Genomic DNA, 55,029 nt, shown 5'->3' on the forward strand with positions numbered 1-55,029 from the left:
CCACGTCCACAAAGTCCCTAGACTCCGAGTCCAAAAAGTAGCTGGACTCCCAGTCCAAAAACCTCATGGACATAACAATTCCGGACTAGCGGAAGACTAGGAGAGCTACGAACCCCGGTCCCACGCGTCGTTGCTGCGGCGCGTGCGGTCGGGGCTTTGTGCATGGCTATGATCGAACACTAAGACCACAGCCACGCCCGGTGAAAGGAGACCCCGCGATGACCACGGAGCGTGAGAAGGCGAAGCAACGCAAGCGCCAGGAGCTGCTCGCGGCGGCCTCTGAAATCATGGCGGACGTCGGCTTTGCGCGCACCCGCCTCAGTGACGTGGGCGCAGCCGTGGGAATTTCGGGGCCTGGGCTCTATCGCTACTTTGACAGCAAGGAGACTCTGCTTTCGGAGGTCCTCGTCGATATCTCCACGCGCCTGCTCGACGGCGCGTTGGCTATCCTTGCCGAGCACCGCACGGGGGAGGACGCGGCGCTCGATGATCCGAGCGCGGTGCTCCACGACCTCATCGATTTCCACGTGGAGATCTGTATGACGGAGCCCGACCGCGTACGCGTGCAAGAGCGCGAGCGGTGGAACATCGTGGCCGTCGACTCGGCGAAGATTCGTTCGCTGCAGCGCAGCTACATGAACGTGTGGACCGATGTCCTTGTCCAGGTGCGTCCGGACTTGGAGCGTTCGACCGCGCGTATGCGTGTGCAGCTTACGGCGGGACTCATCGCATCGTCCCGCTACGTCAACCACTGGGCCGTGCCCGACGTGCTGCGTGCCCAACTGCACCAGATGGCCGTCGCTGCCATCTTGGTCTAACCGAGGGGACGCGTGCCGGCCGCGACGCAGCCAGCAGGGGGCGAGGGGAGCGCGCGATACACCCCCGCGCAGGGGTGTAAATCTATGCCACGGATTTCTTAACTTTTGTAAATTTTCACACAAGCGCGCTGGTGAGTGACGCTGGGGGGATTGTATGCCCACAGTGGCAAGTGACGCATTGTACATTCTGGAAGAAAAGCGTTGAGGGTCACACGCAGGCGGGGTACTCTCTGGTTCTAGTTAATCGAAATTAACTGAACTTCAACAAATCCACTCATCGAGACTTCTAGGGAGCTCATTCATGACTGCACCTACCGCCCCCGCAGCGTCGCCAGCGGCCACGAACCGCGAACGGCATGAGACCCTCGGCGCGGATTTGCGCGAGTTGCTCGCCACCACGGCGCGCGGGGGATCGGACAAAGCCCGCGAGCGTCACCTCTCGCGCGGCAAACTGTTGCCTCGTGACCGCATTAACCAGCTGCTCGACCCGGGCAGCCCGTTTCTGGAGGTGGCCCCGCTCGCCGCGCACGCCATGTATGGCGGCAAGGTGCCTGCCGCAGGCGTTATCGCCGGCATTGGGCTCGTGGAGGGGCGGCGCTGCATGGTGGTCGCGAACGACTCGACGGTCTCCGGCAAGGTCCTTAAGGTGCAGCTGCGCGAGATGGCGCCCAAGGTCCTGGGCTGGGTGTAAGCCATGACCGCGCCGAACCCCATGCCCGCAGGCTGGTCCTGCGCAGACATGGCGGCGCAGGCCGCGGAGCGACCCCCTGCCCTCGTGCAGGAGCATCTTGATGCCGCCGGTTCCCCCCATGTTGGGCGCTGGCTCAGCGTTGCCTCCGCCCGAAACGTGCCTCATCACTCGTTTCGCGCGCTTTGAGTCCGCTGGCGAATTTCTCATCCTGCGCGCCCTCGCGCCAGGCATCACGCTCATGGATATCCAGCGCACGACGCCGGTGGACTATATCGTCGACCTCGACACCATTACGGCCCTGCGCCGCACATAGCCCTTCGATTCATTCCTTCCGAGGTGAAACCATGACAACTTCCGCACCCGATTACTTCTTTGAGCGCACTGGCCCTGCGACTTTCGCGCCCACCATCCATGGTGAGGGCGCCTGGTCCAACGAGGATTACCACTTCGCTTGCCTGGCTGGGCTTATCACGCACGTCATTGAGCAGCACCGCCTGGAACACGACGGCGGTAAGCTCGACCTTTCGCGTATCTCCTTCGATATCCTGGGCCGCCTGCCTTTCAAGGAAGCGACCATTGAGGTCGCCATCAAACGCCCTGGCCGCACCATCGAACTCGTCGAGGCCATCTGCTCTATCGGTGAGCGTCCCGTCATTATCGCGCGTGCCTGGTATCTCATCCCGACCGATACCGCAGACGTCTCCGGCGTCGAGTTCGAACCGCTGCCAGCGCCCGCATCCTGCCCGCCGCGTGACATGACGTCGGTGTGGAACGGCGGGCTTATCGCCCAAATCGAGGCCCGCCAGCCGCGCGCCTACCGCCCCGGGCACGCCGCAGCCTGGATTACCTCACCTAACCACCTTGTCAAGGACGAAGAGCCCATCGCGATCGCCGAGTTCGTCTCCCGTATCGACGTCGCCAACGGCATTGCCGTGCGCGAAGACCCCACGCGCTTCGCTTTCCCCAACGTTGACCTCACCGTGCACTTCTTCCGTCAGCCGGTGGGCGAGTGGACCGGACTCGACACCCGCGTGAGCTGGGGACCCCACGGCCTGGGACTTACCTCGTCGACGCTCCATGACGTCGAAGGCCCCGTTGGCCGCGCCGAGCAGTCACTCACCCTCCGCGCCATGTAACCCACGCCTCCTGCGCCCTGGCTGTTCAGCAGCCGGGGCGCTTTCGTGTGTCCACGTAAAAATCCCTACAGCACATATAGTCCCGCTTTTAATCGCCCGCACGGCCCTTATATGTCCTGAATGTAGATTTACTCTTCCGGCCGAGTTGGCCGTGCGCGACGCCTTCGGAAAAGAAGAACGTGGCCTGAACGCAAAATTCCCGCCACCGCGAGTGCGGTAGCGGGGAAGGGGCCGAGAAATCCTAGCGGTTCGTGACCGCGCCAAACCCTCTGGCGATAGGAGCGACGAAGATGGCGCGGGCGAAGTACCAGCCAGCCGCCGTGACGAGCATGGCAATGACGAAGAGGATAAAGCCCAACCAGTTGTGCGCCCAGACCTCCGGGTCCACGTCGCCGCGTGCGGCGAACATGTTGTTGAGGTTGCGGAGCAGACCCGTCGCGACAACGAGGAAGACGTGGATACACAAAAACACGATGAAGTAGATCATCGTGGGGAAGTGGATCTTGCGAGCCAGTGGCGCCGGGTAGATCTTGTTGAGCGTCGTATTTTTCGCGGGCCACATGCCGGACATGCGCACGCCAGAGATGATGGCTAGCGGTGCTGCGACGAAGACCGTAAGGAAGTACGCAATCTGCTGGAGCGCGTTGTAGTGCACCCAACCGTTTTCCGTGGGCCAGTCGAGGCTCAAGTACTGCAGACCAGACGACAAGGCGTTGGGGAAGACCTCCCAGCTCGTGGGCACGATCTTCATCCACTGGCCGGTGGTGAACAACAGGATGAAGAAGATGAGGCCGTTGATGACCCACAGCAGATCCAGCGCTTGATGCAGCCACAGCGTCAGACTGATCTTGCGCTTGGGGTTCCACTTCGGGCTCCAGTAGGCGGCGGGGCGACGCTCAGTGCGCACCGCCCATCCCGTACGCACGATCAGCGCCATGAGGAAGACGTTGAAGAAGTGCGACCACGTGAGCCACACCGGCGTGCCGATAGGCGCCGAGTCTGGCGTGGGCGCATGTCCCGGGTACTTCGCGAGGAACTCCTCGCCGCCCGCGCTGCCCAAGTAGGCACGCGATGCCCACACGAGGACCACCGCGACGGCGGCGAGCGCCACGACGGCGCCGATCCATTGGCCCACGCTGAGCGGACCATACCTCTTCGGTTCCTTCTTCGCCGGGGCAGAAGGCGTGGACGGCGCCTTCTTCGGCGTCGCGCTCGGCTTCGTGGCTGCGGGTGTCGTCGCAGCGACGCCCGCACCACCGGTGGCTGCTATCGGAGCCGCAGGTGCAGTCGGAGCGATTGGAGCCGCAGGTGCGGAGGGCGCAGTCGGCGCTCCAGGCGCAGCTGGTGCCACCGGAGCGGCGGACGCGGCCGGAACATCAGCAGCAGGTGCCGCAGGTGCACCAGGTGCTGCGGGCACTGCAGGTGCAGCCGGCGCGGCCGGTGCGCTTGGTGCAGCAGGAACTCCAGCTGCCAAAGCTGCGGGAGCAGCAGGTACGCCAGGCGCGGCTGGCGCAGTGGGGGCTGCAGGTGCCGCAGGGGCGCTCGCTGCAGGGGCAGCGGGTGCAGCCGGAGCCGCCGGAACGTTCGAAGCAGCTGGTGCTGCGGGAACTCCAGGTGCCGCGTGAGTCGCAGATGCGGATGGCGCAGCAGGGGCCGCAGGGGCAGACGATGCTGCGGGAGCGGCGGGCGCAGCAGGCACGGATGGAGCGGCTGCCGCTGCAGGTGCGCTGGGGGCGCTCGGCACCGAAGGGGCTGCAGACGCGGCCGGAACAGCAGGCGCGGCCGGAGCTGCGGGAGTGCCGGAAGCAACAGGTGCTGCTGGCACAGCGGGAGTTGCCGGTGCGACGGGTGCGGCAGGAGCTGTGGGCGAAGAAGGTGCGGCTGCTTCGGAGAGAGCGGAAGGCGCAGGCGGGGTGGGAGTTTCGGCGGAGGGCGCTGCGGGGGCAGAAGCGGCAGGCGGCCAAGAATCGCCATTGGGTGTGCGCGGCAAACCGCGGCGCAAATTATCGGAACTCATAGGCGGATCCTAACCCCCGTGTCCTTTGAGGGCGGTAATTAGTTGCGGAACAACGTCAAAGACGTCGCCCACAATACCGAGATCGGCGATATCGAAGACGGGGCATCAGGGTCTTTGTTCACAGCGATGATGTGCTAGGAGGTCTGCATGCCGGCGAGGTGTTGGACCGTGCCTGAAATACCGAGCGCGATATAGAGGTCGGGGGTCACGGTCACGCCGGTCTGTCCGACCTAGGCGGTGTGGCCTAGGTAGCATGCGTCGACGGCGGCGCGGGAGGCGCCGACGAGGCCGGGGCGGTCCGTCGATTCGGGACCCGTCTCGCGCGGGGTGATTGACAGGCGTGCGGCTGCGCCGGGGATATCGAGCACGGTGAGGACGGCGATGCGCAGTCCGCCGGTAGAAGCTGGTGGGGTCATGGACGGCTCCGTTCGTGGCTCGAGATTTCAGTTAATCATTAGTAACTGAAGTTAGACGAAACCTGTGACCTGTGCAACGAAAACGTGAAACGCGCTCGCACCGTGGAGGTGGGAGCGCGCGGAGAGTGGCTTGAATCTACTTCGTAGCCTGCTTTTTTGTGGCCTTCTTGGTCGGCTTCTTCGCCGTGGCCGTGGCGATGGAGTCGTTGCGGTTCTTGAGCAACTCGAGGGTGGCCTCGTAACGGTCTTCGGGTGGAGTGGCGCCGAGGGCGGCCAGGGCGGCATCGGCAAGCATGACCGCGGTGTCCGGGATGGACTGGGCTGGCTCGTAGGGCGGCGTGCCGTTGTTGGGGCGCATCTCGATGACAGAAAGCGCGATGTGGAAGGGCAGCTCGATGCGCGGGTCATCCTCGCCGACGATGGCGCGGGCGTGGCTACGGAAGTAGTTCTGCAGCGCGGTGCGGGCCTCGTGGTACTCGGAGAACTCCTCCGAGTTGGCGACCGGCAGCTGGTACAGGCGGCCGACGTTCCAACCGCTGGTGAGCAGCAGGCGGGACTCGGCGGCGACAAGTGCCCAGAGGATGAGCTCCGGATCGGCATCCGAGTGGTCGAGCTCCTCGGCCAGACCGAGGGAGGGCTCGATGGTGGAATTCAAGAGCGTGAGGAAGATTTCCGTCTTGGACGGGAAGTGGTAGTACAGCGAGGCCTGGCGAATGCCCACGGCTTCCGCGATCTGGTGCGTAGACGTCGTGGCGAAGCCCTGCGTGGTGAAGAGCTCAGCGGATGCGTCGAGGATCTCCTCGCGCGCCGTGCTGCCGCGGCGCCGAGGGCTATTTTTACGCGGCCTACCTACAGCACCTGCCATGGTGGGACGCCTCCTTCCAGAAAACCGTTACTCTTAACACGACTACACTACCCGATAAACAAATAGAATTTAATTCTGGCTTGCCTGCAAGCCGTCAAATACGGCGGCGACCATGCGGCAGGCCGCGCCGTAGGCCGTGCGGTCAAGCGGTGGGAGATCGCCCAATCGCAGCGGGTGGCCGTCCACGTGGTCGCGCCAGTTGCGCAGCTCGAGCGCAAGCCCGGTTTCCCAGGCCTGTGTGAGCGCATCGCGCTGGCTGGAGGTGAGAAGCTCACGCTCGTGGCCGATGGCGATGCGGTCTGGAGTGGGACGTGGCGCGGGGGCCGCCCAGCGCGCGATGGCGGCGATGGGGGAGAGGAGGTGTGCACGCACGTCGACGAGGACATCGCGATCCGGCAGGCCATCTACGACGCGCAGCGGCTGTGGACGTTGCGCGAGCGCCTCCTCGAGCAGCTGCTCTTCGCCGCCGGTGCCCACGGGCAGGCCGGCATCGACACGATTGGCGGCGCTGTCCTTGCCCGTCGTGGCCTTGAGTCCGACGGATGCAAAGAGCTCTTCGAGGTCTGAGTCTTCACCGAGCCAGTAGATGGTGGTCGTGGGGACGGCGTCGCCCGTGGCCGCCGCTCCGGTGAGCCGGACGGGGGAGTCCAGACCTGGGGAACGGAGGACATCGGCAAGCACGCGCGAGAACCACGCGGCGAGTGCCACCTCATCCTCGCGGTGGTCGACGGCATTGCGCACAAGGTCCTGTGCCTCCGCGAGAATACCGCGGGCGGCCGCCGGGGACTCGCAACGGGCGGCGAGTTCGCCCAAGTCCACGAGGGAAGGGTGCAATGCCATGTGTCAACGCTCCTTGATTCACTAGGCTCAGGGGAATCTGTGCTAGCAAGAAATAGTAGCACCCCGCAATGCATGCATTGCGGGGCAGAAGGAGAGGTGGAAAAGCACGACATCCCGCCGCCCACGAGGTGGGAAGCGGGATGGGTACAAACGCTGTTGAAACCCTGCTACTGATTTAGCGGGTGGTGAACGGCAGGAGAGCCATTTCGCGAGCGTTCTTCACAGCGGTAGCGACCTGGCGCTGCTGCTGCGGGGTCAGACCCGTGACGCGACGGGAACGGATCTTGTGACGATCCGAGATGAACAGACGCAGGGTCTTGGTGTCCTTGTAGTCCACCTTCTCGATACCCTCTGCCTTGAGCGGGTTCTTCTTCGGGCGACGGGACTGTTCCATGCGGAACTTCTTGGAGTTATTACGCTTCATAGCCATTGGTCGTTTCTCCCTTTACCAGCTGGACTTACGAACGCCCGGCAGCTCACCACGGTGAGCCATGCCGCGCATACGGACACGGGACAGACCGAACTTGCGGAGGTAGCCGCGCGGACGACCATCGGCCGAGTCGCGGTTACGCACGCGAGACGGGGAAGCGTCGCGCGGCTGACGGTTGAGCTCGAACTGTGCGTCCAAGCGGTCCTCGTCAGAGGTGTTCGGGTTCTTGATGATGGCCTTGAGCTCAGCGCGACGCTCCGCGTAGCGGGCGACGATTTCCTTGCGCTGCTCGTTCTTGGCGATCTTAGACTTCTTAGCCATAGATTAACGCTCCTCGCGGAATTCGACGTGCTTGCGGGCGATCGGGTCGTACTTCTTCATGGAGATACGATCCGGGTTGTTGCGCTTGTTCTTACGGGTCACGTAGGTGTAACCGGTGCCCGCAGTGGACTTCAGCTTGATGATCGGGCGAATGTCATTACGTGCCATCGGTTAGATCTTCTCCCCACGGGCGCGGATCTTCGCAACGACGGACTCGATGCCGTCGCGGTCAATGATCTTCATGCCCTTAGTAGAAACGGTCAGGGTGATGGTGCGGCCCTCGGAGGGCAGGTAGTAGCGACGACGCTGCACATTGGGGTTCCAACGGCGCGACGTGCGGCGGTGCGAGTGCGAGACCTGCTTGCCGAATTCCGGCTTGCGGCCCGTTACCTGGCAAATAGCCGACATGGGTCTTCTTTCTCCTAGCCGCCCACATCATGGCTTTGTTTGTCCGGCATGTATCTGCGTGAGGGGCAGCGCGGCTTAAAGTGAGGTAAGCGGCGGAACATGCTGGCCAAAACGCCAGTAGACGGGGCGTTATACGTACATTGTGACAACAGCAAGGGGAAAGTCTACCGTTCGAGACGTCAATTACCTAATCGCGCCGTAGTGCAGCGTGTGCGGAGGCGATTTCTTTTAAGGTCGTGTGACCTGTATGATTGTTCAAGTTGTCGACGCGCGGGTGCTTGACTCCTCTTTACTTAAAGGGGTACCACACCACGTGTTCGATATCTTTAGTACACGACATACATCCCAACTCGGGCACGATCCTTGGATGCGCGTGCTGCCGGCTGGCTCCAGTGGGGCTACGCGGCGAAGCCTCGCAAGGAACCGACCCGTAGTTCAACCCTGAGGGAAGATATATATGAAGAAGGATATCCACCCGGATTACCACCCGGTGGTCTTCCAGGACGCTGGCACTGGTCACAAGTTCCTGACCAAGTCCACTGCCTCCTCCGACCGCACCGTCGAGTGGGAAGATGGCAACGAGTACCCGCTCATCGTCGTTGACGTGACGAGCGAGTCCCACCCGTTCTGGACCGGTGCACAGCGCGTCATGGACACCGCTGGCCGCGTCGAGAAGTTCAACCAGCGCTTCGGTGGCATGGCCCGCCGTAAGAAGAAGTCTGCGAAGTAAGGAGGATAGTAGAAAATGGCAACTCCTAAGTTCAAGATGTCCCGCGCGAACACGCGCGCTCGCCGCTCCCAGTGGAAGGCTGACAACGTCGCCCTTCAGGAAGTGAAGATTGACGGCCAGACCGTGCGCATCCCGCGCCGTCTGGTGAAGGCCGCGAAGCTCGGCCTCATCGACGTCGAGCAGTTCTAGTTTTGCGGGGCTATGTGCCCTGTGAAGAAACTAGTTGACGCCTCACCTTTTGGGGGTGGGGCGTTTCTGTATTTTCGGTCGAACCTTGCGCCTTAATGGTCGTATCTCTAAGGTTGTGTGTGGTCAGATGAACTTTATAGGACGTCATCGCCGTACCACGCCGATCGCTATCCTTAATAAAGGCTTTGGACTTCGAAAACCCAGTGTAGATAAGGAATAATGGCGCCTATGAAAATTTTGGTCGTCGATGATGAACAGGCAGTGCGTGAATCGCTGCGCCGCTCATTGAGCTTCAACGGATATGAAGTCCTCCTCGCGTCCGATGGCGCCGAGGCGATTACGATCGTCCATGACGAGAACCCAGACATCATCGTTCTTGATGTCAACATGCCGAACATGGATGGTCTTGAAGTCTGCCGCACGCTGCGTAGCGAAGGCTGGGGTCGTCCGATTCTCATGCTCACTGCGCGTGACGGTGTCTCTGATCGTGTCGCTGGTCTCGACGCTGGCGCGGATGATTACCTGCCCAAGCCTTTCGCTCTCGAGGAGCTCTTGGCTCGCGTGCGTTCCCTCGTCCGGCGTGCCGCGGCCGATGCGAACGCGAGCTCCCGCCCGGCCGCGAGTCCCAAGCTGGCATTCGAGGACCTCAAGCTCGACGCGGACACGCGCGAGGTCTCGCGCGGCGACCGCGCCATTTCGCTTACTCGCACGGAATTCTCCTTGCTGAAGCTGCTTATGGAGAACCCGCGCAAGGTGCTCTCCCGCAACACCATTCTCGAAGAGGTGTGGGGCTACGACTTCCCAACCTCTGGCAACGCACTCGAGGTCTACATCGGCTACCTGCGTAAGAAGACCGAGGCGGGTAACGAGCCGCGTCTCATCCACACCGTGCGCGGCGTGGGCTACGTGCTGAGGGAGACGACTCCGTGATTTTGAGGAAGCCCGCGCCCGACGCTGTGGCTTCCGCTGAATCTGGATTTGATCCGCGTACCGAGCCCTGGGGCGAGGCGAGCGGATGGGAGCAGCGGGCGCCACTGAAGTGGCGCCTGTCACTTGTGACGGGCGTGGTCGTCGCCATCGTCGTGACCATCACGACCTTGGCGACGTACGCGGCCGTGTCTGCAATGCTCACCGCGGCCGTGGATCGCGCGCTTGAGCGTGACGCGACCTTGCTCCTCGAGACCACTATGGAGGTGGAATCGAACGAGCAGATTACCCGAGTCATCGACATCTACAAGGCCTATCATCCGGAGACCCGCGTGGCGATTTCACCGGCCAACTGGGCTTTCGTGTACGGCGACTCGATACCCGTGGGCGGTGAATTCAGCTTTTCGGGCGCTGGGTCTTCCACGTCGGTGCGCACCGTGGGCGGTGAGCGCGTCGTGGCCACACGGCACGACAATGGCTCGCTCGTTGTCGTGGCCCGTGATTTGACGGAAAGCAACGCGCTTATCACGACGCTGGGAACGGTCCTCGTTGTCATTACGGCATTGGGTATCCTTGCCGCCATCCTTGCTGGCATGTGGGTCTCGAAGTCCGGTCTGCGCCCGATTACGCGCCTGCAGAAGGCCGCTGACTACGTGACGCAGACGGGCGACCTTCGCCCCATCCTCGTGGTGGGGAGCGATGAGATGGCGCAGCTGACCATCTCCTTCAACGAGATGCTCGTGGCGCTGCAGGAGTCCCGCAAGCGCCAATCCCAGTTCGTGGCCGACGCCGGGCATGAGCTCAAGACGCCCCTGACGTCGATGCGTACCAATATCGAGCTACTCATGATGCTCAACCGCCCGGGCACGACGGCCACTATCTCCGACCAAGACCGCAAGGACTTGGAAGACGACGTGTTGGCGCAGATGACGGAGCTGTCCGCGCTCATCGGCGATCTCGTCGACTTGGCGCGCGAGGACGCAGCCGAGAAACAAGCCGAGACCGTAGAGCTCCACGAGGTGCTGGCAACCTCCCTCGAGCGCGCACGCCGCCGCCGTCCGGACGTGGACTTTAAAATCCGCATCGAGCCGTGGATCATGGAGGGCGACCAGTTCGCCTTGGGCCGCGCGACGCTCAACCTCATGGACAATGCCGCCAAGTGGTCGCCTCCGCAAGGCACCGTGCGCGTGTCCATGCGCCAAATCAGCGACTACGAAATGCGCCTGCGCGTCGACGACTCGGGCCCCGGCATTCCCCTCGAGGACCGCGAGAAGGTCTTCGAGCGTTTCTATCGTTCCGCCGAGGCACGGTCTATGCCGGGCTCCGGTCTGGGCCTGGCCATCGTGAAGCAGGTTATTGAGCGCCACGAGGGCACGATTACTGTGCGCGAGTCTGCAGATGGCGGCACGCGCATGGAGGTGATCTTCCCAGGCCACCCAGGTGATGGCGAGGTCTACGAGGACGCCGGCGTCGACGCGGGAGAGGCCGCCAGCGAGCGCAAGGAAGAATTTGCCAAGCGGTGGTTTAACCAGCGCTAATCCCACGGCGCGTGGGCGGCCACAAGGCGCACAGCCTATTGCCAGTATTTCTAAGCGGACTCGCAGATTAGTTGCAGAGTTGGCTCAGCCATTCGTTGCACAATAAGTCCCATGACTTTCTGGAACAAGAACCAGAGCGAGCCGCAGGACGGCCACTCGGCGGATAATAGCGATATCACGAACTCTCACGCAGCAGAGGGCACAGAGCGCGTAATGGATAAGGCGCCCTATGGCTCTGAGGCTCATTATGGTTCTACGGAAACCCCGGCGGGGGACGCCGCAGGTTCCCGTGGTGAGCGCTTCGACGATACCCGCGAGATAGCAGCACAGGGCCAGCCGGGTCCCACGTATTCGCAGGGTTGGAACCAGCCGCGCACGGAGGACGCGCAGGCAGCTCAGACGGCGCAATCGACGCGTCGCCTGCAGCCCTACGCCGCGTGGTCGGGGCAGGGGACGGGCGCGGGGTACGGTGCCGCCCCCACGGCCGTGGACCCGCGTGCTGAGAAGCCGAAGAAGTCGGTGAGTCTGCCCGCCGCCTTGGCGCTCATGTTGGCCGGTTCGGTGGCCGTAGGCTCGATTACCGGTGTTGTCGTCTCGAAGAATAACGATGACTCCGGCACCGCCACCGTCAACGAGGTACTCAATCAGCCGGTGTCGAATACCGAGCCCTCGGGCGATAGCACGAACTCTGACTCCGGCATCGAGGACGTTGCGTCCAAGGTGCTGCCGTCCGTCGTCGCGATTCAGGTCATGACGCGCAGCGCTGTCGCGTCGGGCTCCGGCTCCATTATTTCGCCTGACGGCTACGTGCTCACCAACCATCACGTCATCGCGGACGCGCGCCAGGGTGAGCTCGCGGTCACCCTGAACGACGGCTCCAAGCACACCGCGCAGGTGATTGCTTCGGACGCCAACACGGACGTGGGGATTATCAAGATCGACGACGTGCAGGATCTGCCGTACCTTGAGTTCGGTGACTCCTCCTCGCTCAAGGTCGGACAGCAGGTCGTCGCCGTGGGCTCCCCGCTGGGGCTTAACGCGACGGTGACCTCGGGTATCGTCTCCGCGCTCAACCGCCCGGTGCGTGCCTCCCAAGAAGGCGGCCAGTCCTCGCTCATCGACGCCATTCAAACGGACGCGGCGGTCAACCCCGGCAACTCCGGCGGCCCGCTCGTGGACATGAACGGCAAGCTCGTGGGCATGAACTCCATGATCGCGTCGCTGTCGTCCGGCTCCTCCTCGTCTGAGGCGGGGTCCATCGGCCTTGGCTTTGCCATCCCGTCCCTCTTTGCGAAGCGCATGGCGGACCAGCTCATCAACAAGGGCGAGGTCACCCACCCCATGCTCGGCGTGCAGGTTGCCGCGCAGCAGCTTGTCGATGGCGCCTATGTCGCCGGCGTCGAGCCGAACAGCCCGGCGGACAAGGCGGGGCTCAAGCAAGGCGACGTCATCACCCGCGTCAACGACCGTCTCATCGATTCTGCTGACTCGCTTATCGCCGCGACCCGTTCCCAGGAATTCGGCGCCACCGTTACCCTCGAGGTCACCTCTGAGGGGGAGGATTCTCCGCGCCAGGTAGAGGTAACCCTCACGAGCGAGTAAATTAAGGAACACCGTACATCCCCTAAGAAGAGGAGGGCGCATGACGTCTCCCGTAGACACCCCGCACGCTGGCGATCCACTGGCCGACTTGGATCTGGACGCCCAGTCCTCGCAGGCGCTCATGGACATCGCCGAGCCGGATGATGACTTCCTCATCGCCACGGAGCGTGAATCCCGCGCTCAGGCCCCGCGCCGCGCGCTCGCCGTCCTCATCACGGACCACCCGGATGAGACGACAGATGAGACAGCCCGTCTTGTCACCGAGCTGCTCGTCGAGGCCGAGTTCCAGGTCGATGGGTGCCTCGTGGTGAAGTCGAAGAAGTCCAAGATCCGCCAGGCCATCGAGACCGCCGTCGTGGGTGGCGTCGATCTCGTGGTGACCGTCGGCGGCACAGGCGTGGGCCCGCGCGATAAGACGCCGGAGGCTACCCGCGACGTGCTCGACCAGATGGTTCCGGGCATCGCCCAGGCCCTGCGCGCCTCGGGCCAGGCCTGCGGCGCCGTCGACGCGTGCGTGTCCCGCGGCATCGCCGGTGTGTCCGGCTCCACCGTCGTGGTGAACTTGGCTTCCTCGCGTGCGGCTCTGCGCGATGGCATGGCCACCCTGCCGGCGCTCGTCCACCACCTCGTGGACCAGCTCCAGCGCTACAGCGTCTAGGAGGCAGCTATGGCTCAGCCCCGCAAGCGCCGGCGCGCGACACGGCTTTCCGATGCCCCCAACTACGACCGCACCGCCGACCGCCCACCGTTCCAGTCGGCCTTTGGCCCCGACGGCGAGCGCGTCGTGCCTGTCGACGACGAAGCCGCCGCGGCAGGGGAGGAACCCACCGGCGAGGAGTTCTACCGCGCGCAACAGCCGCCGCACTACGGCGCCTAAACCCCTTCCCGAATCCTGTGCACCGGATCATCCGCTCTGAGACCTTCGTTCCGACGACGGCACTGTCCCGAAAGCAATAATCCCAGGTCGCGAAGAATTTCTCTCACGAAGGAGAAGACCGCGACCAGGGCACATAGCTTTCGGGACAGTGCTTTTGTGTGTCGCGCATAGAAAAGACCCGGGTGCTCTTCGTAGTAGAAGAGCACTCGGGCGTGGTGTGGCTGCGCGAGTGCGCGGCTACTTATGCCTGGTGACGGCCACCGTCGATATCGGTCTCGCGGTTGTTGGTGGCCTTCTCGTCGTACATGACGGCGCCAGCCTTGTTAGCCTCGAGCAGGTCGCGGATCTCGGCGAGGAGCTCCTCGGTGGTCGGAGCCGGTTCCTCTGGGTCGATGCCTCTGCGACGCTGAGTGGCCTCGTTGAACTTGTTCATCGGCATGATGATGATGAAGTACACAACGGCGGCGACAATAAGGAAGTTCAGCGCAGCGGTGATGATGGCGCCGAGGTCGACGAGGGTAGCCTCGTTGCCCTCGCGGAGGTGGTAGGCGAAGCCATCAACGTTGGCACCGCCGAAAAGGGCGATGATCGGGTTGATGAGGTGATCGGACACGGCGGTGACAATGGCCGTGAATGCAGAACCGATAATGACGGCGGTAGACAGTTCGATGACGTTGCCGCGGAGGATGAAGTCCTTAAAACCCTTGAGCATGGGGGTTCCTTTCCATAAAAATATCCGGAACCGTCTCAACTAGTGGAAATGATTACCGGAGCATAGTTTTCTTAACTTGGTAGAAGTGTAGGTTAAGCACGGCAGCAATGCTATTTATCCTCCCTGTATGTCACCTGTGCACCGCCGTTCCCGACGTGATTTTCTGCAAAAATTTTTCAGGATTTGAGATCATCCCGTTGCGCGGGGCCCGGTGATGACGACTGTAAGGGGGCCGCTGAGGCTCGCCGCGGCGACTCGGTCAGCCTCCGCGGCGGGCAGCGCCACGAGAATCGTTCCGGGGCGCGCCTGCCCCTTGCCACCCTCGGGCAGCGCCGTCGCCACGACCCTGCCACCTGCAGCGACGAGCGTCGCTGCGCTCGTCTCTGGAGTCGCATTAGTCACAGGAATTTCGCCGTCCGGACCAGCACCGGCGACCCCAGCACTGGGTGGCGCGGCGGCCGCCGTCACGATGCTTACGGTGTCGCCGTGGTGGAGCAACGCTGCGATGTCGGGCTCGGCCAGTTTGAGAGGCACCATGTGCAATCCTGGGGCCGAAAAGCTTTGTGTGGTGTCACTCACGCCCAGCAATCGGGCGGGCGTGAGGACCTCACCAACGCTGCCCGCGGCGACGAGCACGGAGCCCGCCGGCGTGTCCTCCGGCCCCAGTGCTGCGGCGGGAATCACTTCCTTGGGCACGCGGCGCAGTTCGACGTCGCCGTCGCCTACCACCGAGCCCGCCGGGACGTTGCGGGCAAAAACGTAGACCTGCGGGTGCTCGCGCACACCGGCGGCTGCGCTGAGCCCCGCCGCGAGCACGAGCGCCCCCGCGAGCCCGCGGCGCAGGATGAGCGTGCGCCCGCGCCCCGGCGTGGACAACTGCTGGCGCGCATGCGCGAGTCGAATGGAAAGCTTCATGCCCCATTAGACTGCGCGCGCCGCCCAAAGGTTCCCGCCGCGGCGGAAGAGTTCTAGGAAAGCGGCAGCGCGCGTACGCCCGACTGCGTAAGTACCGCGTTCATCACGGCATCGTGCGGGTCGGCGGGGACGTCCTCGCGTACCTCGCCGTCGAAGACGAGGACGAGGGTGTCCGTGTCCACGCCCGCGAGCGCGCGGTCGTAGTAGCCCGCGCCCTTGCCCATGCGCACCCCGGCGGGGGAGACCGCGAGTGCCGGCACGAAGATAAGGTCCAACTCGGCCAGCAGGCTCGAATCGCGGCGCGGGCCCGTGGGCTCGCCAATCCCCAGCGCGCCCGGGGCGAGCGACTCGGCGCCTTCGTAGCGCGCCCAGAGGAGCTGGCCGTCGTCGCCGGAGATGGGCAGCCATACCTCGGCCGCGCTGACGTAGAGAGACTCGGCAAACGCCGCGCCACCAGGTTCTGAGCTCAGCGGAGCGTAGGCCGCGACGCGCAGGTCCGCCGCGCGACGTGCTGCCTCGGCGGCGATGGCGTCATTCGCCGCGGTAAATGAGGGGGTAGCGGCGAACGCGCGGCGTGCTGCGGTGAGCTCGGTGCGCAGGCGCTTCTTCGACTCATATTTTGCGTCAATCACACCGTAAAACAGTAGTCGGTTCACAAGATAAAAGGGTGTACCAGGTAGGCTGGCCGTTATGGCTACTACATGTGACGAGGCTCCGCTGGGTGTGAAAACGGTCGTCGTCCCTGCCGCTGGCATGGGCACCCGCTTCCTTCCCGCTACCAAAACGGTGCCCAAAGAACTTCTCCCCGTGGTCGATACCCCGGGTATCGAACTCATCGCAGAGGAGGCCGCGTCTTTGGGCGCAGCCCGCTTGGCGATCATCACCGCTCCCAATAAGCAGGAGGTCATGCGTCACTTCGATGAGTTCCCTGAACTCGTCGAGACGCTGCAGTCCCGCGGTAAGGATGAGCAGGCCGCTAAGGTCGAGCGCGCCGCGGAGATCATCAAGCCGGTCTCCATCCCGCAGGATAAGCCGTTGGGCTTGGGCCACGCTGTGGGCCTGGCCGAGTCCGTTCTCGACGACGACGAGGATTGCTTCGCCGTCATGCTCCCTGATGACATCGTCATGCCGGCGACGGTGCTCGAGGACATGGCGCGCGTGCGCCGCGAGCTGGGCGGTTCCGTGCTGTGCGCCGTCGAGGTCTCGCCCGAAGAGACGTTCAACTACGGCGTCTTCGACGTCGAGGACACGGATAACGACAACGTGAAGAAGGTCGTGGGCATGGTGGAAAAGCCAGAGCCCAAGGATGCCCCGTCCAACCTCGTGGCCACCGGCCGCTACCTGCTTGACCGTAAGATCTTTGATGCCCTGCGCAAGATCACCCCGGGCAAGGGCGGCGAGCTGCAGCTTACCGACGCTATCGAACTGCTCATTGAAGCCGGCGAGCCCGTCCACGTGGTCATCCACCACGGCACGCGCCACGATCTCGGTAACCCGGGCGGCTACATCCCGGCATGTGTCGATTTTGGTCTGCGTTCGGACAAATATGGCCCGGCGCTGTATAAATCACTCAAGGCTATCTTGGCTTCTTATGAAGCCGAGCATGCTGCTGAGTAACACCCTTTGATAGGAGATGGATCATCCATGCGTTCAGTTGAGGAACAGCTAGAGCTCATCACACAGGTGGCGGTTACCCCGGAACCCGTGCGTATCGCGATTGCGAATGCTTTAGGCCTCATGAGTGCAGAGGAGGTCCAAGCCAATGAGCCGTTGCCGGGCTTCCCGCAGGCGGCCATCGACGGGTACGCGGTGCGCGCCGTCGACATCGGCGGCGAAAAGGGCCTGGCCGCACGCCGTCCTGCTCCCGTGGCAGAGGCTGAGGGGGAGGAGGGCGCGGCGGCGCAGGAGGCGGCATCGGCAAGCTCGGTGGAGCGCTCCCTGCCTGTCGTGGGCGAGGTCCCCGCGGGCTCGCGCCAGCCGTTGCGCCTCCAGCCGAAGCAGGCCGTGCGCGTCTATACCGGCGCGCCGTTGCCCACGCTTGCCGATGCCGTCCTTCCGCTGGAATGGACCGACCGCGGGCGCAAGCGCGTCACAGCGTTGCGTCCCGTGCGCTCCGGCGACTTCGTGCGCGGCGTGGGCGACGATATTCAGCCCGGCGATGTCGCGGTGAGCTCCGGCACGGTGCTCACTCCGGCGCACATCGGGCTGCTCGCGGCCGTGGGCCGCAGTAAGGTGCTCGTCTACCCGCGCCCGCGCGTGACGATCATTTCTTATGGCAAGGAACTCGTCGATATCGACAAAGAGACCGGCTTGGGCCAGGTCTACGACGTCAATTCCTATGCGCTCGCGGCGGCGGCGAAGGAGGCCGGCGCGGATGTGCACCGCGTGGGCCTCGTGGAGGGCGAGCCGCGCCGTATTCGCGAAACCATTGAGACGCACGTTGCGCGTTCGGAAATCGTGGTCATCTCCGGCGCCGTGGGCGGCGCCGGCGCCGACGAAATTCGTAAGGTCCTTGACCAGCTCGGCGATATTGATACGACGCGCGTGGCCATGCATCCGGGCTCGGTCCAGGGCTTTGGCGTGCTGGGCGAGTCCCGTGTGCCGACGTTCCTCGTGCCGTCCAATACGGTCTCCGCGCTCGTCATCTTTGAGGTCTTCGTGCGCCCGCTCATTCGCTTGAGCCTGGGCAAGCGCATCGGTGCGCGCCGCGTCGTGCGTGCGCGCGCGCTCAACCACATCGAGTCGCGTCCCGGCCGCCGCGGCTACATCCGTGCGCGGCTCATGCGCGACGCCCAGACAGCAGACTACCTCGTGGAAGGCCTGGGAGGTGCTGCGGGCGCTCCCGCGCACCTGCTCGCGGGCCTGTCCCAAGCCAACGCGATCATCCGCGTGCCAGAAGACGCCACGGATATTCGCCCGGGCGATGTGGTCGACGTCCTGTTCATTACGCAGCGCAACTAGATGTGGAATTTCTTTGGCCGTCGCTTCGATACACCGGCGACTGGCCCCACAGATTCGTACCACCCCGGCTGGCCGGAGGCGACGCCTGCCGTGCGCATTCCCGGCGGCGAGCTCGTGCAGCTGCGCCCCGTGCTCAGCCGCGATGGCGAGGACTGGCGCCAGATGCGTGTGCTCGACGAGGGCTATCTGCGCCCCGTCGAACCCACCGCGCCAGCAGGCTGGGAGGCCGCGCACACGCGCGCGGCGTGGCACAATCACCTGTCCTTCCTGCGGTCCTCGGCCCGGGAGGGAAGCATCGTCCCGCTTGCTATCACCGTGGGGGGCGACTTTGCAGGCCAGGTGACACTGGGCAATATCCAACACGGCGCCATCCGCGAATGCTGGATTGGCTACTGGGTCTTCTCCGCGTTCCAGGGTGCCGGCGTGGCCACGGCCGCGTGCGCTCTAGGGGTCGACCATGCCTTTGATCGGGTGGGCCTCCACCGCGTCACGGCGACGTATATGCCGGGCAACCCCGCCTCGGGCGCGGTGCTTCACCACTGCGGCTTCCGCGACGAGGGCTACCTGCGCCGCAACCTCCACATCGACGGCGAGTGGCGCGACCATCACCTCGTGGCCATCAACATCGATGACTACGACTCGACGGCCGCGGCACGGCTGCGTGCGGCGGGCCGGATCCTCTAGTGCGCCACGGGTGACCGCGGCGCGACAGGGCGCGACGCGGGGACACCCGATCGGCACACGAGTCACAAGCTTCACGACCTCGGCGTGTCGGCGCTGCGCTCCCCGCATAAGCGTGTATGTAGCACTAAACTTTTCGCCAACTGTCCGTCTAGGGAAGGTGCTCCATGTCCACCGGTGCCATCATCGTCCTCATCATCGTGGTGTGGCTATTTCTGCTTGCGCCGTGGCTGCTGCGCTCGCAGCGTCCCGTCAAGCACACCGGCGAGGCCTTTGACGACACGCGCGTGCTCTTCAACGGCGACTCCGGCGAGGTCCTCGGCTCGCGCCGCCCGCGCCTGAGCCCCCGCGACGTCCACGTCTCCGCTGATGAGCTCGATGCGGTCAACGAGTACGCGGATGACGCCGTCGCACACGACGACGCACCCGTTGACTTCAGCGAAGGCAACCCGGACGAGGCACGCTCCCATGATGACGCGCACGCCAGCGAAGACGGCTCCCGCATGACCATCAAGCGCGCGGCCGCCACTGCGAAGGCCGCTGCGGGTGCTCGGTTCCGTCGCGGCACCGAGCGTGACGCTGACGTCGCTTCCGACGACGCCGAAGATGATGCGCTCGTCGACGAGCCGGTCTTTGAAGAGTCCATGGCCGACGCGAAGAACGCGCCCGAGCTCGACGTCGTCGCCGACGAGGTCGAGGTCTTCACGGCCCCGGCACCCGAGGCCGCTGAGGACGCCTACGCCTACGACGACTCCTATACCTCGCCGGTGGACCTGCTGTACCCGGGCGCCGTTGATCCCGCGCCCGCCGTTGAAGCCGAGGTTGAGTCTGAGGCAGAGCCTGTCGAGGGTGACAGCGCCGACGCAGGCGCAGAAGGTGCCGAGGAAGCCCAGGCTGACACCGACTCTGAGACCGCAGATACCACGGCGGAGACCGATGGCGAAGTGCGCGAGGAGTCGGACACTGACCTGTCGAGCGATGAGCTCGAGTTCGCGCAGCGTCGCCTGGGCCGCGGCGGCTGGGATCCGGTCGCGGATTCTGCGGCGCGTGTGACGCGCTATCAGCGCCGCCAGCGCGTGCTGGTGCTGTTTGCGGTGCTCGACGTCGCCGCGGTGGCGCTTGGCATCGTGGTCGGCGGCTGGACCTGGTGGATCGCCGCCATCCTGGGCATCGCGACCGTCGCGTACCTCGTGGCACTGCGCAACCAGACACGCGCGGAGACCGAGCTGCGCCGCCGCCGCGTCAAGGCCCTACGTCGCGCGCGCTTGGGCGTGCGCACGGCTCAGGACGAGGAGCTCGCCATCCCGCGTAAGCTGCGTCGCCCGGGCGCGGTGGTCCTCGAGGCCGATGACGAGAGCCCCGACTTCGACTTCCTGCCGGTCTACGATCTGCGTGGACCCGGTGACGATGACTTGGGCGGCGCCCACGTGGTCAACCGCCGCGAGCTGCGCGACGAGCTCTCCGCACGCCGCGCCGGTTAACCCGTTCCTTGCAAGAATCCCCTCTGCGAACGCTTCGCAGAGGGGATTTTTGCAAGGAACGGGTAGCCCGCCAGAGACTAGAACTCCGGCACGTTCCAGAGTCCGGAGGTGCCGCGGCGGTGTGAGCCGAGCAGGTGCGTGTCGACCATGCCCACGGCCTCCATAAGCGCGAAGCACGTCGTGGGCCCGACGAAGGTGAAGCCGGCCTTCTTCAGTGCGCGAGCCATGGCGCGTGATTCGGTGGACGTGGACGGTACCTCATCCGCGGTGCGGGGAGCGGGAGTCTCGTCTGGGCGGAAGGACCACAGGAGGTCCGGGAGCCCGCCTTCTTCGCGCAGCGCAACGGTGGCACGGGCGTTGGTGATCGCGGCCTCGATCTTGCGGCGGTTGCGGATGATGGCGGCATTATTCATGAGACGCTCGACGTCGTTCTCGTCGAAGGCGGCGACGGCGTCGGGGACGAAGTCCGCAAAAGCTTCGCGGAAGGCGGGACGCTTGTGGAGGACCGTGGCCCACGACAGCCCGGACTGGAAGCCCTCGAGGACGAGCCGTTCGAAGAGTCCGCGCTCGTCGTAGACGGGCATACCCCATTCCGTGTCGTAGTACTCCATGAGGACAGGATCCGTCGCGGCCCAGACGGGGCGGGCCAGGCCGTCGGTGCCCACGATGAGCGAGACCGGCGGCTCCGAGGCTGCGGTGGGGTAGTCGGACTCAGGGGCATCGGGGAACGGGGCGGCGGGACAATCGGGCACGGGGTGGAGGTGCGGACGGCGAGCGTCGGCGTCGGCGTCGAAGGCTGTGTCGTCAGCGGGGTCGTAAGCGGGGTCGAAGTCGGGGTGGTCGTTGTTGTGAGTCATGTAATCGTTCATGTTCCTATTGGACTGCGTGTGACGCCACAAGGTTCCCTGAGCGGTGTCGGGTCAGCGCGCGGCGTGGGCGGACTCGTGTTCGAGGAGCCAGCGCTTGGCAGCGTCGCCCCCGAGGTAGCGGCCGAGTTGGCCGTCGGAGCGCACCACACGATGGCAGGGCACGACGATGGGGTACGGGTTGGTGCGGCAGGCCGTGCCGGCGGCACGGGAGGCGCGGGCGTTGCCGGCGGCATCGGCAAGCTGGGCGTAGGTGCGGCGCTCGCCATAGGGGATAGCGGAAAGGTGCGCCTGGCAGTTGGCGTGGAAGCCCGCGCGAGCGGGCGCGAGCGGTAAATCGAAGTCCTGGCGGGTGCCTGCGAAGTATTCCTCGAGCTGACGGACGGCCTCCTCAAGCAGCGGCGTGCGGCAGCCCATGGCGCCTTCCGGCAGATAATCGTCGAAGCGGATATGGAGCAGGTGCTCCTCGTTCGCGATGAGCGTGAGCGGGCCAATCGGGGTGTCGAGTTGCATCCAGAACATCTGCGTCATGGGCACTCCTTTCGCGGCGGGGGTTACAGGTAGTCTAATCACCATGGATAAACCCGCCGTACGTGATGCCACACTCCTTGTCTTTCGTGCCCTACTGGGCATCATCTTTGTCGCGCACGGTGTGGACAAGATGTTCTTTACCGGCATGGACGCAACGGCCGCGCACTTTGGACAGTGGGGGATTATTCAGCCCACCCTGTCGGCGTGGCTCACGGCGATTATCGAGATGGTGTGTGGCGCGCTGCTCGTGGTCGGGCTGCTCACCACGGCTGCGGCGGGGGTGCTTGCTATCGTCATGGCGCTTGCGGGCTACTTCGTGCATCTGAGCCAGGGGCTCTTTGCCACAGACGGTGGCTTTGAGTACCCACTGGTGTTGGTAGGGTCATTGCTGATGATTGTCGTCTTTGGCGCGGGCCGCGCCAGCCTGGATGGAGTGTTGAGCCGTGTTGAAGCATGAGGACGTGCAGGCGGCGATCTCCGCGCGCCTGGACGGCGAGGCCTACGCGCTGGAGGATGACGTCATTGACGCCCACCTCGCGGGCTGCCCCGAGTGCGCCGCCTACGCGGAGAAGGTCTCGACGCTCGCAGGATTCTTAGGCGAGTCGGTGTCGGACGGCATGTCGCCGCCGCAGGATCTTTCGGAGGTTATCCTCGCTGGCGTGGAACCGGAGTGGCGTGCCGTCTCCGCCGCGCGGCAGACGGGCCTGGCAGTAGGCCGCGTGCTCATGGCGCTCATGGGCGTCATCTTCGTCGCGTGGGCCATCGCCGTGGTGGGAAGCTCCTCCGGCGTGGCGCAATGGACGGATGGCAGCACGCTCGATCCAGGAGCCGACCCGGATAAGGCGCGCCTGCTCATCGAGGCCGCCGCCCTGCGCTTTGGCCTGGGCATGGGCTTATTCTACTGCGTGTGGCGCCCCGCGTCCGCGCCGGGCGTGCTGCCCATCATAGGCACGATGTTCATGTTCCTGCTCGGTTTTGTGGTGCGCGACGTGGCGCTGGGCACACTGGATTCCAGCCAGGTCTACGCGCTGCTCTCACTGGCCGGGGCGATTGCCGCGTTGGTGACCACGTGGCTGGCTGACCGCGGCTATATGCTGCGTGCGCTATGGAAGCAGGCGGCGGCAGAGCCGGCGTAAAACGACTGTGGCCCGCGTTTTTCCGGATGGTGGGCGCGGGCCGTAGTCGTTGAGGGCTTACTGCCAGCTGGGCAGCCACATGATCGAATTGTAATACCAGTTCGGGATAGCGAAGCCATAGAGCAGGGGGCTGAAGACGGCGAAGAAAGCGACCACGGCGCACAGGTAGATGAGGACGCCCGCGGTGCCCCAGCGCAGCGTGCCGCCGCCAAGAGCGCGGAAGAAGCCGTTCTTCACGGGTTTGCCGGTGCCGGCTATCTGGCCCAGCGTGAGCGCCAGGAGGACGATGACGAAGGGGATAAACGTCGCGGCGTAGAAGAAGTACATCTGGCGGTCGAAGGCGGCGAGCCACGGCAGGAAGGCCGCGGCGAAGCCGACGAGCGGCAGCAGGAAGCGGCGGTCGCGGCGGATCACGAGTGACCACAGGCCCCAGAGCAGGACGGGGATGGTGAGCCACCAGATAATCGGCGTGCCGAAGAGGAAGAGCATCTGCTTGCAGTCTTGGCCGCCCAGGCACGTGGTATCCGTATTGGAGTAGTAGAGGATGGGGCGTGCAGCAACGAGCCATGCCCACGGCTTGGAATCCCACGGGTGGGAGTGGCCGGAGGACGAGGTCAGCGAGGCGTGGAACTCGAGGACGGACTGGTGGTAGTAGAACCATCCGGCGACGGGCTCTGGGAAATGTTGGAGGAAGGAGTCATCCGGGATGGTGCCGTCCACCTTGGCGTGGCGGTAGACGGAGGTCTCCGAGGCGAACCACGAGCGCCAGGACCACACGTAGACGAGCACCGGCACGAGCACGAGGGAGGCGAGCGCCGCGGGAGTATCACGCAGGAGCGTGCCCACCACGTAGCGGCGTACGCCGTAGCGGCGGCGCAGCGCGAGGTCCGTAAACACGCTGAGCAGGCCGAAGAACATGATGAAGTAGAGGCCAGACCACTTTACGGACAGGGCCAGGCCGAGCGCGACGCCCGCGGCAAAGCGCCACCAACGGAAACCAAAGCGCGGGCCGAAGTCCGAGTCGCCCATGCCGCCGGTGGCCCAGGCGGTGTGGAGGCGCACGCGCATCTGTTCGTGGTCGCGCGCGAGTAAGTAGGCGGCGAGGACGACGAAGAAGACCTGGAAAATATCGAGCATGCCGAACTTCGCGGTGACGAGCAGGACGCCGTCAAAAACCGCGATGAGACCTGCGAAGGTCGCGACCTTCCACGAACCGGAGAGCTCACGGGCCAGCTGCATGGTCAGTAGCACGACGCCCACGCCGAAGAGCGCTGCCATGAGTCGCCAGCCCAGCGGCGTGTAGCCAAAGACCATCTCTGCGAGCGCCGTGATCTGCTTGGCCAGCGGCGGGTGGACCACCAAGCCGTAGGCCGGGTTCGACTCGATACCGCCGATGAACAGGTTGTCCCAGCTGCGCACCATGTCATAGGCCTGCGGGACGTAGTGCTTCTCGTCAAAGACCGGGGTGCCGCCGGAGACCGGCGCGGTGAGCCCTGCGAAACGGGTGACGAGCGCCAGGAACGCCACGATGAGCGTCGAGTACGTGTCCGCCCGCGTCCACGGATAACGCCGGGGCGCAGGGATATCGCGCACTGCATGCGCGCCGTAGAGACGCGGGCGGCGGGTGCGCGAGGAAGACTTCGAAAGGGCAGCGGTACTCACAGTCCTAAGAGTCTAGGGGACACACGCCTAAGGCGGGGCTATAGGCTGGGGAGATATGAGCGCGAATTTCACTTTCCCGAACCTTGAACCGCTGCCCCGCGGGGTTGTCCTTGCCGCCACTCCGTTGGGCAATATCGGGGACGCGTCCGCGCGGCTTATGCAGGCGCTTGCCCAGGCAGACGTCATCGCGGCGGAGGACACGCGCCGCACGCGCAATCTCGCCGCGGCGCTCGGCGTGGAGATTACCGGCCAGGTCGTCTCCAACTTCGACCACAACGAGGCCGAGCGTGCCGCGGAGCTTATCGATGCCGCCCGCCGCGGCACCGTCCTCGTCGTCACGGACGCCGGTATGCCGCTCGTCTCCGATCCCGGCCATTCCATCGTCGCCGCTGCAGCGGAGGCCGGCGTTCCGGTGACCTGCCTGCCTGGCCCCTCAGCCGCGCCTACGGCCCTCGCCCTGTCCGGTCTCGGCGTCGGGCATTTCATTTTCGACGCCTTTGCCCCGCGCAAGCAGGGCGCGCGCCGGGCCTGGCTCGAGTCCCTGCGCACGGAGCCGCGCGCCGTCGTCTTCTTCGAGTCCCCGCACCGCCTCGCCGACACGCTTGCCGATGCCGCCTTCATCCTCGGACCCGAGCGTCGCGCCGCCGTGTGTCGCGAGCTCACCAAGACATACGAGGAGGTCAAGCGCGGCACGCTGGGCGAGCTCGCCGCGTGGGCCGTCGACCATGCGCGCGGCGAAATTACTGTCGTGCTCGATGGGGGAGGGCCCGAAGAGGTGAGCCTGGACGACCTCGTCGCACGCGTTACCGAGCTCGTCGCCGACGGGGTGCGCGCCAAGGACGCGTGCAAGCAGGCCGCGGCGGGCACCGCGGTGAGCAACCGCGAGCTCTATGATGCCTACCTCGCCAGCCGCGAAGGCTAGGCCCGCGGCGGCCACGAGCCACCTCGCGCGCGACACGATAGAAGCGAAATCCATAATCTAGCTCACAGTTTTATAGATTGTTGCCCAATCGTTATAGATATTTTTCGCCCTCTTCTATAAGTGCAGGTTGCGCCGAGAACTCCGCCTTAAATTCATGGTACAAACCCCTGTAATTTTCCTGGGAAATGCGATTATCGCAGGTCATGGCTGTGGTTTTTATTTGAAGTGTGTGTGAATTTGGCACACCCTGGTTCCTATGACTAATCGAGAGAACGAAATGAACCAGGGGGCTAGTTCCGCCGCATCTCGCGCGTCTGATGCGACGGGCGCTAGCGCGGCTGACACGCCGAACGATGCAATCTACCAAGGTCCTCTCGCAGCGGAAGACGCGCAAACGCTGCGCGAGGAGTCCCAGGCCTACGAAACGGTCGACGACAAGCTGGAGGCGCAGTCGGCGACGAGCCAGCTGCAGAATATGCTCGTCGAGTCTGACTTTGACCCGAATCAGGTGCCAGAGCAGCCCCGCGAGCTTGCCTCGGAGGCGAAGAATACGCCCATCGATTGGGGCATCGTCGGCATTGCGGGCGTGCTCGTCGCTGCCGTGGTGCTCTGGGGTCTGCTCGCCCCGGACAGCTTTGGCAATTTCGCGTCGAATGGCCTCAACTTCGTCGTGGGCGACTTCGGCTGGGCCTTCGTCCTCTTTGGCACCGTGTTTGTCATCTTCGTCGTCTGCATCGCATTTTCGAAGTTTGGCTCCATTAAACTCGGCGCGATCGACGAAGAGCCAGAATTCTCCACGCCCTCGTGGATTGCCATGATGTTCGCCGCCGGTATGGGCATTGGTCTGATGTTCTACGGCGCGTCCGAGCCGCTCAATTACTACAAGAACGGCGTGCCCGGCCATAACCCGAGCGAGGTTGGCTCGTCCATGGCGCACGCGCTGTTCCACTGGACCCTGCACCCGTGGGCCGTCTATGCCATCGTCGGTCTCGCCGTCGCCTACTCGACCTTCCGCATGGGTCGCAAGCAGCTCATCAGTCAGGCCTTCGTGCCGCTCATCGGCCAGAAGAGGGCCGACGGCTGGCTCGGTCGCGTCATCGATATCCTGTCCATCTTCGCGACGGTCTTCGGTACCGCCGCCTCGCTGGGTCTCGGCGCCATCCAGATTCGTGCCGGCCTGCAGGCCTCTGGCCTCATTGATAACCCGACGAACTCCGTCGTCATCGGCATCGTCCTCGTCCTCACCCTCGCCTTCCTGCTCTCGGCTATGTCCGGCGTGGGCAAGGGCATCCAGTACGTCTCCAACGCCAATATGGCACTCGCCGCGCTGCTCGCCATCTTCGTGTTCATCCTGGGCCCGACGGTGTCCATCCTCAACCTCATCCCGGGCTCCGTGGGCAACTACCTCCAGTATTTCACCGAGATGATCGGCCGCACCGCCGAGTCCAATAACGGCGAGGCCGCCGAGTGGCTGTCCTCGTGGACCATCTTCTACTGGTCCTGGTGGGTCTCCTGGTCGCCGTTCGTGGGCATGTTCCTGGCGCGCGTCTCCCGCGGCCGCTCCGTCCGCGAATTCTGCACCGGCGTGCTGCTCGTCCCCACCGGCATGTCTGTGGTGTGGTTCGCCATCTTCGGCGGCACCGCCATCCACCTCGAGCAGCAGGGCAACTCGATCTCCGGCGAGTCCTCCGAGGTCGAGCTGTTCAACCTGCTCCACACCATGCCGGGCGGCTTCATCGCCGGTATCGTCGCCGTGATCCTGCTCGCGACGTTCTTCATCACCTCGGCCGACTCTGCCTCGACCGTTATGGGTTCCATGTCGCAGAACGGCGCGACGGACGCCAAGCCGTGGCTGTCTGCCGCCTGGGGTGCGCTCACCGCCGCAGTGGGTCTCACGCTGCTGCTGTCGAACCCGGACTCCCTGTCCAACCTGCAGTCGATCACCATCGTCGTTGCCTCGCCATTCCTGCTCGTCGTCATCGGCCTCATGTTCGCCATCTACCGTGACTTGAGCACTGACGTCATCTACCTCGAGTACCGCGAGTCGCAGGCCTTCCAGCGCAAGCTCGCCCGCGAGCGCCGTCTCCACCGCGAGTACCAGCGCGCCGAGGCCCTCAAGGCCCGCCGCAACGAGCTGCTGCACCTGGGCCGCAAGAAGAAGTAGCTTCTTAAGGCTCCTCGCACGACCCCGTTCTCCCGCCCCACCTGGCCGCGGCGAGCGGGGTCGACGCGTTTTTCGGACGCGACGCGAAATACCTGCAGCCGGCGCGATAGAGTAGTGGGCATGACTGAACCTAAAGACCATGTTGTAGTCAACGTCGCCTGGCCGTACGCCAACGGCCCGCGCCATATCGGCCACGTTGCTGGCTTCGGCGTCCCCTCGGACGTCTTCGCGCGCTACCAGCGAATGCGCGGCGCGAACGTGCTCATGGTCTCCGGAACCGACGAACACGGCACCCCGCTTCTCGTCCAGGCGGACAAGGAAGGCGTGCACGTGCGCGACCTCGCGGACCGCTACAACCGGCAGATCGTCGAGGACCTTGCCGGTCTGGGCCTGTCCTACGATCTCTTTACGCGCACGGCGACGCGTAACCACTACTCCGTGGTTCAGGAGCTGTTCAAGGGCCTGTACAACAACGGCTACATGCTCAAGGAAACGACGCAGGGCGCCATCTCGCCGTCTACTGGCCGCACCCTGCCGGACCGCTACATCGAGGGTACGTGCCCCATCTGTGGCGCTACGGACGCCCGCGGCGACCAGTGCGATAACTGCGGCAACCAGCTCGATCCCGTCGACCTTATCAACCCGGTCTCCAAGATCAACGGCGAGACGCCACAGTTCATTGAGACCGAGCACTTCCTGCTCGACCTGCCCGCCGTCAAGGACGCGCTCGAGGCATGGCTGAAGACCCGCGAGGACTGGCGCCCGAACGTCCTCAAGTTCTCCCTCAACCTGCTCGGCGACATGCGCCCGCGCACGATGACGCGCGACATCGACTGGGGCATCCCGATCCCGGTCGAGGGCTGGCAGGACAACAACGCGAAGAAGCTCTACGTGTGGTTCGACGCCGTCGTGGGCTACCTCTCAGCCTCTATTGAGTGGGCCTACCGCACCGGCAACCCGGACGCGTGGAAGGACTTCTGGCAGAACCCGAACGCCCGCCATTACTACTTCATGGGCAAGGACAACATCACCTTCCACTCCCAGATCTGGCCAGCCGAGCTCCTCGGCTACGCCGGCAAGGGCTCCAAGGGCGGCGAGTCGGGCGTATTCGGCGAGCTGGATCTGCCCACCGAGGTCGTCTCGTCTGAGTACCTCACCATGTCTGGCTCCAAGTTCTCCTCGTCCAAGGGCGTGGTCATCTACGTCAAGGACTTCCTCAAGGAGTTCGGCCCGGATCCGCTGCGCTACTTCATTGCGGTCGCCGGCCCGGAGAACAACGACACGGACTTCACGTGGGACGAATTCGTCCGCCGCATCAACAACGAGCTCGCCAACGGTTGGGGCAATCTTGTCAACCGCACCGTCTCGATGGCGCACAAGAACTTCGGCGAGGTCCCCGTCCCCGCGGCGCTCGAGCCCGCGGACGAGAAGGTCCTGAAGCTCGCCGAGGACACTTTTGCCACCGCTGGCGAGGCACTGAGCCATTCGCGATTCAAGCAAGCCATGACCGCCATCATGCACGTCGTCGGCGAGGCCAACGCGTATATCGCAGAGATGGAGCCGTGGAAGCTCGCCAAGGATGAGACCCAGCGCGAGCGCCTGGCCACCGTCCTGTGGACCGCGCTCCAGGTCGTCTCCGACTGCAACGTCATGCTCACCCCGTTCCTGCCGTTTACCGCGCAGAAGGTCCACGAGACCCTCGGTCGCACCGGCGTCTGGGCCGCCGCGCCGGAGGTCCGCGAAGTCACCGACGATCAACCCGTCGAGCTGGTGGGTGTGGGCCTGCCGCCGGAGGGCCACCCGTACCCTGTCATCACGGGCGACTACACGGCGCAGCAGGCCGTGTGGAAGCGCGTTGACGTTAAGCCGGGCACCGTGCTGGAGAAGCCGAAGCCGCTCATCGCGAAGCTTGACCCGGAGCTGGGCGAGACCGGCCCGGAGTGGGCGCCGGTCCAGAAGCAGGACTAAAAGTGAACTAGGCGAAGGGCACCAGTCGAGATTGTTCTCGGCTGGTGCCCTTCTTCTGGTCTACTTCTGCGCGCCGGAAGCATTAGGAACGGTCGAAGTCGCGCTGCAGGTGCACCAGCCCCAGCCGTTTGTCGCCCTTGGTGTGGATATTGGGCATGCGCCCGGTCTCCTCGAAGCCGAACTTCATGTGCAGCGCGATGGACCCGTAGTTCTCGTCCACGATGTAGGTAATCATCGTGCGCACGTAGTCATTACCCTCAGCGTGCTCTATGAGAGCCTCCATGAGCGCAGAACCCACGCCCTTGCCCTGGGCCTCCGGCGCGATGTAGATGGAGTCCTCCGCCGTGCCGTAGTAGATGGCAGGCGTGACGAACTGGAAGTACGCCGCCCAGCCGAGGACCTCGCCGTCCTCCTCGGCGACGAAGACGGGGTAGCCCTGCGCCTCGAGGTCCTTCAACCAGTTCTCGCGGTCCTCGACGGATTCCTGCCACGTCACGAGATTGAGCGCCGGCTGTGCGGACGCCCAGTTGTAGATGGCGGAGAGGGAGGGGGCATCGGCAAGCTGGGCTGGGCGGATGAGCATGGGGACTCCTTAGAGGATGAGCTGGAGGGTGTGGAGGTCAAGCCAGGCTTCGAACTTGCGGGTGACTTCGCGCAGGGTGCCGGTGAGGACGAAACCGAACTTCTCATGTAAGGCTACCGAGGTTGCGTTGTTGGCGGTAATCCGTGCCACCAAGGTATGCACGCGCTCGTCGGCGCGGGCGGCCTCGATAAGAGCCCCGAGGAGCGCCGTGCCCACCCCGCGTCCGTGCGCGGCGGGGGAGACGTAGATGGTGTCCTCATGGGACCCAATCCAGATGGCCGGGTCGCCGAAAGGCTTGTAGTACGCGAAGCCGAGGACCTTACCGTCCTCCTCGGCGACGAGCTGCGTGCCCGTGGCCGCGACGTGGTCGAAGAATTCCTCGCGCTCCGCTACGCTTGCCGGAAACGCGCGGAAGATGGCGTCTGTCTCTGCGATGGCCCAGTTGAGGATGTCTGTCATCGCCGGGACGTCGGCGCGGGTGGCAACACGAATCTGCATGGTGGTTAAGACTACGCTGGGGGACCATGTCTAAGAAGAAGCCCCGCCCCACGCCCGTTTCCGTCCCTGGCCTCACCGGTCTCTTCGACGCGCATACGCATCTCTACTCGCATCAGGATGCCGACGCGGACCTCGTCGCCCGCGCCGCTTCCGCGGGTGTTGCGCGCATGGTCACGGTGGGCGATGACCTCGCCGAGTCCCGCGCGGCTCTCGCCACAGCCCAGTCCTTCGATAACGTCTGGGCCGCCTGCGCCGTCCACCCCGTGCGCGCCGCGGAGCTTTCCGATGCCGCCCGCTGCGAACTCGCCGCTTTGGTCGCCGACCCGAAGTGCGTGGCCGTGGGGGAGACCGGACTCGATAAGTATTGGATTGAGCACGAGCCGGAGAAGACCGCTTCGTTGGAGGTCCAGGAGGAGGCGCTGCGCTGGCACGCGCAGCTGGCGGCGGACGCGGGAAAGACGCTTATGATCCACAACCGCGAGGCCGACGCCGATGTGATGCGTATCCTCGACGACTGCCCTTCTTCGCCCCACGTGATGCTCCACTGTTTCTCCTCGCCGCTGTCTGTGGCGCGCGAGGCGCTCGACCGCGGGTATGTGCTGTCCTTTGCGGGCAACGTGACGTTTAAGCGCAACGAGGAACTGCGTGCCGCCGCTGCCCTGGCACCGGCGGGCCAGCTGCTCATGGAAACCGACGCGCCCTACATGACGCCGGAGCCTTTTCGCGGCCAGCGTAACGAGCCGTCGCTTATCGGCCACACGTGGCAGTGCGTCGCCGACGTGCGCGGCGTGTCTGTGGACCAGCTTGCCGAGGAACTCAACGCGACGTTCGACGCGGTGTTCCTTAACCAATAATCGACTGCGCGATGAGCGCGATCGCGGCCGTCACGGCGACGACGAGGACGATTCGGTTGAGCATCGCCGTGTCGATAAACCGGTTGAGGTGCCGCGCGACGAAGAGCCCCACGAAAGCCACCGGGAGGTAGGCCAGCGCCGTGGTGAGCTGCAGCTGCGAAATCTGTCCCGCGGTGCCCAGCGTGACAAGCGAGATGATGCAGCCGATGACGAACGTGCCCGAGAGCGTGCCGCGCACGCGCGCCGGGTCAAAGTCTTTGAGGATGAGCGCCATGGGCGGACCACCGATGGACGTCGAGGTGCCGAGGAATCCGGAGGCCACGCCCGCGGCCAGAGTGTTGGGCGTGTTGTGCTTGGGCGTCCAGCCCAAACCGGAGAGCGTCATGGCCAGCAGCACGGCGCAACCAATGACGATGCCCAGCCCGCGGTGGGAAAGCGCCGCTACAGCCCACGCGCCCAGCAGTGAGCCGGGCACGCGCGCCGCGCTCGAGAGCGCCACGATGCGCCACGCGATGGCTGCGCGGTGCTGCCACGCTGTCACCGACGCGATACACAGCGCGAGCACGAGGATGACAGCGGGGACGAGCTCCGGGGCGACCATCGCGATGATCGGCGTGGCAATCGTTCCCAACCCAAAGCCGATCGTGCCCTGGCAGAGGGTGCCGACGAAGATGAGGACTCCCAACGCGATGTAGACGGTCATGCCCCGCGGCTCCCTTCATTCTGTCCTGAAACGGCGACCCGTCCACTCTAAACTCCGCCGCGCTGTGACCTTTCCGTGGCCCAAGCTCTCGTGCGCACGTCCCGCAGCCCTGGAAAGTGATCGGACTCACATGCGTATTCGTGCAGGTCAACCGATCTGCCTGTGGTGCGTGTGACAGGCGAGCTGCGCGTTTCCGGTGTGGCGAAATCCATATCGACTGCTCCGTGCTGTTACCGTATTGTTATTCATCGTTCGCCTGAGCGTCATTCGTTGTGCGCGCCGCGTCCCCGCGGTGCCGTTCGACTCCCAGGCCGCGGCAGGGCCAAGATGTGGCTCGCTGCTCACAATAAAAGAGACGAAGAGAGATACATGTCTACCTCGAATCAGATCAAGCGTATTAACAACACTCGCTCCATGCCGCTGCGTCTGGCCACCGGCGGCGTGCTGGGCACCCTCGCCGTCGGCGGCGTCGTCGCAGCCACCGCGCACAAGGACATCACCGTGGACGTCAACGGTGAGACCATGCAGCTCGCGACTTTCTCCACCGACGTCAAGGGAGCCCTCGAGGCCGCCGGCGTGCAGGTCGGCGCAGATGACTTCGTCTCCGCCAACCCGGATGACGTCCTCACCTCTGGCGAGACCATCACAGTCCGCACCTCCAAGCCCGTCGCCGTGACCGTCGACGGTGTGGAAAAGCAGCTCTCTTCCACCGCGCTGACCGTCCAGGACCTCCTGGGCGACATGGGTGATATCGCGCCGGGCGCAGCCGTTAAGGCCGCTGGCGTGGATATGGACGGCGACGCCACCGTCACCGACGGCATGAAGCTCGAGGTTGTCTCCCCGAAGATCATCCAGGTCAACGACGGCGGCAAGGTCACCTACACCTCCATCGCCGCGAAGACCGTGCGCGACGTCATCGAGGCCCGCGGCATCGACGTCGACGAGGACGACCGCGTTACCCCGTCCATGGACACCCCCGTCACCGAGGGCATGACCATCAAGGTCGACCAAGTCTCCACGACGGATTACGACGCAACCGAGTCCTTCGACGCCGAGCCGACCTACGTCGACGACCCGGAGCTCGAGCAGGGCACCGAAGAGGTCCGCGTCGAGGGTACCCCGGGCGAGCGCACCGTAACCCGCCGCCTCATCATGGTCAACGGCGCTAAGGAGTCCAACGAGATTATCAACTCCAAGGAGACCCGCCCGGCCTCTCCGGCTACTATCGCGCGCGGCACCAAGGAACCCGCAGCCGCCCCGGCCGTGGCCGACGGCTCCGTGTGGGACACCATCGCGCAGTGCGAGTCCACGGGCAACTGGTCCATCAACACCGGAAACGGCTTCTCCGGCGGCCTCCAGTTCACGGATTCCACGTGGCAGGCCTTCGGTGGCGGCGAGTACGCTGCCCAGGCCTGGCAGGCTTCTCGCGAACAGCAGATTGCTGTCGCCCAGAAGGTTCAGGCAGCACAAGGCTGGGGCGCATGGCCTGCCTGCACCGCCAAGCTCGGCATCGGCTAAAACTTCCCGCAAGCCCGCACCTCGGTGCGGGCTTTGCGCATTCTTGCGGCTACCCTAGAAGACATGACTGAAGCGAAAGCGGCCCTGCTCGGCCCCGTGGAAATCCGTGAGCTCGCGGCGCGTCTCGACGTGACTCCCACCAAGAAGCTTGGGCAGAACTTCCTCCACGACCCGAACACCATCCGGCGCATCGTCGCCGCCGCGGACCTCGACCGCAGCGACCGCGTCGTCGAGGTCGGCCCCGGCCTAGGCTCGCTCACCCTCGGCCTCCTCGAGGCCGCCGACGATGTCACCGCCGTCGAAATCGATCCGCGCCTCGCCGCGCAGCTTCCGCACACCGTCGCCGAGCGCGCCCCTGAGCTCGCCGGCAACCTGAAGCTCGTCGAAAAAGACGCCCTCCGCGTCACCGCTTCAGATGTGGGCGAGCCCACCGCGCTCGTCGCTAACCTGCCGTACAACGTGTCGGTGCCCGTCTTGCTGCATTTCCTCGAGACGTTCCCCTCCATCCGCCGCGTCCTTGTCATGGTCCAGCTCGAGGTCGCCGAGCGCCTCGCCGCCCAGCCCGGCTCCAAGGTCTACGGCGTGCCCTCCGTCAAGGCCGCCTTCTACGGCCCCGTCCACCAAGCTGGCACGATTGGCAAGAACGTCTTCTGGCCCGCGCCCAATATCGAGTCCGGCCTCGTGCGCATCGATTGCTTTGCCGATGCCCCCTGGCCCATCACCGACGCCTCCCGCGCGGCCGTCTTCCCGCTTGTCGATGCCGCCTTCGCGCAACGCCGCAAGACCCTCCGCGCCGCACTCTCCGGCCACTACGGCTCCGGCGCCGCCGCCGAGGAAGCCCTCGTCGCCGCGGGCATCGATCCCAAGCTGCGCGGCGAGAAACTTGGCGTCGCCGACTTCGTGCGCCTGGCAGGTGTCGCATAATGGGCCAGATTTTCCGCGCCCGCGCGCATTCCAAGGTCAACCTCCACCTCGGCGTCGCCCAGGTCCGCGGCGACGGCTACCACGAGCTCTCCACGGTCTTCCAGTCGCTCGACATCCACGACGACCTCACTCTCGAGCTGCTCGACGACCCCACCGCCGCGCCGATTACCATCACGGTGGACGGCCCCTACGCCGCAGGCGTGCCCACGGACTCCTCCAACTTGGTGTGGCGCGCCGTCGAACTCGTCGCGCGCCGTCACCCGCCCGTCGCGCTGCACGTGCGCAAGGGCATCCCCGCCGCGGGCGGAATGGCAGGCGGGTCTGCCGATGCCGCCGCAGCCCTCCGCCTTGCCAACGCCGCCTTCGCCGCGGGGCTCAGCGACGACGAGCTTATGAAACTCGCCGCCCAGCTCGGCTCCGACGTCCCCTTCACGCTCATGGGCGGCACGGCACTCGGCACCGGCCGCGGCGAGGAACTCGTACCCATGATGGCGCGCGGAAGCTACACCTGGGCGATCATCACCAACCGCGAGGGCCTGTCCACGCCCGTCGTCTTCGACAAAATGGACGAGCTGCGCGCGAAGAACCGCGTCGGCGAACCGCGCATGGATACCACCGCCGTGGGCCAGGCCCTCATCAGCGGCGATCCGCAGCAGCTCGCCCGCACGCTCGCTAACGACCTCCAACCCGCCGCTCTCTCCCTGCGCCCTGACCTACGGAAGATCCTCGAATCCGGCGAGAACGCCGGCGCCCTCGCCGGCATCGTCTCCGGCTCCGGCCCCACGTGCGCGTTCCTCTGCGAGGATGACGCCCAAGCACAGCACGTCATCGCCGAGGTCACCGCGGACAACCCGGGCACCCGCGGCCACATCGGCCACGCGCCCGCGCCCGGCGCCGAGCTCCTCGACTAATCCCGCGGTGTCGATGCCGTCCCGAATACGCCGAACGGCCCGCGCACTGAGCGCGGGCCGCAGGACGGGGGACTGTTTAGAGTACCGCCATCTCGGTCGGGGTGATGTCGAGCTCGTGGCGGTCGACAACCTCGCCCTTGTAGAGGTCGATGACAACCAGCTCGTCCTTGTTGGCGTCGGTGATAAACGCGTAGCCGTCCTCAGGCTTGAGGATCGGTCCAGGAAGCTGCCACTCTTCCTTTTCCTTCCACTCGGAGATGGCGTCGATTTTCTTCGTCACCTCGCCGGTCTCCGGGTCGATGATGTTGAGCTTGCCGTCGTAGGTCAGCACGAGTGCCTCGCCGAGCGGGCCGCGAGCCAGGGAGCGGAACCAGTAGGAGGAACCGAGGTCGACCTTCTTAGCGGAGTAGTCGTCGGTGTTGATGAGGGAGATCGACTCCGGACGCTCGAACTCGGCGTCCTTCTCCGTTTTGTTGTCGGCCAAGATGATGGGGGACTCCTCAGAACCGGCGGAGTTGCCGGAGCGCTGGTAGCCGTCCTTGCCCGCGTAGGAGGACACGTCGATCTTGTGGAACGCCTTGCCGTCGAAGACAACGGGGCCGTCCTCGCAGCCGAAGAAGAGCTTGCCGTTGCCAGCGGCGGCCTCTCCGTGAACGCCCGGGCACTCGGTGGTCTCGGTGAGCACCGTGCCGTCCTTGTCCAGGTGCTGGATGGTGTGGCGCTCGTCCTCGGTGCCCTTCGTCATGACGATGGAGCCGTCCTCGAGCGGAACCGCGACGCCGTGGTGGGCCGCGCCGGACTCGAAGGTCGCGACCGGCTCGCCGCCGGTGCCGACCTCGGAGGTCTTGTAGACCTTGGCGACGCCGTCGCCGTCGGAAAATAGTGCGGTGAAACCGTCGTGGTGGACAACGTGGCCGGCGTGCGGTGCCTCGATGTCGACGTTCGTGAGCTTCGGGTCCGCGGTGTAGTAGTGGTTGTGGTCGCCGTGCGGCTTCTTGATGAGGCCGGAATCGTACGAGAGGAACTTGTCGCCCTGGGTGACCATGGCGTAGCGGCCGTCGCCAGCGTTGGACAGGCGCAGGAAGCCCGGCACCTTGTCTTCGCCGATGACTTCGCCGGTCTTCGGGTCGTAGGTCTTCAGGCCGCCGTCGTAGGAGATGACGACGCGGTTGGGCAGCTGCGCGACCTCGAGCTGGCCTTCCTCGGCTTCCATGCCGTCGTGCGAGTGGTCGTGGCCCTCGTGGTCGTGATTGTGCTCGGCGGTTTCGGAGCCCGCGGCTGCGGTCGAGTCAGCGGAATCGGAAGAGTTAGGGTTAGAGCAGCCCGTGAGGATGAGCGCCGTAGCGCCCAAAGCTGCAAGGGGAGTCAACAGAGATTTCTTCATGGTTCGTAAGACTATTGCTCCTGAAATTCATGTGCAATATGAAAATGTGCTGAAAACACTGTGCGGGGGTGCCCGGCGGCGCGCGGCCCGCGGCAATTAAGATGGTGAAGCGATATGGCTAACCTCATTAACCTCGAACAAGTCTCCAAGTCCTTCGGCCTGAAAACGCTTCTCGATGGCGTCTCTCTCGGCGTGCAGACGGGGGACCGCATCGGCATCGTCGGCGTCAACGGTGGCGGCAAGACCACGCTGCTCGAGGTCCTCACCGGCATCGAACCCGCGGACTCCGGCCGCGTTTCCCAGACGAAAGATCTGCGCATGGCCGTCGTGACCCAGCGCTTCGATCTGGACGACAACCTCACCATCGGCCAATGCGTCGTCGAGCCGCTTGGCCTCGAGGTCTTCGAGTGGGCCTCGAACGCCAAGGTCCGCGACGTCTTGGGCGGCCTCGGCATCGTCGACCTCGGCCTTGAAACGCCCGTGGGCCAGCTCTCCGGCGGTGAGCTCCGCCGTGTTAATCTCGCCGCCGCGCTCGTCCAGGACCTTGACCTTGTCGTCCTCGATGAGCCCACCAACCACCTCGACGTCGAAGGCGTCCAATGGCTCGCCGAGCATTTGCTCTCGCGCAAGATTGCCCTCGTCGTCGTCACCCACGACCGCTGGTTCCTCGACGCCGTCGCCACCACGACGTGGGAGGTCCACGACGGCCAGATCGACGCCTACGAGGGCGGCTACAACGACTGGATCTTCGCCCGCACCGAGCGCGCCCGCCAGGCTGACGCCATGGAGCAGCGCCGCCAGAACCTCGCCCGCAAGGAGCTCGCGTGGCTGCGCCGCGGCGCCCCTGCCCGTACCTCGAAGCCGCGCTACCGCATCGAGGCTGCCGAAGCACTCATCGCTGACGTCCCCGCACCCCGCAACAAGGTCGAGCTCATGGCCTTCTCTCAGCAGCGCCAAGGCCGCGTCGTCATTGAACTCGAGGACGCCACCGTCGCCACCCCAGATGGCCGCGTCCTTGTTGACCACCTCACGTGGCGCCTCGCGCCGGGCGAGCGCATCGGCCTCGTCGGTGTCAACGGTTCCGGCAAGACCACGCTGCTGCGCGCGCTGGCCGGCGAGCACGAACTCACCGCCGGCAAGCGCATCGAAGGCCAGACCGTCCGCCTGGGCTGGCTGCGCCAGGAACTCGACGATCTTGACCCGTCCCGCCGCCTCATCGACGCCGTCGAGGACGTCGCCACCTACGTCCACCTGGGCAAGAAGGAAATCTCCGCCTCCCAGCTCGCCGAACGCCTAGGCTTTAGTCCCAAGCGCCAGCGCACGCCCGTGGGCGACCTCTCCGGTGGCGAGCGCCGCCGCCTCCAGCTCACGCGCGTGCTCATGGCCGAGCCCAACGTCCTCCTCCTCGACGAGCCCACCAACGACCTCGACATCGATACCCTCCAGGAGCTCGAGTCCCTCCTCGACGGCTGGCCCGGCACCCTCGTCGTCATCTCGCACGACCGCTACCTCATCGAGCGCATCGCCGACAACACGTACGCCCTCTTCGGCGACGGCACGCTCACCAACCTCCCCGGCGGCATTGACGAGTATCTCAAGCGCCGCGCCGCGCTCGAGGCCCAAGAAAACTCCGGCGTGCTCAACCTCGGCACCCAGCCTTCCGATGCCCCCACGTCTGCCGCCCCGAAGCGTCTCAGCTCCCAAGAGGAACGCGAGCTGACTAAGAAGATGAATGCGCTCGAGCGCAAGATGGGCAAGCTCGACCAGCAGACTGAGAAGCTCAACGAGAAGATGGCCGCGGCCGCCGAGGCCGTGGACACCGAAGCGCTCACGAAGCTCGACGCCGAGCTCAAGGACGTCGCCGCCCAGCGCGAGGAATTGGAGATGGAATGGCTCGAACTCGGCGAGCAGCTCGAGGGCTAGCGCGGCTTTTCCACACGCTCGACCCATGGGGCGCCGTCGTCGCGCTCGTCTTCTTCGTCCTCACGCTCACCCCCTCGTTGCTGCCGCGCACGTGGTTCTACCAGGGGATCATCGGCGGCTGGGCCGCGGGCATCGGCTACCTCGTGGGCCTCGCCTTGCGCTGGGCCTACCGCCGCTACCTGCACCGGCTGCACCCGCTTGCGAATCCTGACAACTGGTCGCCTCGCGTCGCGCGGTGGGTGGCCCGTTGCGTCATCGCCGTGGGCGCCCTCTGGGCGTGGGTCATGGTGTGGTGGTCGCACCGCTGGCAGGTCACGCTCGCTGACCTTGCGGAGCAACCCCGCCCGAGCTACCTCGACGTCGTGTTCATTCTCCCGCTCGCGATCGCCACGTTCTCCGGCTACCTGCTTATCATCCGCTTTCTCGTCTGGGCCGCCGATACCGCCCAGGCCATCGGCCCACGCCGCGTGCGGCCCCGCGTCCGCAGCGTCTCCGCCTGGGTGCTCGTCCTGCTCGCCTGGTTCTGGTTCGTCTCCAACGCCGTGCCCGGTGCCACCGTCGGTCTCGGCGAGAAATTCTTTACCGAGCAGAATAAGGATCCGGACCCGGCCGTCACGGCGCCCACGGCGCCGGAGCGCTCTGGCTCGCCTGACTCCGCCGTGGACTTTGGAGGGGTGGGCTTTTATGGCTCCCGCTTCGTCGCGGGAGGGGCATCGGCAAGCGAGCTTACAGCGGCGACGGGCAAGCCTGCCAAGGAGCCCATCCGCGTCTACGCCGGGCTTGGCAACGCGGCGGACACGGCCGAGCGCGCAGACCTGCTCATCTCCGAGCTCGAGCGCACCCACGCCCAAGACCGCAAGGCCCTGCTTGTCCTCATGACGACGGGTACCGGCTGGGTCTCTGACTACGCGACGCAGAGCTTCGAGCTGCTCTATGGCGGCGATACCGCCATCGCCGCCGGACAATACTCCGCGATGCCCTCCGCCCTGCACTTTCTGGCGGGCGGCGACCAAGTCCGCGCAGCCGGCCAGGAACTCCTCGGGCCGCTCATCACGTGGTGGAACGAGCTGCCCGAAGACCACCGGCCGAAGCTCTACCTCTACGGTGAATCGCTGGGCACCACCGGCGTCGAGGCCGCGTTCTCTGGCCTGCGCGACGTCGTCAACTCCGTAGATGGCATCCTGCTCACCGGACCGCCGCATTTCAATCCGCTGCGTACGCAGTTCGTCACGCGCCGCGACCCCGGCTCGACGGAGACGGCGCCGGTCTACGCGGACGGCCTCGTGGTCCGCTTCGCCAACGACGAGGAACACGTGCGCCAGTGGGCGACCACGCGCGACCCAGATTGGGGCCCGGCCCGCATGCTCTACGTCCAACACACCTCGGACCCCGTCGCGTGGTGGTCCTTTGACATGATTCTCCGTGAACCGGACTGGCTGAGCGAGCCCGCCCCGCCGGGCCATGAGCGCGCGATGACGTGGATGCCTTTCGTGAGCTTCCTCCAAGTGAGCGCGGACCTGCCCGTCGCGGCGCAGGCGCCCATCGGCTACGGCCACAATTACGGCGACTCGGTGCTCGCCGGATTCGCCGCCATCGGCGACGTCGACCTCACTCCCGCGCGGCTTACGGAGCTGGAGAATCAGCTCGTGTCCATCCGTGGCGACAACCCCAAATAGCGCCGGAAGTTATCCCGCGACCGCGGGCTTTCTCGGCCAGGCATTCGTGCGGTCCCTCGTCGCGGAGCACGGCGGCGACGCGGAGAACATGTGGGGCAGCGTCCTCAACGACGCGGCCCTGTGCGAGACGCCCATCTTCGTGGGCAACTCGCTGGACAACCCGCTCGATGACGACTTCAATGACAACTGGCTCGGCCGACTCAGCCTTGAAATCCTGTCGAATATCTTCAGCAACGACTTCGCGCGCCACGCGCTGGCCGCGCACTCCTACGTCAATGTCGCGACCGAACTCTACGCCGGCTGGGAGTCCACCTTCGGCCCCGCTCTGGGGGTGGATTAACGTCACGAAGTGATAAACATCAGGCGTTCGTCTTTCACGGCTGCACACGGTTGTGGCACGGTGGAATGTATGACTTTGAAGCGTTCCACGTTCGTAGCCGTCTCCGCCGCCGCGGTGCTCAGCCTTGCTGGCACCGGCGTCGCCTCCGCCGCTCCGGCACTGCCTGCTGGCTCCTCTGTGCCCACGGTTGAGCAGCTGTCCTCGCAGGTACCGCACGTCGAGTTGCCCAACGAGGCGTATGACCTCGCTGACCAGTTCGGCGTCCAGCTCCCGGAGTTCCTCGCGCGTCCGGCGGTGTCGAACGCTGAGCTCGACCGCGTCTCCGCCGACGTGACTGCGGCGACCGCCGCGCACCTGCGCAAGCAGGGCCACAAGGACGACGCGAACGCCCAGAAGATCGCCCAGGAGTGGGCGGACCAGGCCAAGGACGGCAAGGTGAAATTCGAGGGCAACGCGGGCGACGGCACGACGCACCTGAACGAGGGCTCCGGCAACGTCTACAAGCTCACCCTCCAGGAGGCCAAGGACCGCCTCGCATGGCTCCAGCGCGATGTCCCGGTGCAGAAGTCTCCCAACGCGAAACCCTTCGGTGTAGCATCGGCGACCGACGGCGAGTTCGTGTACCTCGCCGAGTTCTTCTTTAACTAACGCGTCTTCAAGGAGTTTGCATGATTCTCATTAACGTTTCTTTCCACATCAAGCCGGAGTACAAGGACACCTTCCTCGACGAGGTGCAGTGGTACACGGATGCGTGTAACGCCGAGCCTGGCTGCCTGTTCTTCAAGTGGTACGCCGACCCGCAAGATGACCAGCGCTTCTTCCTCATCGAGGGCTACGCTGACGGCACGGATGTCGACCACGTCAACACCGAGCATTTCAAGCGCAGCTGCGAGGAAATGCCCAAGTACCTGCTCGAGACCCCGGACATCATCAACACCACGATCCCGGGCAAGACCGAGTGGGACAAGATGGCCGAATACAAGGCCGAGTAGCCCACTTCGCTACGGCCGGAAGAACGCCTGGGAGTCCGGGAGATCCCACTTGGCATGCGTGCCCACGCGGATATCCACCTCGACGCCCTCCAAGCCTTCTGCAGTAAGGCGGCTTGTGAGGTTGAAAATGGTCCGCCCCACGGTCTGGTCGTCGATGACGAGGCACGTCCGGCAGATGTCCTCCAGCGTGTCCGCGATGAACGTAAAGAGCGCCTCGATGTCTTCATCGGGAACCTCGACCACTGGGTCCCTTGGAGTCCACACCATGATGTGCGCCTCCTGCGAGATGAGGTAGCGCTTGACGCTCTTCTTTAGCGTGCTGACATTGCGCTCGCGCGAGACCTCTTTGATAAGCGAGTCGACGACCTTCACCGAGTCGAGCATGAGCTCGACAGGGCTGCGGGATTCACCCAGGTGGTCCAGCGTCGAGCCGTACGTGTCATCCCACGCGCCTTCTAACGCGAGCCGGTAGACGTAGTCTTCCGCATCGGGGAAGTAGGCCAGCGGCGAGTCGGGGAGAGCGATGCGGTGCAGCTCGCCCGTCGCGGGCAGCGCGCCGGCGCAAAAGCCGCCGATGCGCACCCCCTGCGCCGTCACCCGTACTTTCGGCGTCTCCTTCGCGACGGGAGAAGGGGGCGGTGATGGCGGCGCGAAGGTTACGCGCAGCGAGCTGAAGAGGTATTTTTCCGTGGACCACTTCAGGTGGCGGTGGCCGCGCAGGCGCAGGTGTTCGCTCACGATGGACCGCACATCGCGGCTGAGCACCCGCAGTAGTTCGACGGCATCGGCGCGGTGCCCATCCGTGCACTCGACCGTGAAGGCGAGCTGGGGGCCGCGCTCGGCGATATAGCCAGCGATGTCCTCATCGCCAGCGCCAAGCAACGCGAATTCCTCGACGATGGCTCCCACGCATTCGTCGATGGCGCGCAGCGCCGCGTGGCGCACGCTCCGGTAGGAAGCTGTGCTGGGGAGCAGGCGATTGAAGCGGCGGCCTAGGTCGGCCAGAGCCACGGCGCCGCGGGGATTAGGAGGCAGATAGGTATATGTAGACGAAGACAAGGGGGAATTCGCTTTCTTCCTCGCGCGCCGTAGGGAGGCGTGCAGCGAGGATCCGATGGGGTGGGCACGGGCAGGAAAACGACGCAGCACGAAGCCGGTCGCGTGATCTTAGATACATGCAACCCCATTGCGGGCACGGGCGCGATCACAGCCACTCATGCACCCCATCGGGAAGGGGAGGACGCTCAACGCCGTTCTGGTCCAGCGCGAGACGATGGTGCCCAGTATAGCGCCCCGCCCTCACCCGTGCCGCGGTTAAGCTCCGAGCCACTCCTCGAGCACCGTGAGCACGCCGTACTCCGTATTCGGCGGCGCAATCCGATCCGCGATCTCTTTGAGCCGGGGGTGCGCGTTCTCCATCGCCACGGCATACCCGGCTGCCTCCAACAACTCGTAGTCGTTGAGGAAGTCTCCGAACGCCGCGGTGTCTGCGACCGCAACACCGGTGGCATCGGCAAGCTGGCGCAAGCCCGCTCCCTTGTTGCCGTCAGGCGACATGATGTCGAGCCAGACCTGGCCCGACACTGCGGCACCCAGGTGGCCCACCGCGCCCGCGAAGGTGGGGTAGAGGTGCTTCTCCGAGCCCAGGCCGCAGAACACGGCGACCTTGATGACGGGGTTCGTGACCGCGCGCAGGTCCTCGATGTACGTCACCGACTTGTAGTACTTGTCCAGCTCCGCCTGAGCCGTCTCGTCGAGAGAAGCCGGCACCACGTAGGCGGTCTCCGGCGTGCACAGCAGCAGCGTGTGCGCCACGGGAAGCGTGTCCGCCGCATTGAGAATCTCCGCGACATCTGCGGGCGCAATCTCCGTCGTGGAGACCACCTGGCCCTTGTGCATGATGACCGTGCCATTCTCCGCGAGGAACGTGTCGCGGTCTGGGAACATCGCGCGCAGCGTCGCGAGCTGGCGGCCCGACGCTGGCGCGAGAATCATCCCCGCGGCCTCCGCGCGCGCCGCGACCTCCGGCCAGCGCGGCGGCAACGCCCCCGAACCGTCGAGCAGGGTGCCGTCCATGTCCAACGCGACGAGCCGGGGAGTGCGCATAAAGAAATCCTCGCAAACAAAGTAGTGATATGAAACACTGGCTTACATGACTGTGACTAATGAACACGACGCGCCAGTGTTGCTTTCCGTTCGCCACCGTACCGGACTCATCGAACTCAACCGGCCTAAGGCCCTCAATTCGCTCACTCCTGAGATGATCGACATCATCACGAAGGCCCTGCGTATGTGGGGTCCGGACGACGATATCGACCAGGTCGTGGTCTTTTCCTCACACCCCAAGGCCTTCTGTGCCGGCGGCGACGTCCGCCACGCCCGTTCCGAGGTCCTCGAGGGCGGCGACCCGGATTCCTTCTTCGAAGCCGAGTACGCCCTGAACGCCGCGCTCTCCGAGTTCCCCAAGCCATACATCGCGGTCCTCGACGGCGTCGCGATGGGCGGCGGCCTGGGCATTTCGCTCCATGGCTCGCACCGCATCGTCACCGATAAGGCGTTTGCGTCCATGCCGGAGATGGCCATCGGCTACGTCACGGACGTCGGCGTGCCGTACATGTCGCAGCGGACCATGTCGCCGGCGCTCGCGAAGTTCTGGGGTGTGACCGGCTACCGCATGTACGCCGCGGATCTCCTCTACACCGGTCTCGCGACCGGCTATACCGAGGATCCCACCGCCTTTATCGAAGACGTCGTCGCTCACGGCATCTCGTCTGCCCAGCTTTCCCATGCCGCCGCCCGCGGCCCCGCCCCCCTCGCCGCCCTTGCTCCCGCCATCGAGGAGGCCTTTGCCCATTCGACGTGGCCAGAAATCCTCGCCGCGTGCACGCCGGAACTGCGTGAGCTCGTCGACGAGCTCACCGCGGCGGCGAGCCCCACGTCTATCGTCGCGGCGCTCGAGCTTTACGACTTTGAATCCCGCGCCGCCGACATCCGCGAGGCGCTGGCCGCGGAGCTACGCCTGGGCACCTACCTCATCCGCCAGCCGGACTTCGCCGAGGGTGTGCGTGCCGTGCTCGTGGACAAGTCGAAGGACGCCGCGTTTAGCCCCGCGACCGTGGAGGACGTCGACGTCGCGGCGCTGCGCGCGCAGCTCTAGGTTTACCCCTGTTCGAATACCCCTGTTCGACAAATGTATTTGTCGAACAGTTGCCGGGGTCCTGCCGCGACTTTATCCTCCGTGGCATGACCGTCTCGATCTTCGATGCTCTTGCTCTCGGCGTCGATTCTCTCAAGGAAGCCGCTGGCCTTACCGTGGCTGAGCTCCGCGACCGTGGCTTGACGCTTGCTGATGCGAAGTTCATCTACCCTTTGGCCGCTGTTTATTGGCGCGCTAAGCCTAAAGGCATTGCTGAGGCCCGCAAGGCTGCCCGCGCTGCCGGCCATTCTCTGCGTGTGCTCGCCCGGATTGAGGTGCTTGCCGCGCGTTGCGAGGATCCCAACGCCGCCCGCGTGACTTTGTGTGGCACGGCGGAGACTAGGCTCGATGAGGTTGGCGCGAGGCTTGCCAAGCCGAAGACTCGCGTGGAGTCTGCCCGCCATACCTATGGCAAAGACGGTTGGCACCGTTTGGTGATTAACACCCAGGATCCGTGGCTGATGGATATGCTCGGCGCTTTGCCTGGCGATAACCTGCTTGACGGGTTCAAGCAGTTTGTCGCGGGCGGAGAACAGGTGAAGGCCTCGGCTCGTGCTGCGCATGTGGTTATTCGTCTTGATGAGCATGAGGAGTACGTGGCTGAGGGCAAGCTTATTCGTGCTACGGATGGCACGGTGCGTCCGGCTCGTTTGCTCGCCCAGGAGAAGTTGGCGGAGGTTGGCTACGTTACGTTGGTGACTGATTGGGGTGAGCCGGTGGATTGTTTTAAGTCGACGCCGATCTTCAACGAGAAGCAAACGCTGATGGCGTTTGCGCTGCATCCGCAGTGTATTCATCCGGGCTGTGTGACGCCGGCGTTGTTGTGCGAGCGTGACCACTTTATCCCGCGGAACAAGGGCGGCGATACGAACGTCGCAAACCTCGTGCCGCTGTGCCGGTTCCATAACGGGCGCAAGGCCGACGGTGATTCGTATACCCGCGATGCCGAAGGCAATTACTGGTACGTCACGCCGTATGGCAAGCGCTACCTGTGCACCGTGGACTAACCCTCACAAACGACAACCCGCCCCGCAGGGCGGGTCATTTGGCATGCCGTTTTACACAGCGCACTGCGTCGACGTGTTCTTGTCGTAATTCGAGTACTGCTGCAGCGCGTATTGGAACGCAAGCGCGTACTGGTCGGCGCCTTCGATTTCGGGGTGGATGCCGTCGGCGCGCAGGAGCGACGTGTTGGACTGTGCGTGCGTGCACCAGTCCGCGACGTAGACGTTCTTGTGGTCCTTGGCTGCTTGGATGACCTCGGCGCGCGCACCGGGCATCCAGTCCCGGTCGCCGTAGGGGACGGAGAGAACGATGGTGCGGTCGGGGCCGATGGCATCGATAAGCTCATCGAGCTGTCCGGGGAACGCCGCGCCATTCGTGCCGAAGCCGAGGAAGACTGTATCGCGCAGCTGGCCCGTGCTCTTCAGCTCCTGGACGATTGGAATCGCCGCGGTGTAGTGACGCGAGACGGCCGCGTCGATGTAGAGACCAGGGAAACGGGTGTTGAGCGCGGCGCTCGAGGCAAGCATGACCGAGTCGCCGATGGCGGTTATCTCCGGGCCGCGCGGCATGGGGCGGGTCTTCTTAGTGGTCGTCGTGGGAGCGGCGGCCTCGGAAGCTGGCGTGCTCCCCGAATTATTGAGCTGCTGCAGCTCTTCGAGGTCGCGTTCGAGCTGCGTCTTATCGCTCGACGTCACGACGCCGTAGACCACGCCTGCCAGCGACGCGACGACGAGCAGCGGCACGAGCGGCCACGCGACTTTCGCGAAGCCGGACCGCAGCTCGGCAAGGCTCGGGCGGGAGGCCCAGAACGTCGTCCATGCCTTCTTGTATCCGCCGCGTCGGAACGGGTTTTCAATGAACTGGTACGAGATTTCCGACAGGAGGAAGGACAGCGGCAACGCCACGAGACCCCACACCCAGGCGTGCTCGCGCTTTGAGTCGAAGAGCGCGATGAGGATCATGATGAGCGGCCAGTGCCACAGGTAGAGCGAGAACGAGCGTTGGCCCAGCCACCGCATGACGGCCGTGCCGAAGATCCACGTGAGCGGACGCGCACCCCGCACGACACCCCAGATCATGAGCGCGCCCAGCACGCTCGTAAGCACCAGCCCGCCGCGGTAGGTCAATTCCAGATCGTCTGTCATGAAGATGAGCTGCGCGAGGTACGCGAGCAACGCCAGTGGCGCGAGGACCTGCGCCGCAATAGCGCCTGCGCGGCGCGACGACGGCCAGGTGTCCGCCGCTGGGTCCGAGTGCGTCGACGTAATGATGAGCGACAGCGCCGCACCGATGAGCAAGCCAAACGCGTGCGTATCCGTGCCGTAGTAGACGCGCGTCGGGTCCTCGCCCGGGGTGTAGATAAACCACATGGCGACCGCAGACGCCGCGGCCAGCACGACCGACACGATAATCGGCACGCGCCGCGGATACCGCCGCACGAAGATAAACAGCCCCGCGATAAGCAGCGGCCAGATGAGATAGAACTGCTCCTCCACGGCTAGCGACCAGTAGTGCGCGAAGACCTGAATCTCGTTGTCCGCAAAGTAAGACTGGGAGGTGGCAATCTGTGTCCAGTTATTGACGAAGAAGAGCGTGCCCAGGAACTGCTCGCGAATCCCCACGGCCAGGTCGCCGCCAATCGCCGCGACAATCGCCGTACAGATAACCAGCACCGTCACGGCTGCCGGCAAAATGCGTCGGAAACGCCGGCCCCAGAAATCCTTGAGGCTAATGCGCCCCGTGACGCGGAACTCGCGCACGAGCAGCGACGTAATAAGGAAGCCCGACAGGACAAAGAACATGTCCACGCCCAGGTAGCCGCCGGGCAGCACATCGCCAAAGAAGTGATAAATAACCACGGCGAGTACCGCCAGGCCGCGTAGGCCGTCAAGCCCCGGCACCAGACGCAGCCGGGCGCGCGCCTCGACCGGCGTGGCAAGCGCCCGCTTGCCGATGCCCCCATCGCCCACCGCAGCATCCGCCTCCGCCGCCCGGGCGGCGCGTGCTTCACGCTCGCGGCGCGCGGCCTCGTCCGCGGCGGCGCTGTGTTGCGCCGCCGAGGGAATGACAACTGGCATCGCGCGCTTGCGGGCCATGGGTCTAGCAGCCGCGGCTGTAGCAGCGGCTGCCGCGGCCGCGAGTGCTCCTGCTGGCTTGGCAGCGGGCTTGTCAGCTACGGGGTGCGATGCAGGCGTTTCAATTTGGGGCGCCGGGGAGGCGAGGATTCCCGACAAGCGCCGCAGCGCGCGGCGCGCGGCGGGCGAGAGTTCTGGTTCGTCGTCCGTTGCGGGAGCGGGGCGCAGGCTGGCGGGGAGTCGGCGTGCGGCGACGCGGTTGGCGGGCGTTGCCTCGCGCTCGAGTGGGGGCGTCGGGCGTAGCGGACGGGGCGCCGCAGGCGCGGGAGCCGGGGCCGGGGCCGGGGTAGTTGTGGGGACGGTGAGGAGTGTGGCGAGCCGGCGGTGCGCGCGGCGCGCGGCGGGCGAGAGTTCTGGTTCGTCGTCGGTTGCGGGAGCGGGGCGCAGGCTGGCGGGGAGTCGGCGTGCGGCGACGCGGTTGGCGGGCGTTGCCTCGCGTGGGGCAGGCGCGGCGGGACGCGGCGGGCGCGTGACGGGCTCGGGGACTGCGGGGCGGGAAACTGGGGCCGGCTCCGGAGACTGAGGCGCGGGAGTGCGCGTGGGGAGGTCCGGGGCGGGAAGCTCGTTGTCACGGCGGGTGCCGGTGACGCGATCAACAATCGACCGAAGGAAGCGTTTCACAAATTCTCCCGCATGAGAAGCTGGTTTAAGGACGTGCTATAGCTTAACCCCCACGGCGGGATGGGCGTTAGCCGCGGGCGGCGCGATACGCGGCCTGCGCGCGCACGGCGTCGAGGCCATCCGGCAGCGGCACGGCGAGGATCGCCGAGTGCGTCGCAACGGTGGCGTCGGGCAGGCGTAGCTGCGGGGCGTCGAGGAGGAAAAGGCCCGTCGTCGTGGGGGAGAGCGCGACGGGAACGAGCGTCCACAGCTGCAGGATGGGCATAGCGGCTTGGGCGAGGCCGAGCTCGAAGGCGCGGGCGGCGGGCAATTGCGGGCGCAGGAAGGCCGCGATGCCGTGGTCCGCGCCGAAGCGGCGCACATTGGCGGCGGCGCGGCGGGCCGGCGGGGCGAGTTCTTCGTCGGCCCAGGCCCACGTCCACGTGTCGTCCGTGATGGTCGCGAGGACCGGGGCGGTGGCCTCGAAAGCGTGGCCGCCGGCAGAGACGGTGGCGCGGCCTTCGAGCAGGCGCGGGGTCACCTGCGCGTGGGGGAAGCGGGCATCGACGAAGAACTGGTGCTCGGCAGCAAGGTAGTGGGCGTCTGCGCGCACATTGGCGAGGGTGAGCGAGGACCCCCAGCCGGTCAGCCGCGTGCCGTCGAAGCGCGGTGCGGGAATCTGTTGGCCGGTGGCTTGGGCGTAGGCCTCGAGGGCGCGCCGCTCGTCGGTCGCGGGGGTGGACTGTGCGAGCCCGGCGGCAATCGCCTCGGACAGCGGCACGCCGTTGCCGCGGAAGGCGACGGCGACGGCGGCGAGTGCATCGTCCTGCTCGGCGATGAGCACCGGCGAGCCGCCCACGACGGTGCGCGCGGCGGCGAGAAGCTTCGGAGAATAAGGCTGGGTGCCGCTCAGCTCGGGCACAGTAAGCCCCGCGGTCATGGAGGTGGCCCACGTCCACTGGCCGTCGCGGAGGACGGCCAGGCGAGTGCCCTCGAGATCATGGACGCCGGTCTGGGCGTCGATGCGCAGCTGGACGGGGACATCGGGAAGCGGGGCGCCAGCGCCGTCACGGTCGGCGGCGAAGTTATACTCCGCCGAGCTCACGGGCCCGAGTGCCTGCGCGAACGCGAGGTCTTGGGCTGCGGAGACGAAGAGTCCGTCGGCAAGCACATCGGCGAGCGTGGCAGGCGCGGGCAGCGGCATGGCGTGGAATGCTCCTTACAGAGGGTTAGGCCAACGGGGCCGCGACGGCGTCCTCGTAGGCGGAGATAAGGGACATCGTAGACTCTCGCCACGAGTATTTTTCTGCCTCGGCGCGCGCGGCGGCGCCCATTTCTGCGCGCGCCGTGGGATCGGTGAGGAGATCGGCGATGGCTGCGGCCCAGGCGGCATCGGGAAGCTCGGGCTCAATGAGGCGGCCGGTGACGCCTTCGGTGATGACGAAGGGAATGCCGCCGGCGCGGGTGCCCACGACGGGCACGCCCGAGGCGAAGGACTCGAGCGCGACAAGGCCGAGAGTCTCCGTCTGGGAGGGGAAGACGAAAACGTCGCCGGAGGCGAAGGCGGCGGCGAGGTCCTCGCCGGAGAGGTAGCCGGTGAAGACGGTGCCGTCGTCGAAGTGTTGCTTGAGCTCCTCGAGGTAGGGGCCTGCGCCGACGATGGCGAGGCGCGCGCTGGGGACTTTCTCGCGGACGCTGTGTGCGATGGCGGGGAGACGGTCCAAGTCCTTTTCCTTGGAGACGCGGCCGACGTAGACGAAGAGCGGGTCCTCGGGGTGGCCGTCGCTAAGCCGGGCGCGCATCTCAGGTGTGGCCTTGGAGGGGTGGTAGCCGTGGGTGTCGACGGCCTTGGGCCACAGCCGGACGTTGCGGATGCCCAAGTCGCGAGCCTTGGTCACCATGGGGCCGGAGGTGCACAGGTTCACCGCAGCCTGGTTGTGGAGGTACTTCAGCGCGGCGACGGTGAGCGGCTTGGTCCAGCCGATGCCGAGGGCCTCGACGTAGTCGGGCACGTTGGTGTGGAAGCTCGCGACGAGCGGGACGGCGTCGCGCTTCGCGGCAAAGACGCCCAGCGCCGCGGTCCAAATGGGGTTGACGGCGTGGATGACGTCGGGGTCGAAGGCGCGGATTTCCTTGAAGAAGCGCGCGGTCGGGAGGCCGAACTTGATTTCTGGGTAGACGGGCAGGGCGAGCGACGGGATGCGGTGGACCGGGAACCCCGTGAACGTCGCGGGCGGGGTACCGGGCGCGAAGACGGCGACCTCGTGGCCCAAGGCTGCGAGCTGCTCGATGGTACGGGTCAGTCGCGTGACGACGCCGTCGATTTTGGGGAGGAAGACCTCGGTGACGATGGCTACTCTCATGAAAGTTCGGGCACACCTGCGCGCTGGTTCTTCGTCCACAGGGACTGTGCGGGAATCTTCGAACGGTCCACGCGCGAGGCGTAGCGCTGGGCGACTTCCTCGACCTCGTGGAGCAGGCCCTCGGCCAGCGTGGTGGGCTTAAGCCCCAGGGAGAGGAACGTGTCGTTGGAGACGAAGAGCTCGTTTTCCGCTGATTCCTTGCGCGGGTTGGGCACGTAGGCGACGGTGGCGCCGGAAATCTGCGCGACGAGCTCGGCGAGGTCGCGGACGCGGTGGGTTTCCGTCATCTGGTTGATGATCTTCACGCGCTCACCGCGCGCCGGCGGGTTCTTGAGTGCGAGCTCGATGCAGCGGACCATGTCACGGATGTGGATGAACGCGCGGGTCTGGCCGCCCGTGCCGTGGACGGTGAGCGGGTAGCCGATGCCGGCCTGGATGAGGAAGCGGTTGAGTACCGTGCCGTAGTCGCCGTCGTAGTCGAAGCGGTTGATAAGGCGCTCGTCCCGCGCCGTCTGCTCGGTCCATGTGCCCCAGATAATGCCCTGGTGGAGGTCGGTGACGCGCAGCTCGTCGTTCTTCGCGTAGTAGGCGAAGAGGTGCTGGTCGAGTACCTTCGTCATGTGATAGACCGAACCCGGGTTGGACGGGTAGAGGATGGACTGCTCGATATTGCCGTGGTCGTCCGTGTGGACCATGACATCGAGGTAGCCTTCCGGAATCTTCATGCCCGCGGTGCCGTAGCCGTAGACGCCCATGGTGCCCAGGTGCACGACGTGGATATCGAGCCCGGACTCCACGATGGCCGCGAGTAGGTTGTGCGTCGCGTTGATGTTGTTATCCACCGTGTAGCGCTTCGTGCGTGAGTTCTTCATGGAGTACGGCGCGGCGCGCTGTTCGGCGAAGTGCACGACGGCATCGGGAGCCTCCGCGCGCAGGAAATCGAGCAGGGCGTCGTAGTCCTGCGCGACGTCGATATTACGGAAGCCGATGGCTTTGCCGGTGACCTCGTGCCAGGCCGTGAGGCGTTCCTCGATGGAGGTGATGGGGGTGAGCGATTCCGCGCCGAGTTCTTTATCGATGGCGCGGCGGGAGAGGTTGTCGATGATGGTGACGTCGTGTCCCCGGTCCGAGAGGTAGAGGGATGCGGGCCATCCGCAGAATCCGTCGCCGCCCAGAATCGCAATCTTCACTGTGGTGTTCACTCCTCGTGCTCGTGCGCCCGCCGGGTGGCGGGGCCTTTGCATGACAATACCCCGGTATTCCACCCGCAATGGGGGAATCCGGGGTAAATACTTGGTGAACTAGGCGTGGAGCTTTCCGATGCCCCTCATCACCCGCACGGCACGAGCGACCAGCGCCCGGCCTTGCTCAGGGGTGCGATCCGGCCCCAGCTCGTCGTAGGCGCGCACGGCATGGCCGATGCCCCCAGCGCCGGCCTGGAGCGCAACGAGGATGTCGAATTCGTCCATATCGGGGAAGCGTTCCTGGAAGGCGGCGATGATGGGAGCCGCGGCGGCGCGGGCTGTCTCCTCGTCCGCGTCGAAGGCGCTGGGGCCTCGGTGCTGCAGCTCCATCGCTTGGCCGATGGCCATCAGCGTGCCGAGTGAGTAGAGCTCGACGCCGTCGTCGGAGAGGGCATCGCCCAGCAAACGCTCGAGGACGTCGAGGATGTCGAGGCCCGTGGGGAGCGCACGGATATCCTCGGCGATGACGGCGAACGTGCCCGCGACGAAGTCGACGAGGGGCTCTTCCAGGCTCGAGAAATAGTTGTGGAAGGTGCGGGGCGAGACGCCGGCGGCGTCCGCGACGGCGGCGACAGTAAGCGCGTCGAAGCCCTCGCGCAGCACGATGTTGGCTGCCGACTCCGCGATGGCGGTGCGTGTCGCTTGCTTCTTCTTATCCCGCAGGCCGGTCACTAGTTCTTCACCTTCTCGCGCTGGCTGGCCTCGAGCGCCGCGCGGTCGCGGGAGAGGGCCTCGCCTTCGATATCCATGTTGGGAAGCAGCTTATCGAGCCACTTCGGGATCCACCAGGCCTTCTCGTCGAGGAGGAACATCGTGGCTGGGATGAGCATCATGCGCACGATGAACGCGTCGATGAACACGCCCACGGCGAGCGCGAAGCCCATCGTCTTAATAAATGGCATATCGATGAGCATGAACGCCGCGAAGACGGAGATCATGATAAGTGCCGCGGCCGTCACGGTGCGGGCGCCGTGCTTGAAACCGTTGGAGGTCGCGTTGCCCGCGGTCTTGCCGTGGACGAAGCCTTCGCGCATGCGGGTGACGAGGAAGACCTGGTAGTCCATCGCGAGGCCGAAGGTCAGGCCGATGAGCATGATGGGCAGGAAGGACAGGATGGGCTGCGGGTCGTCAATGATGCCGAACATGCCTTCCTGGAAGATGGCGACGGTAATGCCGAAGGTCGCCGCCATGGACAGGCCGAAGCCCGCGGCCGCGATGAGCGGGACCCAGATGGAGCGGAAGACGAGCAGCAGGACGAAGAACGCGAGGACCAGGACGATCGCGATATACGGTACGAGGACGCTATTGAGCTTCTCCGAGATGTCGTTGAAGATCGGCGTGATGCCCGTGACGCCGTAGGTGCCGCCGGTGTTCTCCTCGAATTCGCCCTTGTAGTCGCGCAGGTGCTCGAGCGTGGTCGTCGTGGCCTCGTCCGTGGCGCCGGTGGTGGGGGTAATCATGATGCGGGCGGCATCGTTCGCCTCGTTCATGCCTGCGATCTGGGCGTTGACGACGCCCTCGGTCGTAGCGAAGTCCTGCAGAAGCTCCTGGAGGGCCGGCATGCGGTCCTGCTCGGAGACGTGTGCGAGGTCGACGAAGGCGATCATCGGGGCGTTGCGGCCGGGGCCGAAGGCTTCTTCGGTCATCTCGTACGCGTTGCGCTGCGGTGAGCCGAGCTTGGCGGTGCCGTCGGTGGGCATCGCGAGCGTGAGGTTCGCGGCAGGGATGGCGAGGACGCCGAGCACAACGACGCCCGCGACGAGGTGGAGGAGCGGGTGCGCGCGGATGCGGCGGACCCAGAGCAGGCCCATGGTCGGCTTCTCGTCCTCCGGGTCCGGGACCTTGGGACCGGGGACGCGGGCGGCGAAGATCTTCGTGCCGAGCAGGCCGAGCAGCGCCGGGATGAACGTGAGCGCGACGAGCACGGCGATGACGACGGTCACGGCGGCGGCGATGGCCATCGTGGACAGGAACGGGATGCCGATGATGGTGAGCGCGGCAAGCGCGATGACCACGGTCGTGCCGGCGAAAACGACGGAGGAGCCGGCGGTGCCGAGCGCCATGCCCATGCAGTGGGCGCGGGTGGCCTTGTCCATCTTCTTCAGTTCTGCGGCGAGTTCCTTGGGGCTCAAGTCGTTGAGGCCGGAGGAGGTGATGAGCTCGTTGCGGAAGCGCGCGACGATAAACAGCGCGTAGTCGATGCCAACGGCGAGGCCGATCATGGACGCGAGCATGGGCGTCATGTCGGAGACGGAGTCGGTGAAAATCGTGGCGAGCTGGACGCCGAGGAGACCCACGCCCACGCCGATGATGGCGGAGATGAGCGGCATGCCCGCGGCGACGAAGGAGCCGAAGGTGATGAGCAGGACGATGGCG

At 65.3% G+C, this 55,029-nt stretch carries 56 protein-coding genes and 2 pseudogenes (1 of these 58 only partly in view); 32 read left to right on the top strand and 26 right to left on the bottom strand.

The window, feature by feature from the left end; genetic code table 11:
- Positions 1–218: 218 nt before the first annotated feature.
- The 4 genes and pseudogenes from ABJ196_RS06325 (at position 219) to ABJ196_RS06340 (ending at position 2,645) form a co-directional block, all read left to right on the top strand.
- Entirely contained in the window at positions 219–818 is a 600-nt protein-coding gene (locus ABJ196_RS06325; protein WP_347305694.1) for a helix-turn-helix domain-containing protein, read from the top strand.
- Positions 819–1,119: 301 nt separating this feature from the next.
- Positions 1,120–1,452, top strand: a pseudogene (locus ABJ196_RS06330) (carboxyl transferase domain-containing protein); the annotation flags it as partial.
- 157 nt (positions 1,453–1,609) lie between these two features.
- A complete protein-coding gene (locus tag ABJ196_RS06335) occupies positions 1,610–1,822 on the top strand; it encodes a hypothetical protein (RefSeq protein WP_347305695.1) in 213 nt (70 codons plus the stop codon).
- 31 nt (positions 1,823–1,853) lie between these two features.
- Positions 1,854–2,645 (top strand): thioesterase family protein, encoded by a 792-nt coding sequence (locus ABJ196_RS06340; RefSeq protein WP_347305696.1) that lies wholly within the window; start codon positions 1,854–1,856, stop codon positions 2,643–2,645.
- Between the two features lie 241 nt (positions 2,646–2,886).
- Here ABJ196_RS06340 and ABJ196_RS06345 read toward each other — a convergent pair whose 3' ends face one another.
- Positions 2,887–3,780, bottom strand: coding sequence for a cytochrome b/b6 domain-containing protein (locus ABJ196_RS06345; protein ID WP_347305697.1), 894 nt, complete (start codon positions 3,778–3,780; stop codon positions 2,887–2,889).
- A 161-nt stretch (positions 3,781–3,941) separates the two neighbouring features.
- Between ABJ196_RS06345 and ABJ196_RS06350 the strand changes: the two genes are divergently transcribed.
- On the top strand, positions 3,942–4,664 hold the full coding sequence (locus ABJ196_RS06350; RefSeq protein WP_347305698.1) for a hypothetical protein: 723 nt from the start codon (positions 3,942–3,944) through the stop codon (positions 4,662–4,664).
- A 7-nt stretch (positions 4,665–4,671) separates the two neighbouring features.
- Here ABJ196_RS06350 and ABJ196_RS06355 read toward each other — a convergent pair.
- From ABJ196_RS06355 to rpmB, 7 genes and pseudogenes are all read right to left on the bottom strand, one after another.
- A pseudogene (locus tag ABJ196_RS06355) lies at positions 4,672–4,946 on the bottom strand (FAD-binding protein); the annotation flags it as partial.
- A 268-nt stretch (positions 4,947–5,214) separates the two neighbouring features.
- Positions 5,215–5,943: a TetR/AcrR family transcriptional regulator gene (locus ABJ196_RS06360; protein WP_347305699.1), complete on the bottom strand. Its 729-nt coding sequence runs from the start codon at positions 5,941–5,943 to the stop codon at positions 5,215–5,217.
- Positions 5,944–6,012: 69 nt separating this feature from the next.
- A complete protein-coding gene (locus ABJ196_RS06365) occupies positions 6,013–6,783 on the bottom strand; it encodes a hypothetical protein (protein WP_347305700.1) in 771 nt (256 codons plus the stop codon).
- Positions 6,784–6,958: 175 nt separating this feature from the next.
- Complete coding sequence (gene rpsR, locus ABJ196_RS06370) at positions 6,959–7,207, bottom strand: 30S ribosomal protein S18 (RefSeq protein WP_066487956.1); 249 nt, start codon at positions 7,205–7,207, stop codon at positions 6,959–6,961.
- Between the two features lie 21 nt (positions 7,208–7,228).
- Positions 7,229–7,534 (bottom strand): 30S ribosomal protein S14, encoded by a 306-nt coding sequence (rpsN, locus tag ABJ196_RS06375; RefSeq protein ID WP_347305701.1) that lies wholly within the window; start codon positions 7,532–7,534, stop codon positions 7,229–7,231.
- 3 nt (positions 7,535–7,537) lie between these two features.
- Complete coding sequence (gene rpmG / locus ABJ196_RS06380; protein WP_066487835.1) at positions 7,538–7,702, bottom strand: 50S ribosomal protein L33; 165 nt, start codon at positions 7,700–7,702, stop codon at positions 7,538–7,540.
- Positions 7,703–7,705: 3 nt separating this feature from the next.
- Complete coding sequence (gene rpmB, locus ABJ196_RS06385) at positions 7,706–7,942, bottom strand: 50S ribosomal protein L28 (RefSeq protein WP_010187623.1); 237 nt, start codon at positions 7,940–7,942, stop codon at positions 7,706–7,708.
- 457 nt (positions 7,943–8,399) lie between these two features.
- Here rpmB and ABJ196_RS06390 point away from each other — a divergent pair, with 457 nt between their 5' ends.
- The 7 genes from ABJ196_RS06390 to ABJ196_RS06420 all read left to right on the top strand — a co-directional run bounded on the left by ABJ196_RS06390 (position 8,400) and on the right by ABJ196_RS06420 (position 13,805).
- Positions 8,400–8,672 (top strand): type B 50S ribosomal protein L31, encoded by a 273-nt coding sequence (locus tag ABJ196_RS06390; RefSeq protein ID WP_066487837.1) that lies wholly within the window; start codon positions 8,400–8,402, stop codon positions 8,670–8,672.
- Positions 8,673–8,687: 15 nt separating this feature from the next.
- The gene (gene rpmF / locus ABJ196_RS06395; protein WP_066487839.1) at positions 8,688–8,861 is read left to right on the top strand and encodes a 50S ribosomal protein L32; all 174 of its coding nucleotides are present in this window, start codon (positions 8,688–8,690) and stop codon (positions 8,859–8,861) included.
- A gap of 228 nt (positions 8,862–9,089) precedes the next feature.
- On the top strand, positions 9,090–9,791 hold the full coding sequence (locus ABJ196_RS06400) for a response regulator transcription factor (protein WP_347305702.1): 702 nt from the start codon (positions 9,090–9,092) through the stop codon (positions 9,789–9,791).
- Complete coding sequence (locus ABJ196_RS06405) at positions 9,788–11,326, top strand: HAMP domain-containing sensor histidine kinase (RefSeq protein WP_347305703.1); 1,539 nt, start codon at positions 9,788–9,790, stop codon at positions 11,324–11,326. Before ABJ196_RS06400 ends, ABJ196_RS06405 begins: the two co-directional genes overlap by 4 nt.
- A 111-nt stretch (positions 11,327–11,437) precedes the next feature.
- On the top strand, positions 11,438–12,928 hold the full coding sequence (locus tag ABJ196_RS06410; protein WP_347305704.1) for a trypsin-like peptidase domain-containing protein: 1,491 nt from the start codon (positions 11,438–11,440) through the stop codon (positions 12,926–12,928).
- A gap of 121 nt (positions 12,929–13,049) precedes the next feature.
- Positions 13,050–13,586 (top strand): molybdopterin-binding protein, encoded by a 537-nt coding sequence (locus ABJ196_RS06415; protein ID WP_347305773.1) that lies wholly within the window; start codon positions 13,050–13,052, stop codon positions 13,584–13,586.
- 9 nt (positions 13,587–13,595) lie between these two features.
- On the top strand, positions 13,596–13,805 hold the full coding sequence (locus ABJ196_RS06420; protein WP_347305705.1) for a hypothetical protein: 210 nt from the start codon (positions 13,596–13,598) through the stop codon (positions 13,803–13,805).
- 241 nt (positions 13,806–14,046) lie between these two features.
- Here ABJ196_RS06420 and mscL read toward each other — a convergent pair whose 3' ends face one another.
- The 3 genes from mscL to ABJ196_RS06435 form a co-directional block, all read right to left on the bottom strand.
- Positions 14,047–14,517, bottom strand: a complete 471-nt coding sequence (gene mscL, locus ABJ196_RS06425; RefSeq protein WP_347305706.1) for a large conductance mechanosensitive channel protein MscL — start codon at positions 14,515–14,517, stop codon at positions 14,047–14,049.
- A gap of 189 nt (positions 14,518–14,706) precedes the next feature.
- Positions 14,707–15,432 (bottom strand): SAF domain-containing protein, encoded by a 726-nt coding sequence (locus ABJ196_RS06430; RefSeq protein ID WP_347305707.1) that lies wholly within the window; start codon positions 15,430–15,432, stop codon positions 14,707–14,709.
- A gap of 53 nt (positions 15,433–15,485) precedes the next feature.
- The gene (locus ABJ196_RS06435; protein ID WP_347305708.1) at positions 15,486–16,064 is read right to left on the bottom strand and encodes a 5-formyltetrahydrofolate cyclo-ligase; all 579 of its coding nucleotides are present in this window, start codon (positions 16,062–16,064) and stop codon (positions 15,486–15,488) included.
- Positions 16,065–16,122: 58 nt separating this feature from the next.
- Here ABJ196_RS06435 and ABJ196_RS06440 point away from each other — a divergent pair, with 58 nt between their 5' ends.
- From ABJ196_RS06440 to glpR, 4 genes are all read left to right on the top strand, one after another.
- A complete protein-coding gene (locus tag ABJ196_RS06440) occupies positions 16,123–17,049 on the top strand; it encodes a UTP--glucose-1-phosphate uridylyltransferase (protein WP_347305709.1) in 927 nt (308 codons plus the stop codon).
- Positions 17,050–17,076: 27 nt separating this feature from the next.
- The gene (glp, locus tag ABJ196_RS06445; protein ID WP_347305710.1) at positions 17,077–18,393 is read left to right on the top strand and encodes a gephyrin-like molybdotransferase Glp; all 1,317 of its coding nucleotides are present in this window, start codon (positions 17,077–17,079) and stop codon (positions 18,391–18,393) included.
- On the top strand, positions 18,394–19,077 hold the full coding sequence (locus tag ABJ196_RS06450; RefSeq protein WP_347305711.1) for a GNAT family protein: 684 nt from the start codon (positions 18,394–18,396) through the stop codon (positions 19,075–19,077). It abuts the gene before it with no gap.
- A gap of 164 nt (positions 19,078–19,241) precedes the next feature.
- Positions 19,242–20,555 carry a gephyrin-like molybdotransferase receptor GlpR gene (gene glpR, locus ABJ196_RS06455; RefSeq protein WP_347305712.1) on the top strand — a complete coding sequence of 438 codons (1,314 nt, stop codon included), beginning with the start codon at positions 19,242–19,244 and terminating at the stop codon, positions 20,553–20,555.
- A 77-nt stretch (positions 20,556–20,632) separates the two neighbouring features.
- On the opposite strand, the gene ABJ196_RS06460 is transcribed toward glpR, so the two are convergent.
- Positions 20,633–21,223, bottom strand: a complete 591-nt coding sequence (locus ABJ196_RS06460; RefSeq protein ID WP_257045571.1) for a DNA-3-methyladenine glycosylase I — start codon at positions 21,221–21,223, stop codon at positions 20,633–20,635.
- Positions 21,224–21,475: 252 nt separating this feature from the next.
- Positions 21,476–21,952, bottom strand: a complete 477-nt coding sequence (locus tag ABJ196_RS06465) for a methylated-DNA--[protein]-cysteine S-methyltransferase (protein ID WP_347305713.1) — start codon at positions 21,950–21,952, stop codon at positions 21,476–21,478.
- A 43-nt stretch (positions 21,953–21,995) separates the two neighbouring features.
- On the opposite strand from ABJ196_RS06465, the gene ABJ196_RS06470 reads away from it, so the two are divergent.
- Positions 21,996–22,409, top strand: coding sequence for a DoxX family protein (locus ABJ196_RS06470; RefSeq protein WP_347305714.1), 414 nt, complete (start codon positions 21,996–21,998; stop codon positions 22,407–22,409).
- Entirely contained in the window at positions 22,396–23,088 is a 693-nt protein-coding gene (locus ABJ196_RS06475) for a zf-HC2 domain-containing protein (protein WP_347305715.1), read from the top strand. Before ABJ196_RS06470 ends, ABJ196_RS06475 begins: the two co-directional genes overlap by 14 nt.
- 57 nt (positions 23,089–23,145) lie before the next feature.
- Here ABJ196_RS06475 and ABJ196_RS06480 read toward each other — a convergent pair whose 3' ends face one another.
- Positions 23,146–24,681, bottom strand: a complete 1,536-nt coding sequence (locus tag ABJ196_RS06480) for a phospholipid carrier-dependent glycosyltransferase (protein WP_347305774.1) — start codon at positions 24,679–24,681, stop codon at positions 23,146–23,148.
- A 124-nt stretch (positions 24,682–24,805) separates the two neighbouring features.
- On the opposite strand from ABJ196_RS06480, the gene rsmI reads away from it, so the two are divergent.
- From rsmI to metG, 3 genes are all read left to right on the top strand, one after another.
- Positions 24,806–25,672, top strand: coding sequence for a 16S rRNA (cytidine(1402)-2'-O)-methyltransferase (rsmI, locus tag ABJ196_RS06485; RefSeq protein ID WP_347305716.1), 867 nt, complete (start codon positions 24,806–24,808; stop codon positions 25,670–25,672).
- Positions 25,673–26,147: 475 nt separating this feature from the next.
- Positions 26,148–27,836 (top strand): BCCT family transporter, encoded by a 1,689-nt coding sequence (locus ABJ196_RS06490; RefSeq protein WP_347305775.1) that lies wholly within the window; start codon positions 26,148–26,150, stop codon positions 27,834–27,836.
- A 120-nt stretch (positions 27,837–27,956) separates the two neighbouring features.
- On the top strand, positions 27,957–29,804 hold the full coding sequence (metG, locus tag ABJ196_RS06495) for a methionine--tRNA ligase (RefSeq protein WP_347305717.1): 1,848 nt from the start codon (positions 27,957–27,959) through the stop codon (positions 29,802–29,804).
- Between the two features lie 82 nt (positions 29,805–29,886).
- Here the strand turns inward: metG and ABJ196_RS06500 are convergent, their stop codons facing one another.
- Both ABJ196_RS06500 and ABJ196_RS06505 read right to left on the bottom strand, forming a co-directional pair.
- On the bottom strand, positions 29,887–30,387 hold the full coding sequence (locus ABJ196_RS06500; RefSeq protein WP_347305718.1) for an N-acetyltransferase family protein: 501 nt from the start codon (positions 30,385–30,387) through the stop codon (positions 29,887–29,889).
- Positions 30,388–30,396: 9 nt separating this feature from the next.
- Positions 30,397–30,885 (bottom strand): N-acetyltransferase family protein, encoded by a 489-nt coding sequence (locus tag ABJ196_RS06505; RefSeq protein ID WP_347305719.1) that lies wholly within the window; start codon positions 30,883–30,885, stop codon positions 30,397–30,399.
- A 26-nt stretch (positions 30,886–30,911) separates the two neighbouring features.
- Here ABJ196_RS06505 and ABJ196_RS06510 point away from each other — a divergent pair, with 26 nt between their 5' ends.
- Positions 30,912–31,739: a TatD family hydrolase gene (locus ABJ196_RS06510; protein WP_347305720.1), complete on the top strand. Its 828-nt coding sequence runs from the start codon at positions 30,912–30,914 to the stop codon at positions 31,737–31,739.
- Here the strand turns inward: ABJ196_RS06510 and ABJ196_RS06515 are convergent.
- A complete protein-coding gene (locus ABJ196_RS06515) occupies positions 31,729–32,442 on the bottom strand; it encodes a sulfite exporter TauE/SafE family protein (protein ID WP_347305721.1) in 714 nt (237 codons plus the stop codon). The genes ABJ196_RS06510 and ABJ196_RS06515 overlap by 11 nt on opposite strands.
- 369 nt (positions 32,443–32,811) lie before the next feature.
- On the opposite strand from ABJ196_RS06515, the gene ABJ196_RS06520 reads away from it, so the two are divergent.
- From ABJ196_RS06520 to ABJ196_RS06530, 3 genes are all read left to right on the top strand, one after another.
- The gene (locus tag ABJ196_RS06520; protein ID WP_347305722.1) at positions 32,812–33,960 is read left to right on the top strand and encodes a transglycosylase family protein; all 1,149 of its coding nucleotides are present in this window, start codon (positions 32,812–32,814) and stop codon (positions 33,958–33,960) included.
- A 63-nt stretch (positions 33,961–34,023) separates the two neighbouring features.
- Positions 34,024–34,884: a 16S rRNA (adenine(1518)-N(6)/adenine(1519)-N(6))-dimethyltransferase RsmA gene (gene rsmA / locus ABJ196_RS06525; RefSeq protein WP_347305723.1), complete on the top strand. Its 861-nt coding sequence runs from the start codon at positions 34,024–34,026 to the stop codon at positions 34,882–34,884.
- Positions 34,884–35,795, top strand: coding sequence for a 4-(cytidine 5'-diphospho)-2-C-methyl-D-erythritol kinase (locus ABJ196_RS06530; RefSeq protein ID WP_347305724.1), 912 nt, complete (start codon positions 34,884–34,886; stop codon positions 35,793–35,795). Before rsmA ends, ABJ196_RS06530 begins: the two co-directional genes overlap by 1 nt.
- Positions 35,796–35,871: 76 nt before the next feature.
- Here the strand turns inward: ABJ196_RS06530 and ABJ196_RS06535 are convergent, their stop codons facing one another.
- The gene (locus ABJ196_RS06535; protein WP_347305725.1) at positions 35,872–37,179 is read right to left on the bottom strand and encodes a hypothetical protein; all 1,308 of its coding nucleotides are present in this window, start codon (positions 37,177–37,179) and stop codon (positions 35,872–35,874) included.
- Between the two features lie 114 nt (positions 37,180–37,293).
- On the opposite strand from ABJ196_RS06535, the gene ABJ196_RS06540 reads away from it, so the two are divergent.
- From ABJ196_RS06540 to ABJ196_RS06560, 5 genes are all read left to right on the top strand, one after another.
- Positions 37,294–39,102 carry an ABC-F family ATP-binding cassette domain-containing protein gene (locus ABJ196_RS06540; RefSeq protein ID WP_347305726.1) on the top strand — a complete coding sequence of 603 codons (1,809 nt, stop codon included), beginning with the start codon at positions 37,294–37,296 and terminating at the stop codon, positions 39,100–39,102.
- The gene (locus ABJ196_RS06545) at positions 39,069–40,778 is read left to right on the top strand and encodes an alpha/beta hydrolase (protein WP_347305727.1); all 1,710 of its coding nucleotides are present in this window, start codon (positions 39,069–39,071) and stop codon (positions 40,776–40,778) included. The genes ABJ196_RS06540 and ABJ196_RS06545 overlap by 34 nt, the downstream gene beginning before the upstream one ends.
- Positions 40,759–41,118 (top strand): hypothetical protein, encoded by a 360-nt coding sequence (locus ABJ196_RS06550; protein ID WP_347305728.1) that lies wholly within the window; start codon positions 40,759–40,761, stop codon positions 41,116–41,118. Before ABJ196_RS06545 ends, ABJ196_RS06550 begins: the two co-directional genes overlap by 20 nt.
- A 69-nt stretch (positions 41,119–41,187) precedes the next feature.
- A complete protein-coding gene (locus ABJ196_RS06555; RefSeq protein ID WP_347305729.1) occupies positions 41,188–41,766 on the top strand; it encodes a hypothetical protein in 579 nt (192 codons plus the stop codon).
- Between the two features lie 20 nt (positions 41,767–41,786).
- The gene (locus tag ABJ196_RS06560; protein ID WP_347305730.1) at positions 41,787–42,110 is read left to right on the top strand and encodes a putative quinol monooxygenase; all 324 of its coding nucleotides are present in this window, start codon (positions 41,787–41,789) and stop codon (positions 42,108–42,110) included.
- Between the two features lie 9 nt (positions 42,111–42,119).
- Here ABJ196_RS06560 and ABJ196_RS06565 read toward each other — a convergent pair whose 3' ends face one another.
- Both ABJ196_RS06565 and ABJ196_RS06570 read right to left on the bottom strand, forming a co-directional pair.
- Positions 42,120–43,169, bottom strand: a complete 1,050-nt coding sequence (locus tag ABJ196_RS06565) for a hypothetical protein (protein ID WP_347305731.1) — start codon at positions 43,167–43,169, stop codon at positions 42,120–42,122.
- Between the two features lie 255 nt (positions 43,170–43,424).
- The gene (locus ABJ196_RS06570; protein WP_347305732.1) at positions 43,425–44,216 is read right to left on the bottom strand and encodes an HAD family hydrolase; all 792 of its coding nucleotides are present in this window, start codon (positions 44,214–44,216) and stop codon (positions 43,425–43,427) included.
- A gap of 46 nt (positions 44,217–44,262) precedes the next feature.
- Here ABJ196_RS06570 and ABJ196_RS06575 point away from each other — a divergent pair, with 46 nt between their 5' ends.
- Both ABJ196_RS06575 and ABJ196_RS06580 read left to right on the top strand, forming a co-directional pair.
- Positions 44,263–45,267 (top strand): 3-hydroxyisobutyryl-CoA hydrolase, encoded by a 1,005-nt coding sequence (locus tag ABJ196_RS06575; protein ID WP_347305733.1) that lies wholly within the window; start codon positions 44,263–44,265, stop codon positions 45,265–45,267.
- 86 nt (positions 45,268–45,353) lie between these two features.
- Positions 45,354–46,313 carry an HNH endonuclease signature motif containing protein gene (locus ABJ196_RS06580; RefSeq protein ID WP_347305734.1) on the top strand — a complete coding sequence of 320 codons (960 nt, stop codon included), beginning with the start codon at positions 45,354–45,356 and terminating at the stop codon, positions 46,311–46,313.
- Between the two features lie 51 nt (positions 46,314–46,364).
- Here ABJ196_RS06580 and ABJ196_RS06585 read toward each other — a convergent pair whose 3' ends face one another.
- From ABJ196_RS06585 to ABJ196_RS06610, 6 genes are all read right to left on the bottom strand, one after another.
- Positions 46,365–49,067 carry an acyltransferase family protein gene (locus ABJ196_RS06585; protein ID WP_347305735.1) on the bottom strand — a complete coding sequence of 901 codons (2,703 nt, stop codon included), beginning with the start codon at positions 49,065–49,067 and terminating at the stop codon, positions 46,365–46,367.
- A gap of 67 nt (positions 49,068–49,134) precedes the next feature.
- Positions 49,135–50,250, bottom strand: a complete 1,116-nt coding sequence (locus ABJ196_RS06590) for a DUF6882 domain-containing protein (protein ID WP_347305736.1) — start codon at positions 50,248–50,250, stop codon at positions 49,135–49,137.
- Positions 50,251–50,275: 25 nt separating this feature from the next.
- Positions 50,276–51,409: a glycosyltransferase family 1 protein gene (locus ABJ196_RS06595; protein WP_347305737.1), complete on the bottom strand. Its 1,134-nt coding sequence runs from the start codon at positions 51,407–51,409 to the stop codon at positions 50,276–50,278.
- On the bottom strand, positions 51,406–52,599 hold the full coding sequence (locus ABJ196_RS06600) for an NAD-dependent epimerase/dehydratase family protein (RefSeq protein WP_347305738.1): 1,194 nt from the start codon (positions 52,597–52,599) through the stop codon (positions 51,406–51,408). The genes ABJ196_RS06595 and ABJ196_RS06600 overlap by 4 nt, the downstream gene beginning before the upstream one ends.
- Positions 52,600–52,710: 111 nt before the next feature.
- A complete protein-coding gene (locus ABJ196_RS06605) occupies positions 52,711–53,325 on the bottom strand; it encodes a TetR family transcriptional regulator (protein WP_347305739.1) in 615 nt (204 codons plus the stop codon).
- Positions 53,325–55,029: the 3' portion of an MMPL family transporter gene (locus ABJ196_RS06610; RefSeq protein ID WP_347305740.1), read on the bottom strand. 662 nt of this gene lie beyond the right edge of the window; the window shows 1,705 of its 2,367 coding nt (coding positions 663–2,367); its start codon lies off the right edge, out of view — the gene reads right to left on this strand; its stop codon occupies positions 53,325–53,327. Before ABJ196_RS06610 ends, ABJ196_RS06605 begins: the two co-directional genes overlap by 1 nt.

The organism is Corynebacterium sp. SA-MJD20WY100, from assembly GCF_039822565.1.
Taxonomy (GTDB): Bacteria; Actinomycetota; Actinomycetes; order Mycobacteriales; family Mycobacteriaceae; genus Corynebacterium; species Corynebacterium phoceense_A.

Coding starts and splice junctions, on each gene's coding strand:
- ABJ196_RS06440 (WP_347305709.1), top strand. CDS start 16,123: ATGGCTACTACATGTGACGAGGCTCCGCTGGGTGTGAAAACGGTCGTC.
- ABJ196_RS06505 (WP_347305719.1), bottom strand. CDS start 30,885: ATGCAGATTCGTGTTGCCACCCGCGCCGACGTCCCGGCGATGACAGAC.
- ABJ196_RS06410 (WP_347305704.1), top strand. CDS start 11,438: ATGACTTTCTGGAACAAGAACCAGAGCGAGCCGCAGGACGGCCACTCG.
- glp (WP_347305710.1), top strand. CDS start 17,077: ATGCGTTCAGTTGAGGAACAGCTAGAGCTCATCACACAGGTGGCGGTT.
- metG (WP_347305717.1), top strand. CDS start 27,957: ATGACTGAACCTAAAGACCATGTTGTAGTCAACGTCGCCTGGCCGTAC.
- ABJ196_RS06340 (WP_347305696.1), top strand. CDS start 1,854: ATGACAACTTCCGCACCCGATTACTTCTTTGAGCGCACTGGCCCTGCG.
- ABJ196_RS06420 (WP_347305705.1), top strand. CDS start 13,596: ATGGCTCAGCCCCGCAAGCGCCGGCGCGCGACACGGCTTTCCGATGCC.
- ABJ196_RS06520 (WP_347305722.1), top strand. CDS start 32,812: ATGTCTACCTCGAATCAGATCAAGCGTATTAACAACACTCGCTCCATG.
- ABJ196_RS06450 (WP_347305711.1), top strand. CDS start 18,394: ATGTGGAATTTCTTTGGCCGTCGCTTCGATACACCGGCGACTGGCCCC.
- rsmI (WP_347305716.1), top strand. CDS start 24,806: ATGAGCGCGAATTTCACTTTCCCGAACCTTGAACCGCTGCCCCGCGGG.
- ABJ196_RS06335 (WP_347305695.1), top strand. CDS start 1,610: ATGCCGCCGGTTCCCCCCATGTTGGGCGCTGGCTCAGCGTTGCCTCCG.
- glpR (WP_347305712.1), top strand. CDS start 19,242: ATGTCCACCGGTGCCATCATCGTCCTCATCATCGTGGTGTGGCTATTT.
- ABJ196_RS06570 (WP_347305732.1), bottom strand. CDS start 44,216: ATGCGCACTCCCCGGCTCGTCGCGTTGGACATGGACGGCACCCTGCTC.
- rpsN (WP_347305701.1), bottom strand. CDS start 7,534: ATGGCTAAGAAGTCTAAGATCGCCAAGAACGAGCAGCGCAAGGAAATC.
- rsmA (WP_347305723.1), top strand. CDS start 34,024: ATGACTGAAGCGAAAGCGGCCCTGCTCGGCCCCGTGGAAATCCGTGAG.
- ABJ196_RS06595 (WP_347305737.1), bottom strand. CDS start 51,409: ATGAGAGTAGCCATCGTCACCGAGGTCTTCCTCCCCAAAATCGACGGC.
- ABJ196_RS06535 (WP_347305725.1), bottom strand. CDS start 37,179: ATGAAGAAATCTCTGTTGACTCCCCTTGCAGCTTTGGGCGCTACGGCG.
- rpsR (WP_066487956.1), bottom strand. CDS start 7,207: ATGAAGCGTAATAACTCCAAGAAGTTCCGCATGGAACAGTCCCGTCGC.
- rpmB (WP_010187623.1), bottom strand. CDS start 7,942: ATGTCGGCTATTTGCCAGGTAACGGGCCGCAAGCCGGAATTCGGCAAG.
- ABJ196_RS06400 (WP_347305702.1), top strand. CDS start 9,090: ATGAAAATTTTGGTCGTCGATGATGAACAGGCAGTGCGTGAATCGCTG.
- rpmG (WP_066487835.1), bottom strand. CDS start 7,702: ATGGCACGTAATGACATTCGCCCGATCATCAAGCTGAAGTCCACTGCG.
- ABJ196_RS06470 (WP_347305714.1), top strand. CDS start 21,996: ATGGATAAACCCGCCGTACGTGATGCCACACTCCTTGTCTTTCGTGCC.
- ABJ196_RS06590 (WP_347305736.1), bottom strand. CDS start 50,250: ATGCCGCTGCCCGCGCCTGCCACGCTCGCCGATGTGCTTGCCGACGGA.
- ABJ196_RS06360 (WP_347305699.1), bottom strand. CDS start 5,943: ATGGCAGGTGCTGTAGGTAGGCCGCGTAAAAATAGCCCTCGGCGCCGC.
- ABJ196_RS06540 (WP_347305726.1), top strand. CDS start 37,294: ATGGCTAACCTCATTAACCTCGAACAAGTCTCCAAGTCCTTCGGCCTG.
- ABJ196_RS06515 (WP_347305721.1), bottom strand. CDS start 32,442: ATGACCGTCTACATCGCGTTGGGAGTCCTCATCTTCGTCGGCACCCTC.
- ABJ196_RS06560 (WP_347305730.1), top strand. CDS start 41,787: ATGATTCTCATTAACGTTTCTTTCCACATCAAGCCGGAGTACAAGGAC.
- ABJ196_RS06325 (WP_347305694.1), top strand. CDS start 219: ATGACCACGGAGCGTGAGAAGGCGAAGCAACGCAAGCGCCAGGAGCTG.
- mscL (WP_347305706.1), bottom strand. CDS start 14,517: ATGCTCAAGGGTTTTAAGGACTTCATCCTCCGCGGCAACGTCATCGAA.
- ABJ196_RS06510 (WP_347305720.1), top strand. CDS start 30,912: ATGTCTAAGAAGAAGCCCCGCCCCACGCCCGTTTCCGTCCCTGGCCTC.
- ABJ196_RS06580 (WP_347305734.1), top strand. CDS start 45,354: ATGACCGTCTCGATCTTCGATGCTCTTGCTCTCGGCGTCGATTCTCTC.
- ABJ196_RS06465 (WP_347305713.1), bottom strand. CDS start 21,952: ATGACGCAGATGTTCTGGATGCAACTCGACACCCCGATTGGCCCGCTC.
- ABJ196_RS06555 (WP_347305729.1), top strand. CDS start 41,188: ATGACTTTGAAGCGTTCCACGTTCGTAGCCGTCTCCGCCGCCGCGGTG.
- rpmF (WP_066487839.1), top strand. CDS start 8,688: ATGGCAACTCCTAAGTTCAAGATGTCCCGCGCGAACACGCGCGCTCGC.
- ABJ196_RS06415 (WP_347305773.1), top strand. CDS start 13,050: ATGGACATCGCCGAGCCGGATGATGACTTCCTCATCGCCACGGAGCGT.
- ABJ196_RS06530 (WP_347305724.1), top strand. CDS start 34,884: ATGGGCCAGATTTTCCGCGCCCGCGCGCATTCCAAGGTCAACCTCCAC.
- ABJ196_RS06490 (WP_347305775.1), top strand. CDS start 26,148: ATGCTCGTCGAGTCTGACTTTGACCCGAATCAGGTGCCAGAGCAGCCC.
- ABJ196_RS06575 (WP_347305733.1), top strand. CDS start 44,263: ATGACTGTGACTAATGAACACGACGCGCCAGTGTTGCTTTCCGTTCGC.
- ABJ196_RS06545 (WP_347305727.1), top strand. CDS start 39,069: ATGGCTCGAACTCGGCGAGCAGCTCGAGGGCTAGCGCGGCTTTTCCAC.
- ABJ196_RS06500 (WP_347305718.1), bottom strand. CDS start 30,387: ATGCTCATCCGCCCAGCCCAGCTTGCCGATGCCCCCTCCCTCTCCGCC.
- ABJ196_RS06390 (WP_066487837.1), top strand. CDS start 8,400: ATGAAGAAGGATATCCACCCGGATTACCACCCGGTGGTCTTCCAGGAC.
- ABJ196_RS06430 (WP_347305707.1), bottom strand. CDS start 15,432: ATGAAGCTTTCCATTCGACTCGCGCATGCGCGCCAGCAGTTGTCCACG.
- ABJ196_RS06365 (WP_347305700.1), bottom strand. CDS start 6,783: ATGGCATTGCACCCTTCCCTCGTGGACTTGGGCGAACTCGCCGCCCGT.